The organism is Pelomonas sp. BJYL3, assembly GCF_027257975.1.
In the GTDB taxonomy this organism is placed as follows: Bacteria; Pseudomonadota; Gammaproteobacteria; order Burkholderiales; family Burkholderiaceae_C; genus Roseateles_B; species Roseateles_B flavus.
On record NZ_JANZKX010000001.1, the window covers coordinates 397,451 to 453,974 of the forward strand.

The window sequence follows — 56,524 nt, forward strand, 5'->3', positions numbered from 1 at the left end:
ATGTCTTCGCGTTTCGATCTCAAGGCCCAGCTGCGCCGCTGGTCCCAACCCCTGCGCCTGCTGGCCACCACCTGGTGGCGCCGCCAGTCCCCCTCCCGACAGGACCGCTTCGCCACCCTCGGCCCGCTGATCTCGGTGCTGCTCTTCCTGGCGGCCATCATCCTGGCCTTCTGGTATCTGCGTAACGAGGAGATCGAGCGCGAGCAGGAGGCCGTCAAGCGCGACACCGAGATCGCCCAGAAGCAGATCCAGCTGCGCCTGATCGAGAACCAGGAGCAGCTGGTGCGCATCGCCCGGGAGATCGCCACCCGCGCCACCGATACCCACGACTTCAACACCCAGGCCAGCACCTGGGCCCGGGACCGGCCCGAGATCACCCACGTCACCTGGCTCAACAACCGCCGCGAGCGGCGGGCCAGCGTCAGCGCCGCGGGCTACCAGGCGGACAGCCTCATGGCCCTGGAAGGCAGTGATCCATCCATGCCGGCGGGCCATCCCGGCAGCGCCGCGGAAAGCGCCTTCCAGCTGGTCAAGGAACGCCGCCAGCCGGCCTATTCCCAGGCCTTCAGCGACGCCAACAACACCATGGTCTTCCAGGTCCAGGTGCCCCTGATCGACCGCACCGGCTTCTCCGGCGTGCTGATCGCCGAGTACACCGTGGAGGGCCTGCTGCGCTACTACGTGCCTTCCGACGTCGCCGTGCGCCACGCGATCGCGGTGCTGGACTCGCGCGACATGATCGTGGCCAGCACCGTCACCCCCATGCCGGGGCAGAAGCTCAAGAAGCCCTCCATCTTCCACGAGGTGCCGCTGGCGCCGGCCTTCAACGGCCTGGTGCTGCGCGGCCAGGGCTACCGCACCTCGGTCGGCCTCATCTCCAACACCCTGTTCTGGATGGTGGTGGCGCTGTCGGTGCTGACCGTCTGGATGCTGCTGGGCACCTGGAAGCACATGCGCCGGCGCATGCAGGCCCAGAACGCCCTGATCAACGAGACCAACTTCCGCCGGGCCATGGAGAACTCCATGCTCACCGGCATGCGCGCCATGGACATGGAATCGCGCATCTCCTACGTGAACCCCGCCTTCTGCGCGATGACGGGCTTCTCGGAAGGCGAGCTGATCGGCCGCAAGCCGCCCTTCCCCTACTGGCCGCCCGATCGCTACGAAGAGAACGCCCGCCTGCTGCAGCAGGAGATCCAGGGCCGCAGCCCGGCCGGCGGCGCCGAGGTGAAGGTGATGCGCAAGGACGGCACCACGTTTGATGCCCGCATGTACGTCTCGCCCCTGATCGACCCCAAGGGCAAGCAGACCGGCTGGATGACCTCGATGACCAACATCACCGAGGCCAAGCGGGTGCGCGACCAGCTCTCGGCCTCGCACGAGCGCTTCACCACCGTGCTGGAAGGCCTGGACGCGGCCGTGTCCGTGCTGTCGGTCCAGCAGGGCGAGCTGCTCTTCGCCAACCGCAGCTACCGCCTCTGGTTCGGCGCCGACCCCAAAGGCCATGCCATGCTGGCCGGCGGCAAGCTGGGCCGCAGCAAGGAGGACCCGGATCACGACGAAGAGGTCGACGACTACTCCGGCCTGCCCGCACAGCCGCTGATGGAAGTGGGCTCGGACCCGCGCGAGGTCTACATCGACAGCCTGGAGATGTGGTTCGACGTGCGCGCCCGCTACCTGCAGTGGACCGACGGCCGTCTGGCCCAGATGCTCATCGCGACCGACATCACCGCCCGCCGCCGTGCCGAGGAGCAGGCCGCCCAGCAGGCCGAGAAGGCGCAGGTCACCAGCCGGCTGATGACCATGGGCGAGATGGCCTCCAGCGTGGCGCACGAGCTGAACCAGCCACTGACCGCCATCACCAACTACTGCAACGGCATGGTCTCGCGCGTGCGCAATGACCAGATCGGCAAGGACGACCTCCTGGCCGCGCTGGAGAAGACCGCCAAGCAGGCGCAGCGCGCGGGGCAGATCATCCACCGCATCCGCAACTTCGTGAAGCGCAGCGAACCGCAGCGCGCGCCCTCGCAGGCGCATGACATCGTCGAGGATGCGGTCGAGCTCGCGGGCATCGAACTGCGCCGGCGCAATGTGGCCATCCACACCTACGTGGCCCAGCGCCTGCCCACGCTGATGGTGGATCCCATCCTGATCGAGCAGGTGCTGATGAACCTGCTGAAGAACGCCGCCGAGGCCATCGACAACGCCGGCCTGCCGGTCTCGCGCCGCCACATCGAGCTGCGCGTGGTGCCCAAGCACACGCCGGAGCTGGGGGCCAATATCGAGTTCTCGGTGACTGACATGGGCCCGGGTTTGCCCGAGGAAGTCATCGAGCGCATGTACGAGGCCTTCTTCTCGACCAAGGCCGATGGCATGGGCATCGGACTAGGGTTATGCCGGTCCATCGTGGAGTCCCACCAGGGCCGGATCCGTGCCGAGAACTTATACAATGGCTCGGCGATCGTGGGGTGCAGGTTCGCCTTCACCATCCCCGTCGAAATCCCGCGCCACGAGGCGCCGGGCACAGCCCAAAACACTGCAGAGACACCATGAGCCTGATTCCGAAGAAGGGTACCGTCTACGTTGTCGATGACGATGAAGCGGTGCGCGATTCCCTGCAATGGCTGCTGGAAGGCAAGGACTACCGCGTGAAGTGCTTCGATTCCGCCGAGTCCTTCTTGAGCCGCTACGACCCGCGTGAAGTGGCCTGCCTGATCACCGACGTGCGCATGGATGGCATGAGCGGCCTGGACCTCCAGGACAAGCTGCTGGAGCGCAAGAGCCCCCTGCCCGCCGTGTTCATCACCGGCCATGGTGACGTGCCCATGGCCGTCAACACCATGAAGAAGGGTGCGATGGACTTCATCGAGAAGCCCTTCAAGGAAGAGGAGCTGCTGGCCCTGGTCGAGCGCATGCTGGAGCAGGCCCGCGTGGAGTTCTCGCAGCACCAGGAAGCGGCCAGCCGCGAGGCCCTGCTGTCGCGCCTGACCACCCGTGAAGCCCAGGTGCTGGAGCGCATCGTCGCCGGCCGCCTGAACAAGCAGATCGCCGACGACCTGGGCATCAGCATCAAGACCGTGGAGGCGCACCGCGCCAACATCATGGAGAAGCTCAACGCCAACACCGTGGCCGATCTGCTCAAGATCGCCCTGGGCGCCTCGGCCCAGGCCAAGGCCTGAAGCTTCACCCCATCCCAGGAAAGCCGCTGAAGTTCCAGCGGCTTTTTGCATTCTCCGGAGCCTTTCCCCCATGACCGCAACCCTCATCGACGGCGTCGCCCTCTCCAAGCAACTTCGCACCGAGGTGGCGCAGCGCGCCGCCGCCCTCGCACCGAAGGGCATCAAGCCCGGCCTGGCCGTGATCCTGGTCGGAGACAACCCGGCCAGCCAGGTCTATGTGCGCAACAAGGTCAAGGCTTGCGAGGACGTGGGCTTCCATTCGGTGCTGGAGAAGTACGAGGCCACGATGAGCGAGGCCGAGCTGCTGGCCCGCGTCGAGGCCCTCAACAACGATCCGTCCATCCACGGCATCCTGGTGCAGCTGCCCCTGCCCGGCCACATCGACGACCACAAGGTCATCGAGGCCATCTCGCCGCTGAAGGACGTGGACGGCTTCCACGTGGCCTCGGCCGGCGCGCTGATGGTCGGCGAGACCGGCTTCAAGGCCTGCACCCCCTACGGCTGCATGAAGATGCTGGAGAGCATCGGCATGAAGGACCTGCGCGGCAAGCATGCCGTGGTGATCGGCCGCTCCAACATCGTGGGCAAGCCCATGGCCATGATGCTGCTGCAGGCCAATGCCACCGTCACCGTCTGCCACAGCGGCACGGCGGACCTCGCCGCCATGACCCGCCAGGCCGATGTGGTCGTTGCCGCGGTGGGCAAGCGCAATGTGCTGACTGCGGATATGGTCAAGCCTGGTGCCGTGGTGATCGACGTGGGCATGAACCGCAACGACGAAGGCAAGCTCTGCGGCGACGTGGACTTCGACGGCGTGCGCGAGGTGGCGGGCTGGATCACGCCCGTGCCCGGCGGCGTCGGCCCCATGACCATCACGATGCTGCTGGTCAACACCATGGAGTCGGCCGAGCGGGTGGCGGCAGGCCGCTGAGCGCCTGAGCGCCGCCGCAGCTGGCACCTGCACCGCAAGAGCACCAGAGACACCGCAAGAGGCCCAGCGCCCAGGGAGAAACCGTGAACAACCCGCTGCTCAGTACCGCCCCCCTGCCCGCCTTCGCGAGCATCCGCCCCGAGCACATCCAGCCGGCCATCAGCGAACTGCTGGAGGCCGCCCGCCGGGCCCAGGCCGAGGCCACCGCGGACACCACGCCGGCGGACTTCGACACCCTCGAGCGCGTGCTGAGCATTGCCACGGAGCGCCTGTCGGTGTCCTGGGGCGCCGTCAGCCACATGAACTCGGTGGCCAACACGCCCGAGCTGCGCGAGGCCTACAACGCCATGCTGCCGGCCGTCACCGAGTTCTACACGAGCCTGGGCGCCGACGAGACGCTGTTCGCCAAGTACAAGGCCATCCAGCGGGCGCAGGGGGCGACGCTGAACCCCGCCCGCCAGCAGGCCCTGCGCCACTGGATCCGCGACTTCGTGCTCTCCGGCGCCGACCTCCACGGCGAGGCCAAGACCCGCTTCGCCGCCATCCAGGAGCGTGCCGCCGAGCTGGGCCAGGCCTTCAGCGAGCACGTGATGGACGCCACCGACGGCTGGGTGCACTACGCCAGCCCCGCCGAGATGGCCGGCGTGCCGGACGACGTGCTGGCCCAGACCGCCCAGGCCGCCGAGGCCGACGGCAAGCCCGGCCTGCACAAGATCACCCTGCACTTCCCCTGCTACCTGCCGGTGATGCAGTACGCCAGCCACCGGCCGCTGCGCGAACGCGTCTACCGCGCCTACGTCACCCGCGCCAGCGAGCTGGGCGACAAGCCCGAGTGGGACAACAGCGCCCTGATGCAGGAGATGCTGGCCCTGCACCAGGAAGAGGCCGCGCTGCTGGGCTATGCCAACTACGCCGAGGTGTCCCTCGTGGCCAAGATGGCCGAGTCGCCGGCCCAGGTGATGGCTTTCCTGCGCGAGCTGGCCGCCAAGGCCCGCCCCCATGCCCAGCGTGACCTGGACGCCCTGCGCGCCTTCGCCCGCGAGCAGCTGGCCGCCGAGTTCCCCGATGGCCAGCTGCAGGCCTGGGACCAGGCCTATGTCTCCGAAAAGCTGAAGATGGCCCGCTATGCCTTCAGCGACCAGGAGGTGAAGCAATACCTGACCCTCCCTCGCGTGCTGGAGGGCCTGTTCAGCATCCTGGAGCGCGTCTTCGGCGTGCGCCTGATCGCCGACACGGCCGAGGTCTGGCACGAGTCCGTGCGCTTCTACCGCCTGGAGCGCCAGGGGCAGCTGATCGGCCAGGTCTACCTGGACCTCTACGCCCGCACCGGCAAGCGCCCCGGCGCCTGGATGGACGAGGTGCGCGGCCGCTGGCGCCGCCCCGAGGGCTCGCTGCAGCTGCCGGTGGCGCACCTGGTGTGCAACTTCGCGTCGCCGGTGGGTGACAAGCCCGCCCTGCTCACGCATGACGACGTCACCACCCTCTTCCATGAAGTCGGCCATGGCCTGCATCACCTGCTGACGCGGGTCGAGGAAGCCGGCGTCTCCGGCATCTCCGGCGTCGAGTGGGACGCCGTGGAGCTGCCCAGCCAGTTCATGGAGAACTTCTGCTGGGAGTGGGAGGTGCTGCAGCAGCTGTCCCGCCATGTGGACAGCGGCGAGCCCCTGCCCCGCAGCCTCTACGACAAGATGGTGGCCGCCAAGAACTACCAGGCCGGCCTGCAGACCCTGCGCCAGATCGAGTTCGCGCTCTTCGACATGCGCCTGCATGCCGAACCCGGCAGCGAGACCCGCATCCAGCAGGTGCTGGACGAGGTGCGCGCCGAAATTTCCGTCAATCCGCCGCCGGCCTTCAACCGCTTCCAGCACAGCTTCTCGCACATCTTTGCGGGCGGGTATTCTGCAGGTTATTACAGCTACAAGTGGGCCGAGGTGCTCTCGGCCGATGCCTGGAGTGCCTTCGAGGAAGAAGGCGTGTTCAACCCGGCCGTGGGCCAGCGCTACCTGGAGAACATCCTGGAGGTGGGCGGCTCACGCGACGCCATGGACAACTTCAAGGCCTTCCGCGGCCGCGAGCCCAACATCGACGCCCTGCTGCGCCACCAGGGCATGGCGGCCTGAACGGGCGCTCCGCGCCGCGCCTGCCGGGCACGCCGTGCGCAGGCAGGCACGGGGCGCGCCGGGCCGGCGGCTCGGGCCCATGGGGCGGATGCTGCCGCCGAAGGTTCTGGGGGCGGGAGTCTGCCGCCGGGATCAGCTCGACGGGCTGGTCGGATGGACCCGGTCGGATGGGCCCGGTCAGATGGGCCCGGCTAGATGGCCCCGGTCTGGTGGACCCGGTCTGGTGGACCCGGTCTGACGGGCGCCTGAAACGCGGCACGCAAGACGTGACACGGCCTGCATGCCACGGTACTCGGGCCCACCGAGAAGCGGGTCTCGGAACAGCGGGAGCGGTTGGAGTCGCTCGGCCTGGAGCGTCCGCATGGAAGACCCGGTTCGAAGGCTCAGCTCGCCAGGTCCAGCGCCGTTCCCGGTTCCAGGCCCAGGCGGCGCGCCATGCCGGCGCGGAGCTTGAGCACGGAGCGCGCCTGCTGGCAGCGCACGGTGCGCCAGGGCCGCACGCCGGTGACGATGCGCGCCACCGTGCCGTCAGCGTTCAGGAAGACGGCGTCCACCGCCTGGTTCATCCACCAGGTGGACAGGGTGCGGCTGGGCGCAATCCACAGCCCGTAGCTCTTGGCCTGCCCGTAGGTGGGCAGGGGTTCTCCGATGGGACGCCGCCACCAGGGCAGGGTCTTGTGCACGTGATAGGGCGTTGCCTGCCCGTCCACATGCAGGGCAATCGTGGCCATTCCAGTCTCTCCTCGCTGCGTCCTGCGCCGGGGCTTCTCTCTCGAGCCCCTGTGCGGCAAGGCCTTGCTCTCAGGCAGCCCTCCCCGGCTGCCGCGTTCCCGCGGACGTGCCGGCGGGAGAGGGAAGATAGCGTGGCCCCCCCGCGCTGTCCGTCAGCAGCGGTGAACAGAGGTAAGGGAATGTGGAGGGCAGGTGACGGCGCCGCGGACCCGGGCTTCAGTCCAGCGCCAGACGCTGCTGCAGGCGCTGCAGCGCAGCCTCATCGCGGCGGCCCTGGGCACAGCTGTGGCCTTGCTGGCAGCGCACGCCGCCCTGCCCGGGCTGCAGCACGATGCCGGGTCCGGCCTCGCCCCGCCACTGCGCCTGCACGCCCTTGCTGCTGAAGGGCTCGCTGGCTGCGGCGCTGCCGTCGGGCGGCTCGCGGGATTCCACCGCCACCTCGCCGCTGAGCACATGCACCTGGGTGGCCTGGCGGCCGTCCACCTCCACCAGGAATTCCGTGCCGCGCACGGCGGTGACGGCGCTGGGCGTACGCACCTGCCAGTGGCCGCCGGCCACCGGGGCCACCTTCTGGCCCAGCAGGCCCAGCTTCAGCAGGAAGCTGGCCATGCGCGGCTGGCCCGCCACCGCCTCGAAGTGCTCGACCAGCAGGCGGCTCTGTTCGGCCATCACGAGCACGGAGTCGTCGGCACAGTGGAGCTTGAGGCGGGCGCCCTTGGCGGTGCGCAGCTCCATGCCCACCGGCACGGCCAGGCCCGCCTGCACGGCGCCCTGCCGGGTGCCCTGCTGCCACTGCGCGCTGCCCTTGAGCGAGCGCACCTCGCAGGCCGCGAGGGACGGCTCCGTTGCCGCGGCCGGGCCGGCCCAGCCCAGCAGGGCCAGCAGAGCCAGGGCGGCCCGCGCTGCCCGAGGCGCCGGCGCGCCGGGCATGGATGTCCACAAGAAAACGGGCACGAGGCGCATGGACTTCTCCTGCAGGGGACTGCGGCAAGTCTAGCCCGCCCGCCCGAGGCTGCGCAGGCCGCCAATGCGGGGGGCGATGTCGCCGGTTTCCCTGCCATCGCCGCCTTGCCGCGGCGCTCTGCGCGGGCGCAGAATTCCCGCAGCTCGCCAGAGATCTGGCCGGAGGTGCCCGCATGAACGCCTCACCCGCACCGCGCCTGCTGCGCAGCGCGCTCCTCGCGGCCCTGCTGCTGGGGATGATCGCCTCGCCGCCCCTGCTGGCCCAGCAGTCGGCCAATGCGGCGCTGGACCAGTGCATACGCGGCCAGCAGCGCGGCAGCGGCTTGCTGGGCGGTCTGCTGGGCGCGCTGGGAGGCCTGGGCGTGCACCTGGGTCGGCGCAGCGAGGACCGCAGCAACGAGCGCGGCGGCGTCAGCGTCAGCGTGGGAGCCGGCACCGGCGGCGCCCTCGGCCTGGCCTCGGCCTATTTCAATGCCGCCGCGACCTGCTTCAGGAAGCACCCGGAGTGGCTGCCCGAGTCCCGCCTGGAACGCGGCCAGGACGTCGACGCCCTGGCACGCGAGACAGACTACCGGCCAGAGCAGGGCCTGCTGGCCCGCAGCACCCGGGTCGAGATGCCCGCCCAGGCGAGGCCCGACAGCGCGGTGGAGGTGCGCAGCCGCTTCATCCTGCTGACGCCCGACGGTGCCGAGGCCGCCGTGCAGATCGAGCGCCTTCTCTTCGCCGTGGTGGAGGGCCAGGAAAGCGCGCTGCCCCTGCCCGCCCAGGCCCAGGAGCAGCGCGTGCTGCCGCCGGGCGAGCACCTGGACCTCGTGCGCCTGCCCATCCCCAAGGACGCGCCGCTGGGCACGGTCTACCGGCTCGAGTTCCGCATCCGCGCCGGCGAGCTGCCGGCGTCCAGCGCGCAGGCGCAGGTCCAGGTGATCTGAGGCCGGACGATGCGACGCCGCGCGCTGCTGGCCCTCTCCTCGCTGCCCCTGCTGCCGCTGGCGGGTTGCGTCTCGCCCCAGCAGGTGCGCGGCTACGAGCGGGCCTACCTGGCTCATCAGCTGAGCGACCCCCAGCTGGCGCAGCTGCAGGCCCGGCTGCGCGCCGAAGGCCTGGCCGAGGCCCGCGTGGCCCGGGACGCCGTCGGTCGCGCGCAGCTGCAGGGCCGCTATGCCAGCGAGGAACAGGTGGAGACCGCCTTCGTGCTGGCCCAGGCCCTGCTGGGTCCGGCGGCGGTCTCGCCTTTCTATCCGGCGGACATCACCGAGCGGCGCTGGGAACGCGAGGCGGCGCTGGCCCTGCAGGCTCATGCCCAGGCCCGCCAGCGTCAGGCGCCGCCCTCGCGCCGGCGCGCCCTGCTGATCGGCATCAACCAGTTCCTGGATGACCGCCACCTGCGAGCGCTGCAGGGCGAGGACGACGCCCGCCGCGTGCAGCAGTACCTCGACCGGGCCGGCTACGAGACCACCGCGCTGCTCGGGCCCGAGGCCACTCGCAGCGCCATCGAGTCGGCCATCGCCGCCCTCGGCCGCGCGCTGGGCAGCGACGACGAGCTCTTCATCTACGTCTCCAGCCACGGCGCCCTGCCCCTGCCCGGACCGGCGGGCGGAGACGACCGGCGCATGTCCATCGTGGCCTACGACTCCGGCGATGCGCTGGGGCCGCGCAGCCGCGACGCCGCCGAGTACCTGCTGCGCCTGCAGCGCAGCAGCGTGCGGGACAGCCTGCTGCAGGACCTGGCCCAGCGGCCCAGCCGCCAGACCCGCGCCCTCATCGACACCTGCTACAGCGGCGAGATGCTGCAGTCCCTGCGCCAGGAGCCCCTGCCCGCTGGCCTGGCAGAGCAGCGCGAGGGCATCGCCCTGCAGCCCTGGACCGCCACGGCGCGAGCCCAGCGTTCGCGCTACACCCTGCTGACGGCCACCAGCCCCGGCGAGCTGGCCCTGGGTCCGCCCCCGCGCGAAGGCAGCTTCGAGAGCCCCCTGCGCAGCGGCAGGCGCCTGCGCGGCTCCTTCTTCACCCAGCTGCTGTTCGAATGCCTGGAGCAGCGCCAGGGCCTGCTGCAGGAGGCCTTTGCCGATGCCGAGCGCCTGACCGCGCAGCTGGCCCGCCAGGTCAGCGCCGGCCGGCTGACGCAAACGCCGCGCCTGCTCAGCACCATGGCACGCGGCCAGGACCGCCTCTGAGGCCGGGCCGGCTCAGGCGCGGGCCAGCCACGCTGTGGCCTGGGCTTCCGGCAGGGCCTTGGCGAAGAGCCAGCCCTGCCCCACCTGCACGCCGAGCCGGGCCAGCAGCTCGGCCTGCGCCTCGTCCTCCACCCCCTCGGCCAGGGTCTGCTTGCCCAGGGCCAGGGCCAGGCCCACGATGGTCCGCACGATCTCCTGCGCCTCCTGCCCGGCGGCCAGGCGCATCACGAAGCTGCGGTCGACCTTCAGCGTGTCAAAGGGGAAGCGGTGCAGATAGGCCAGGGAGGAGTAGCCGGTGCCGAAGTCGTCGATGGAGAGCTTGAAGCCCATCACGGAGAGCTGGCGCAGCAGCTCGGCGCTGCGGGTGGGGTTGGCCATGGCCATGCTCTCGGTGACCTCCAGCTTGAGCTGCCGGGCCGGCACGGCGCCGAGCGCGGCCAGGGTGTCGCGGGCGTCGCGCAGCAGCTCGTCCTCGCGCTCCAGCTGCACGCCCGAGACATTCACCGCGATCTCGCCCTGGAAGCCCTGCGCGGCCCAGCGCTGCAGCTGCGCCGCGGCCTCCAGCAGGGTCCAGCGGCCGATGGCGGCGATCTGCCCGCTGGCCTCGGCCACGGGGATGAAGTCCCCCGGCATGATCAGGCCGCGCTCGGGATGCTGCCAGCGCAGCAGGGCCTCGAAGCCCAGCAGGCGGCGATCGGACAGGCGGATGAAGGGCTGGTAGTGCAGCTGGAACTGCCCGCCCTCCTGCAGGGCGCGCTCGATCTGCTCGCGCATCCAGCGCCGTGAGTGCTCGACCAGCTGCTCGGCCGCATCGAAGGCATGCAGATGGCCGGGACCCTGGGACTTGGCCCGGGCCAGGGCGGACTCGGCGGCGGCGAGCAGCTCGTCGACCTCCCCCGGTCCCTGGGCCTGGTGCGCCCAGCCCACGCAGGCCTGCAGCTGCACCTGCTGCACCGGCAGGGCCTGGGTGTCGCCGCCCATGGCCACCGGCGTCGCACCGATCTCGAAGGGTGCCGCCAGCTGCTGCAGGGCCCAGACGGGCCAGCCGCCGGGGGCGCCACCGCCCGGCTCCAGCGGCCCGCTGAAACCCAGGCCGAACTCGTCGCCCGACAGCCGGGCCAGCAGCAGGCCCTGCCCTTGTGCGCGCGCCATCACCTCGGCCTCGCGCAGGCGCCGGGCCAGCTGGCGCAAGACCTCGTCACCAGCCAGCGGGCCGTGGACCTCGTTGAAGCTGCGGAACTCGTCCAGGCCCAGCATCAGCAGGCCCAGCTCGCGCCGGCCCGGAGCCAGGCTCATCATCTGAGCCAGCTGGGTGCGAAAGGCCGTGCGGTTGGGCAGGCCGCTGAGGCGGTCATGCAGGGCGTCGTGGCTCAGCTGCTGCTGCAGGCGCTGCTGCTCGCTGATGTCGCTCAGCGAGCCCGCCATGCGCAGCGCCCGCCCGCTGCGCGGCTCGCGGATGGCCGCGCCCTTGAGCAGGAGCCAGCGCTGCTGGCCGCCCTGCTCGAACTGCAGCACCTGGTGCAGTTGCAGGCTGCGCCCCTGCAGATGGGCCTCGATGGCGGCCTGCAGCCCTTCCCGCGCAGCCGGCGCCAGGGGCTTGCCCAGGGTGTCGATGCCTTGCGCCTCATCCGCGGCCAGGCCCAGCAGGGCGAGGCAGCGCGGCGAGAAATGCACGCTGCCATGGACCAGGTCCCAGTCCCACAGCCCGTCGTTGGCGCCGCGGGCGGCCAGGGCATAGCGCTGCTCGCTCTCACGCAAGGCCTGCAGGGCCAGGCGGCGCCGGGCCTGTTCGCTGAGGCCGCGGATGAAGATGGCGCCCAGCGAGGCCAGCACCAGGCTCAGCAGCGGCAGGCCCAGGTCCAGCACATGGTGGCGCGCCAGGCCCCACTGCAGGGCCAGCGCCAGCGCCAGCAGCAGGACGGCCTGCAGCGCATAGGCGCGCCACAGGCCCAGCCGCGCCAGGCTCAGGCCCACCAGCAGGGGCAGGCCCAGCATCAGGCCCATCTCCATCAGCGCGGCCAGCGGCGGGTGGCGCAGCACGCGCTGGCTCAGCAGGTTGTCCACCGCTGTCGCCAGACGCTCGACGCCCGGCAGGCCGCCGTCGAAAGGGCTGGGGAAGGCGTCTCCCGCGCCCAGGGCCGTGCTGCCCAGCAGCAGGATGCGGTCGTGCAGGCGCTCGGGCGGCACGCGGCCCTCCAGCAGGTCGATGAAGCTGATCTGCTCGAAGCGGCCGGCCGGACCGTAGTAGTTGATCCACTGCCGGGACAGCGCATCCAGCGGCAGGGTCAGGTCTTGCCACATCACGGCCTCGCCCAGCTGCACCCGGGCCTGCGCCCAGTCCAGACCGCGCGACGCGCCGGCCAGGCGCAGCGCCAGCGAGGGGTAGAGCTCGCCCTCGTAGGCCAGCACGGGCAGGTCGAAGGGCACGGCGCCGTCCACACCGCGCTGCACGCTGACATGGCCCAGCGCCGCCGCCGCGCGGGCCAGCAGCGGCAAGGGCTGGCGCAGGGTGCGGGCCTGGAACAGCTGGGTCGCGTCGCCGGCATAGCGGGTGAAGGCGCTGCGCAGCACGGCCTCGTCAGGCTCGATGGCCTGCTCGCCCGCCTCCAGCTCGGCGGGCAGGGCAAAGGGCAGCAGCACCGTGCCGAGCTGAGTCATCGCTGCCGCCAGGGCCTCATCGTCGGCAGGATCGGCGGCGGGCGCCAGCAGCAGGGTGTCCAGGGCCAGGGCGCGGGGCCGGGCCGGGGCCAGCTGGGCCAGGGCTTGGGCCAGCTGGGCGCGGTCGGGCACGATGCGCCCCAGGGCCTGCAGGCTGCGGTCGTCCACGGCCACCAGCGTGATGGGCGCCTGGGGCTGCAGGGGGCCGCGCAGCTGCAGCTGGGCGTCCAGCAGCAGGCGGTCCAGGCGCTGCAGCAGCGGCCACTGGGCGCGCTGCGACCACAGCAGCAGGCACAGCAGACCCACCAGGGCCGCCAGCAGCAGCTGCCCGCCGGGCTGGTGCCAGCGGCCGGGGCGGCCGGCGTGCGAAGCTTGTGCGGCATGCATGCGATGTCCTTGATGGCCGGTCTTCAGGCGACGCGGCGCTCAGAAGTCCAGGCGGTCCTGCAAGGCAAGGACGCGCGCCTGGGGCCAGGTCTTGACCTCGCTGCAGCCGGCGTCGACGCGGCAGTCCGTGCCCTGCGCCGGCTGGCTCAGCAGCCGCGTGGGTCCCGCCGCAGCGCCCGCCGGGTCCACGGCCACCGCGCCCGTCTGCACGTGGACGGCCGTCTTGCGGCTGGCGTCCACCTCCACCACGAACTCGGTACCCCGCACCGCCGTCACCGCGGAGGGCGTGCGCACCTGCCAGGTGCCGCCGGCCTGCGGTCGCACCGCCTGGCCGATCAGCCCCAGCGAGAGCCACAGCCGGGCCTGGCGGGCACCGCCGGCCGAGGGGGTCCAGTGCTCCAGGCGCAGCTCGGTGGCATCGCTGAGCACCAGCACCGAGCCATCCTCGAAGCGCAGTCGCAGGCGGCCGGGCTGGCCGGTGCGCACGGTGGCGCCGGCCTGGAGGCGATCGCCCGCGCGCAGCGGATGGCCATCGAGCCAGGCCTCGCCCTTGAGCACCAGCACCTCGCCGATCATGGGGCCGGCGCCCTGGGCGGAGGCGGCCGCCGCCCAGAGGCAGGCGCAGGCGGCGAGCCAGAGGGCGCCAGCGCAAGGCGCTGCCGCGCCCGGGTCCCGACGACGTGAAGTCCGCATGTCCGGCTCCTGCCCCGTCATGCCAGCGGGGCTGCGGTCCATGCTAGCCAGCGGGCGGCGGGCCGACAAGCACCAGCGCCGCCGGCGCTGTGGTGCGCTGTCCCGTGTGCGGGGCTCAGGGCGAGGCTCAGGGTTTGATGCGGATCCCGCGCGCCAGCCACTGCGCGCCGCCCAGCATCACCGCCATCAGCCACATGGGCGCGGCCTTCAGCGTGGCGGCGGCGAGCAGGCCGAAGCCCGTGGGCATGCTCACCGTGGCCGCATTGACCATGAGCATGCGCAGGCCCAGCGCCTGGCCGTGGGCGTCATGCGGCGTCACCCGGTGCAGCATGGACAGCACCATGGGCTGCACCGAGCCCAGGGCCAGACCCAGCAGGGCCGAGCCGAACATCAGCCCCGGCGTGCCCGGCAGCCAGGCGTAGACCGCCAGCATCAGCATGGCCAGGCCCATGGCCCAGCGCAGGGCGCGCAGCTCGTCCAGGGTCTCGCCCCAGCGGGCGATGGCCAGGCGCACGCAGGTGGCGGCGACCGCGAAGGAGCCCAGCACCAGGCCGATGCTGGAGGCGCTGAGCCCCTTGCCGTGGCCGACCACGGGCACGACGAAGCTGTGCGCGTCCCAGCAGGCCGACAGCACGATGTTGACCATCAGCAGGCGGCGCAGGGCCGGCTGCTTCAGCAGGGCCCAGGCCGGGCGCTGGCGTGCCGCGCTGGCATGCGGCACGGGCACATGGCGCGGCACCTGGCGGGCGATCCACCAGGCCACCAGGGGCATGAGCACAGCCAGGGCAAAGGCCCAGCGAAAGCCGGCGTGGTCGATCAGCAGGCCGGTCACGACCGGGGCGATGGCATTGGACAGGGCCGGCCCCAGCGCCACCCAGCTGAAGACCTTCTTGAGCTCCGAGGGGCCGCTGGCCATCAGCCCGGCCTCGCGCTGGATGGCCACGGCGGCCACGGCCACCGCGCCGCCGCTGAGCAGGCAGCTCAGCGCGATGGCCCACAGCTGCAGCGAGGCCCAGGCCACCAGCGCGCCGGCCAGCGCCATGCAGACACCCAGCCCCACGGGCCGGTGAAAGCCATGGCGATCCGCCAGGCGACCGGCCCACAGCGAGAGCGCGATGGGCGCCACCGCGAAGAGGCTCAGCAGCACGCCCACCGCCCATTCGCCGTGCCCCTCGCGCAGCACCCACAGGCTGGCCGCAACGCGCGTGACGGCCATGCAGGCATGGACGGCAATCAGGCTGGCGATGACCCAGGGAAAGGCGCGGCTCAGCGGGGCGGGTGAGGCGGAGGCCGGGGCGGGCTCCGTCATGCAGGCTCGTCCTCGGCCGCCTCGGCTCCTTCCGCCAGACCCAGGGCCAGCAGGCGCTGGCTGCTGTCCTCCGGCAGGGCCTCGACGGTCTTGAGCCGGCGGTTCATGGCGCGGGTGCGGACCTCGGCGGCCTCGATGGTGTTGCTGGCCTCGTCCAGCTTCTTCTTGGTCTTGGCCAGCACCTCACCGAACTTGCCGAACTCGGTCTTGACGGCCCCCAGCACCTCCCAGACCTCGGCCGAGCGCTTCTCCAGCGCCAGCGTGCGGAAGCCCATCTGCAGGCTGGTCAGCGTGGCCAGCAGCGTGGTGGGGCCCACCAGCATCACCTTGTGCTCGCGCTGCAGGGACTCGACCAGGCCCGGGCGGCGCAAGGCCTCGGCGTAGAGCCCTTCCGTGGGCACGAAGAGCATGCCGAAGTCGGTGGTGTGCGGCGGGGCGATGTACTTCTCGCGGATGGTGCGGGCCTCCAGGCGCAGGCGCGTCTCGATGGCCTTGGCGGCCTGTTCGACGCCAGCGGCGTCGGCGCGGTCCTGGGCCTCGAGCAGGCGTTCGTAGTCCTCGCGGGGGAACTTGGCGTCGATGGGCAGCCACAGCGGCACGCCGTCCGCGCGCTGGCCCGGCAGCTTGATGGCGAACTCCACGCGCTCGCTCGAGCCCGGCAGCGTGGCCACGTTGGACGCGTACTGCTCGGGCGTGAAGACCTGCTCCAGCAGGCCGGCCAGCTGGACCTCGCCGAAGATGCCGCGCGTCTTCACATTGGTCAGCACGCGGTTGAGCGAGCCGACATCGCGGGCCAGGTTCTGCATCTCGCCCAGGCCCTTGTGGACCTGCTCCAGGCGGTCGGCCACCTGCTTGAAGCTCTCGCCCAGGCGCTGCTCCAGCGTGGCGTGCAGCTTCTCGTCGACCGTGGCGCGCATCTGTTCGAGCTTCTTCTCGTTGTCCTGCTGGATGGACTGCAGGCGCTGCTCCACCGTCAGGCGCAGCTCGGCCAGGCGCTGCTCATTGCCCTGCTGCAGCTGCTGCAGCTGCTCGCGCAGCCCCTGCGCCAGCTGGGCCAGGCTCTCGGCCTGGGACTGGCTGCTGCGCAGCGCGGCGGCGTCCTGGGCCTCGCGGGCGGCGAGCGCCTGGGCGGCCAGCGATTGCGTGGTGGCCTGCAGGCCCTGGGAGAGCGCCGTCTGCAGGCTGGCCAGCTGCACGCGCAGGCTGTCGATCTGCTCGTTCTGGGTGCGCACGGCGTCGCCGCTCTGCCCCATCAGCGCCTGCTGGAACTGGGCCAGCTGGCCCAGGGTCTCCTGGCGCAGGGCGGTGCTGCCACGCTGCAGCTCCTCGCGCAGCTCGCGCTCCAGGCGCTCGGTCTGGCGGCCCTGGGCGTCCTGGCCCTGCACCAGGGTCTGGAGATGGGCCTGCAGCTGCGGAGACTCCGGGGCCTGTTTCTGGCGCAGGGCCAGCACGACGAGGACGAGGAGGAGGGCCAGGCAGGCCAGCAGGAGCAGTTCGGCAAGCGTCATGGGCCGATTGTCTCAGGCAGCCGGGCCCGGCGCCTCGGGCCCCACCTGCTGTGCGAACAGGCGCGGGCCGCCCCGTAAAATCCGCCCTTCAACATGCCGTCCATCCAAAGCATCCAAGACATCCGGGACCGCCTGCGCGCCCTCGGCGCCCTGCCCAAGCACGAACACCGCGTGCTGCGGCTCTGGAGCCAGGCCCTGCCCCAGGCCACCACCAAGCGCCCCATCGAGGACTTCCTGCCCAAGCCCCTGCGCGAGGCCCTGCCCGCGCTGGAGGCCGAGCTGGACACCCTCGCCCGCGTGCAGAGCGAGCACCCGGCCGAGGACGGCTCCAAGCGCCTGCTGGTCGAGCTGGGCGACGGCCAGACGGTCGAGAGCGTGCTGCTGCCGCGGGATGGGCTGTGCGTGTCCAGCCAGGTGGGCTGCGCGGTGGGCTGCCAGTTCTGCATGACGGGCCGCTCCGGGCTGCTGCGCCAGGTCACCAGCGCCGAGATCGTGGCGCAGGTCGTGCTCGGACGGCGGCAGCGGCCGGTGAAGAAGGTCGTGTTCATGGGCATGGGCGAGCCGGCCCACAACCTGGAGCACGTGATGGAGGCCATCGAGCTGCTGGGCACCGCCGGCAACATCGGCCACAAGAGCCTGGTCTTCTCGACCGTGGGCGACCCGCGCGTCTTCGAGCGCCTGCCGCAAGGGCCGGTGAAGCCGGCGCTGGCGCTCTCTCTTCACACCAGCAAGGCCGCGCTGCGCGAGCAGCTGCTGCCGCGCGCGCCGCGCCTCACGCCCGAGGAGATCGTGGCCGAGGGCGAGCGCTATGCGCGGCTCAGCGGCTATCCCATCCAGTATCAGTGGACCCTGATCGAGGGCGTCAACGACGGCGAGGACGAACTGGACGGCATCGTGCGCCTGCTCAAGGGCCGCTACGGCGTGCTCAACATGATTCCCTACAACAGCGTGCCCGAGCTGCCCTTCAAGCGCCCGGCCTGGGAGCGCGCCGCCGAGATCGCCCGCCAGCTGCACCGCCGCGGCGTGCTGACCAAGCTGCGCAACTCCGCCGGCCAGGAAGTGGACGGCGGCTGCGGCCAGCTGCGGGCCCGCGCGCTGGACGGCTCGGTGGCGGTGCGCGTGATGCGCAAGGCCGGCTGAAGAGGCGCGAGGATCAGGCGGCCGCCGGTTCGCAGTTGACCATCCAGGGCACGCCGAAGCGGTCCGTCAGCATGCCGAAGCCGGGCGACCAGAAGGTGGGGCCATAGGGCATGGTCACCTGGCCTCCGACGGACAGGGCCTGGAAGAGCCGCTCGCCTTCGGCCGGCTCATGGGCCGAGACGGTCAGGCTGAAGCCCTTGTAGCCCTCGAAGGGCATGCCCGGCGGCATGTCCGAGCCCATGAGGGTCAGGCCTTGCGCCTCGATGCGGGCATGCATGATGCGGCCCTTCCATTCATCCGGCGTGGGCGGGCACTCGGGGGCCGGCGGCGCCTCGCCGTAGGTGGAGCGCATGGTCTTGCGGCCGCCCAGGGCGGCGGCGTAGAAGTCCAGGGCCTCGTCGCAGCGGCCGTCAAAGCTCAGGTAGGCAATCATGGGGAGTCTCCTTCCTCGGGTTCGGGGTTCGGGGCCTTGCGCCCCCCGCCCGGTATAACCCGATTCGGAGACGGGCGCCGACGAGACCCTGCCGGCGTCCATGCCGCCAGGGACATCGGCGCCCTGGCCTGGCTCAGTTCAGCGCCGTCTTCATCGTCCCGCCGGTCAGCGCGGCGATGAGGTTGTCCACCGCCAGATCGCACATGGCGCGGCGCGTGGGGATGGAGGCGCTGGCGATGTGCGGCGTCAGCACCACGTTGCGGCAGGCCAGCAGCCCCGGGTGCACGGCGGGCTCGCCCTCGAACACGTCCAGGCCCGCGGCGGCCAGGCGCCCGGCCTGCAGGGCCTCGGCCAGCGCGGCGTCGTCGACGATGCCGCCGCGCGCCACATTGGTCAGCGTGGCCGCGGGCTTCATCAGGGCCAGCTCGGCCGCGCCGATGAGGTGGTGCGCCTCGGGGCTGTAGGGCAGCACGATGACGAGGTGGTCGCTCTGGCGCAGCAGGTCCTCCTTGCTGACCCAGCACGCCCCCAGCGGCTGCTCAACTTCCGGCGCGAGCCGGCTGCGGTTGTGATAGAGCACGGACATGCCGAAGCCCAGCGCCCCGCGCCGCGCAATGGCCTGCCCGATGCGGCCCATGCCCAGGACGCCCAGGGTGCTGCCATGCAGGTCCGCGCCCACCAGCAGGTCCACATGCCACTGCTTCCACTGCCCTTCGCGCAGGTAGCGCTCGGATTCGCTGATGCGCCGCGCCGCGGCCATCATCAGCGCGAAGCCGAAGTCGGCCGTGGTCTCGGTCAGCACGTCCGGGGCGTTGCTGACACGCACACCGCGCGCCGTGCAGGCGGCCAGGTCCACGTTGTTGTAGCCCACGGTCATCAGGCAGACGGCGCGCAGCTGCGGGCAGGCGTCCAGCAGCGCGGCGTCGATGCGCTCGGTGCCGGTGGCGAAGAGGCCGGCCTTGCCCTGCAGGCGCCGGATCAGCTGCTCGGGGGGCAGGGGCTCGTCGCTGTCGGTCTCCTCGACCTCGGCATGCTCGCGCAGACGCTCGACGATGTCCGCAAAGATGCGGCGGGCCACGAAGACGGCCGGCTTGTTCTGGCTCATCAAAAACCTCACTGGTCGAGGAAGCGTACGAACTCGTCCAGCGCGGCGCGCTCGGTCACCAGGCTGTTCTCGATGGCGTTCGGGTCCGCGTAACCCAGGGCCATGCCGCAGACCAGCATCTGCTCGGGCCCGAACTTCAGCTCCTCGGCGATCAGGCGGTGGAACTGGGTGAAGGCCGCCTGCGGGCAGGTGTGCAGGCCGCGGCCGCGGGCGGCGATCATGATGTTCTCGAGGAACATGCCGTAGTCCAGCCAGCTGCCCTGCTGCATCACGCGGTCGATGCTGAAGATCAGGCCCACCGGCGCGTCGAAGAAGCGGTAGTTGCGGCCGTGCTGCTCGTGCATGCGGGCCTTGTCGCCCTTGGTGATGTTGAGCAGGCCGTAGAGGTCCCAGCCCACCTTGCGGCGGCGGTCGATGAAGGGCGAGACCCATTCACGCGGGTAGTAGGCGTACTCCTCCTGGTGCGTGGACAGCTCCTGCGGGTCGTCATAGACGGCCATGATGCGGTCGCTGAGCCGCTTCAGCGCCGCCCCGGTGAGCACATGCACCTGCCAGGGCTGGGTGTTGGTGCCCGAGGGCGCGCGGGCGGCCACGCGCAGGATGTCCTCCAGGGTCTCGCGCGGGATGGGCGTGTCCAGGAAGGCGCGCATCGAATGGCGGGTGCGGATGGCCTCGTCCACGGCCGCCTGGGCCTCGGGGCTGGGTCGATCAAAGACAGGGTTCTTGGCACTCACTTGGGCAGTCCTTCCAGGGCTTGCAGGGCGTTCAGATAGGCCGCGGGCAGGGCCGGCACGGGGCGGCGTGTCTCGCGGTCGACGTAGACATGGACGAAGTGGCCGCGCGCCGCACACGTGGGCGCACCTTCGGCGAAGAGGCCGATCTCGTAGCGCACGCTGGAGCGGCCGCGGTGCGCCACGCGCAGGCCGGCCTCCACGCGCTGCGGGAAGGCCAGCGATTCGAAGTAGTTGCAGCGCGTCTCCACCACCAGGCCGATCACCTCGCCGCCGTGCAGGTCCAGCGCGCCCTGCTCGATCAGGTACTGGTTCACCGCGGTGTCGAAGAGGCTGTAGTAGACGACGTTGTTGAGGTGGCCGTAGAGGTCGTTGTCCATCCAGCGGGTGCTCAGCGGGATGAAGCGGGCGAAGGCGCTGCGGGGCTCGGGGCCGGGGCGCTCGTCAGGGGCGGGGGCGGCGTTCGTCATCGGGCCATTGTTCCACCGGCGTCCTGCCAGCGCTGCCACGCACGCGACGCCGCCTGCACCGTCGCGTACTGCACCTCCACCATGGCGGCCAGGTCCGCGCCATAGCCGCCGGCCATGCTCAGGGCCACGGGGATGCGGCGCTGCCAGAGCCAGTCCAGCACGCGCTCGTCCCGCGCCAGCAGGCCGGCAGCGCTGAGCTTCAGGCGGCCCAGCCGATCGCCCTCGTGCGGATCGGCGCCCGCCAGGTAGAAGGCCAGGCCGGGCGGGTGCGCCTGCATGCGTCGATCGACCTCGGCCAGGGCCTCGTCCAGCGCGGCCAGGTAGGCCGCATCGGCGGTGCCGTCGGGCAGTTCCACATCCAGGCTGCTGGCCTCCTTGCGGAAGGGGAAGTTGCGGGCGCCGTGCAGCGACAGGGTGAAGACGCTGGGGTCGTCCCGGAAGATGGCGGCGGTGCCATTGCCCTGGTGCACGTCCAGGTCGATCACCAGCACGCGCAGGCCTGGCCGTGCGCTCCCGTGGCGGGTGTGCCACTCGGCCTGCATCAGGCGCGCGGCCACCGCCACGTCGTTGAACACGCAATAGCCGCTGCCCTTGTGCGCGTAGGCATGATGCGTGCCTCCGGCCAGGTTCATGGCCACGCCCTCGCTCAGGGCCGTGCGGGCGGCGGCGATGGTGGCGCCCACCGAATGCCGCGAGCGCACCGGCATGGCGGGCGACCAGGGGAAGCCGATCTCCCGCTGCTCGGCCTCGCTCAGGCGGCCGTCCAGCACCCGGGCGATGTAGTCGGGATCGTGGGCCAGGGCCAGCTCGCCCTCGCTGGCCGCGGGCGCCGGGCACAGCCACACGGCACCGGGTTCGGCCTCCACACGTTCCCGCAGCAGGCGGTACTTGGCCTGTGGGAAGCGGTGCTGGGCGGGCAGCTGCAAGGCGTGGGCGTCGGAGTGAAAGGCCTGCATGGGCATCGGGCGGCAGCCCGGCGGGGCGGAGATGGCGGCATCCTAGCCACAAACGCGACCGGCGCGCGGGCCGGCACCGTCCCCAAGAAAAAACACCCCGGGGACGGGCGTCACCGGGGTGTTTCGTGGAGCCGGCCGCAGCCGGTCTGGGCCCGAGCTCAGGCCATCAGAACTCGTACTGGGCCATCAGGCGCACGCGGCGCGGCTGCTGCACGGAGTTGGCGTCCGGCTGGCCATAGGCAGGACGGGGCGAGTTGAGGCCGTTGTCCGACTGCTCGTCGACCGCACCCGGCGTGCGGGCGTTGAACACGTTCAGCAGGTCCACCGAGAAGGTCATGCCTTTCAGCGCGCGAGGCGTGTAGGTGGCCTGGAGGTTCAGCTCCTTGGTCCAGTCCAGGCGCCCTGCGGTACCGCGCGGCGTCAGCTTGCCCATGCAGTAGAACGAGGTGGAGCCGTAGTCGATCGAGTGGCTGTCGATGGTGCCGGCATAGGTGCCCAGGCAGTTGCGCGGGCGGCCGCTCTGCAGGATCAGGTTCGCGCCCAGACGCCATTCGTCGGTGGCGGCGTAGGAGCCCCACAGCTTGAAGGTGTGACGGCGGTCGTTGGGCAGGTAGCCATCCGAGCCCTCCATCAGACCCGGATGGTCCCAGTCCTGTCCGATCCCGGCGTCACGCTGGCCGATGTCCGACTTGATGTAGCCCTCCGTCGTGCCCTTGCTGAAGGCCAGCACGTAGGAGCCCTGCAGGCTCCACTTCTTGTCCCAGGCGCGCTCGACGGTGAATTCCAGCGCGTCATAGGTCCGCTTGGGCTTGACGGGGAAGCGCAGCGCCTCGGCCGGGATCGTCACCGCCGTCAGCTCGCGCTTGCCATCGAGGTCGACGTTGGCAGTCAGGTCCTTGCCCGGATTGGCCAGGAAGCAGCGCGAGATGGTGTTCCCGATGCGGCGTGCCTGGGCTTCCGTGTACTTGCCGGACTTGCGGGCCCAGTCGTAGGCGCCTTCGAAGGAGCAGACATCGTCCATCGAGTTCTTGAGCGCACGGTGGGTGTACTTGACGCCACCGGACCAGCGATCGACCAGGGCCTTCTGGAAGCCGATGATGAACTCATCCTGGAACATCGGCTTGATGTTCGGGTCGACGATGGTGCGGGGGTCGGGGGCCGTGCCATCGGAGTTCGTCTTGCGCTCGCCCAGCTTGGCCCCGAGGGCCGGCAGTTCGAGCTTGTCGGCACTGAAGCTGCCGCCGAACTTGTAGTAGTCGGTCCAGTCGCCCTGCCTGCCGGAAAGGCGGACGTTGGTGTTCGCGTACACCGGGATGTAGTAGCGGCCCAGATTGGAGTAGACCTTCAGCTTGCCGTCGCCGGCCACGTCCCAGGCCGCGGCCAGGCGCGGTGCGAAGGTGTTCTTCACGTCGATGAAGGCCTTGCCGTCACCGTTCTTGTTCGTGAAGGCCTCGCTGCGCAGGCCCGCGCTCACCAGCAGATTCTTTGTCGCCTGCCAGTTGTCCTCGATGTACCAGGCCGAGTTCTCCGTGCGGAAATCACCGCCGTTCTCGAAGTAGCGCACCGTGACAATGTCCAACGGCGCTCCGGTGGTGTTGACATAGTTGTTGGGCAGCTTGCCGTCCGCGGCCAGGGTGGTCAGCGTCCACCAGGACTTGGAGGCGCCCGGGGCCACGGTGCCGTCATGCGTCAGGTAGACCTCGGAATCGAGGCCGGCACGCAGCGTGTGCTTGGCATTGAGCGCGTACTCGACGTCGAAGCGGTAGGCCGTGCGCTTGTCCTTGGCCGCCGGGTCGCCGACCTGGGTCTGGGTGGCACAGCCGCGCTGGACAGCCTCGGTGCCCCGCTCGTCGCTGATGTACTCGCAACCGCTGCTCGGGATGATGGAGGAGCGGCTGTAGCGGCCCACGCCGTACATGGCGGAGACGGTGAGGTCGTCGGTGAGCCAGCTGGTCCACTTCAGGATCTGGGTCGCGCCGCCGGTGGTGTAGATGTCGGTGCCCTGGTCATCGCCACGCTCGGTACCGTAGGCCTTGGGCGACTTGAAGTTGGCGCGGTTGCGCTCCGTCTTGTCATTGAAGGCGGTCAGCTCGATGAGGTTGTTCTTGGTGAGGTTCCAGTCCAGCTTGAGCAGGTACTGAGGCGTCTTGTTGGTCTCGTCGTACTGCGCGGTGTTCCCGTACCAGCGCGTGCGCTCGTTCTGCAGCTGCACCAGGCCGAAGCCGTAGAGCGTGTCCTTGACCAGCGCGCCGCCGGCGTAGGCACTCACCTTGCGGCGGTCGAAGTCGCCCGGGCGGTTCATGGCCTGCCAGTCGCCCCACTTCAAGGCGTCGGTGTTGGCGTTCTTGAAATAGATGGAAGACCCGCGCAGCGAAGCCGGCTCGAAGCTGGCGCTCACGCCGCCGTGCCATTCATCGGTGCCGCGCTTGGTCGTCACCGAGATCACGCCACCCAGCGAGCGGCCGTATTCCGCGCCGTAGCCGCCGGTCTTGACCTGCTGGTTGGCAATGCCTTCGAAGGGCACCGAGTTGAAGGCGATGCCGTTGACGATGTTGGTGACGTTGAAGCCATTGATGTAGTAGGCGTTCTCGGCCGGCGAGGCACCGCCCAGCGAGGGCACGTTGCCGATGCGACCGTCGCCGCGCACCGCACCAGGCGCCAGCAGGGCGATGGCGGTGACGTCCCGCACGACGGGGATGCGGTCGATGTCCGCCTTGTTCAGCAGGGTGGCGCTTTCCGTCGACTTCATGTCGATGGTCTTGACTGCCGAGCCGGTCACGATCACTTGATCCAGGGCATTGAAGTCAGCCACCGACCCTTTGCCCGGGACCACGGCGACGGTCTGCGTGCGGGTGCTGCCATCGCTTCGCGTCACCACCACCTGGTAATCGCCCGGGGGCAGCTGGCTCACCACGTAGCCGCCATCCTTGTCGACCGTGACCGTGCGGGTCAGGCCGACGGCCTTGTTCACGATGGTGATCCGGTCACCTGCGCGGGCCTGCCCGTTGATGGAGCCGGCGCTCTGCTGGGCCAGCACAGGCGTGGCACTCAGGGCGGCGCCCATGGCGATGGCCAGGGCCGAACGCCGCAGGACGGCGGCCGTGGTCAGGCATTTTCTGGAATGGGACATAGTTGTTCCTGTCATCTGATTTGAATGTCATGACGCACACCGCCGGGCCGACCCTTGTGAGGCCGTGCAGATCCTCCTCGCGGCAGCAGTGCTCATGGATCATCCCGACTGTCGCGCCGGGGCGAATCAGCGCCACCACACCTTGACAGCGGGCTCCAGCGCTGCCGGGCTTCTAACCCCCAGAAGAGCAGCCCTCTCAAGCCGGCCCTGCCCCAGGAAGACGCGGGGCTGCCGGCCAGGCGCAGGCCGCGCGGCGGGCCCGTGACAGGTGCATCGGAATGGCCGCTATCCGGACATCCGCGCGCGGGCGCCGGCATGCAGTTGCCTCGCGGCGACGTTTCGTGCGCAGGACGTTTCATTTGCTTGCGAAGTTCGCTGCTCGCCCCGATGTGGCAGTCCCCCCGCGGCGCCGACGGTCGCAGACACAGCGCTGCCGTGACCCGGCTGTGACGATCCTCCCGGATCGTGGCTTTCCCGCCGATTTGCCCCTTTTTGCTGCATCGCAGCAAAAAGTGCTTGCAAGCCGGGCCGGAAGCCCCCACAATTCATTTCATGTTGCAGTGCAACATTATCGCTGTCACCGAGTATCCATCAGGAATCCCGCGGGTCGCCCCGCTCAGACTTAGGAGAGCATCATGCTGACTGCTGAACAAATCTTCGCCGCCCACAAGGCCAATATCGAGACCCTGTTCGGTCTGACCAACAAGGCCTTCGAAGGCGTGGAAAAGCTGGTCGAGCTGAACCTGCAGGTGGCCAAGGCCACCCTGGCTGAAGCCGCCGAGAACACCCAGGCCGCCCTGTCCGTGAAGGACGCGCAAGAGCTGCTGGCCCTGCAGACCTCGCTGCTGCAACCCAGCGCCGAGAAGGCCGCCGCCTACAGCCGTCACCTGTACGACATCGCCACCGCCACCAACGCCGAAGTGGCCAAGGTCGCCGAGGCCCAGTTCGCCGACGTGCAGACCAAGTTCAACGCCGTGGTCGACACCGCTGCCAAGAACGCCCCGGCCGGCACCGAGAACGCCGTGGCCCTGGTGAAGTCCGCCGTGGCTGCCGCCAACAACGCCATCGAGAACATCCAGAAGGCCGCCAAGCAAGCCACCGAAGTGGCCGAGGCCAACTTCGAGGCCGTGACCAACACCGCCGTGAAGGCCTCGCAAGGCAGCAGCCGCGCCAAGCGCTCCGCCTCCGCCTGAATTTGACGAGTTGTCTCCTCGGTACCCCGTGGTGACCGCGTCACCCAGGTACCCTTGAAGCCCGATGCCTTGTGCCTCGGGCTTTTTTTATGGGCTTCCCCGGGCCTGAGCTCCGTGCAGGCGCTGCTAGCATCCGCGCCTGACCATGAGCGAGCGCGCCGCCCCTTCCCTTGCCGACTGCCCCAATTGCGAGGCGCCGCTGGCCCGGCCTCCCGCGCCTTTCTGCGCGCAGTGCGGCCAGGAGGCGCGGGTCCGGGCGCCCACGCTGATGGAGTTCCTCCAGCAGTTCGGCGGGGCCTACATCTCCACCGAAGGCGCCCTGTGGCGCACGCTGAAGCTGCTGCTGACGCGCCCCGGCGCCCTGACGGCGGCCTACCTGCGCGGCAAGCGCCGCAGCCATGTGCTGCCCCTGCGCCTGTACCTCACCTTCAGCGTGCTGACCCTGGCCCTGCTGAAGCTGCTGGGCCATGCGCCCTTCAGCGAGGAGAAAGCCGAACGCACCCGCCAGAGCCTGCAGACCGGCACCTTCTCCGTGGTCGGGGTCCCGCCGGTCGTACTGGCCATGGAGCACCGGCAGTTCGTCTGCACCGGGCTGCCAGACTGGTACTGCACGCGCGCCCGGGCCCGGCTGGAGCAGGATCCCGGCACCGTGGTGCAGGCCGTGCAGGCGGCGCCGGAGCAGGTCATCGGCAGCATGGGGCGGGCGATGTTCGTGCTGCTGCCGGTCTTCGCCCTGCTGCTGAAGCTGCTGCAATGGCGCCGTGACGGCCAGGGCCTGCGCTACACCGAGCACCTGGTCTTCGCCCTGCACCTGCACTGCGTGTGGTTCCTGAGCCTGTGGGCGGTCGCGCTGCCCTCCCCGCTGCCCCTGGGCGCGCTGGCCTGGAGCCTGGGCTACACCCTGCTGGCCCTGCGCAGGGTCTACGGGCGCAGCTGGTGGGGCACGGCCTGGCGGGCCGTGCTGCTGCTGGCGACGCAGGTCGTGCTGATGTTCGGCATGTTCATCCTCTCCGTCCTCTGGTCCGTGGTCTCATGAACTGGTTTCGCAGGCAGTTGCTGGTCCCCTCCCCCGTGCCCGGCCACTGCGCCAACTGCGGCAGCGCGCTGCCCGAGCCGCGGCCGCGCTTCTGCGGCCACTGCGGCCAGGAGACCGAGGTCAAGGCGCCCTCGCTGGGCGAGTTCATCCAGCAGTTCGGTGGTGCCTACTTCTCCACCGAGGGCGCGCTGTGGCGCACGCTGTGGCGGCTCTTCATCCCGGGGCAGCTGACGCTGGAGTACTTCGCGGGCCGCCGCCGGCATTACGTGCTGCCGCTGCGGCTGTACCTGACGATGTCCGTGGTGTTGCTGCTGGCCCTGCGCTTCAACAGCCAGCTGGAATGGACGGACGACGCGCCCGCCGACGGTCCGCCCGCGGCCGCCTCCGCGCCAACGTCCACGCCGCAGGCCGGCACCGGTGCGCTGAAGCCGGCCCGGGCGGCCAGCGGGCCGCAGCGGGTGCACCGCGGCCTGATCATCGACGACAAGGACCGCGACGAGCTGACCATGTTCGAGCTGGGCGCCTGGCGCGCCGGCATGCACCAGGGGAAGTTTTACTGCGAAGGCTTCAGTGACAAGGTCTGCAAGCGCCTCGAACGCCGCCTCACGGCCGACCCGCAGACCGCCCAGCAGGAGTTCGCCGACCTCCCCTCCCGGGCCCTGGACCACCTCGGCCAGGCCATGTTCGTGCTGCTGCCGGCCTTCGCGCTGTGGCTCAAGCTGCTCTACGTGGACAAGCGCCGCCGCTACACCGAGCACCTGGTCTTCGCCCTGCACCAGCACGCCTTCTGGTTCGCGATGCTGGCCCTGCTGACGCTGAAGGCCGAGCCGGTGGCCGTGTTCTGCGCGCTGGCCATGGTGGTCCACCCGCTGCTCGCACTGCACCGCGTCTACGGCACGCGCTGGTGGAGCACCCTGCCCCGCGCCTTCGGCCTGATGGTGGCCTACTCCGTCAGCCTGGGCCTGGTGATGACGGCCGTGTTCATCTACCTGTTCGCGTCTTAGCCGCCAGACGCTGGCGCAGCTGCGGCATGGCGGCCAGCGCGGCCTCGCGCCCCGCCTGGATGCTGCGCTTGCGGGCCGAGAAATCGGCGCTGCCCACGCCCTCCAGTTTGGGGCGGATGATGACGTCCGCCTCGCGCAGCTCGAAGTTGTTGATGGAGCGGCCCATGATGGAGAAGGTCTGCAGCAGCATGCGCATGGCGTCGCCGGGCGGCTTGGCCTCGGGCGGCTCGGAGATGTCCACCGCCACGACCAGCTCGGCGCCCATCTGCTTGGCAAAGCGCACCGGCACCGGCGCTACCAGGCCGCCGTCCACATACTCGCGCTGGCCGATCTTGACCGGCTGGAACACCGCCGGCACCGAGCTGGAGGCGCGCACCGCGGCGCCCGTGTCGCCGGTGCGGAAGAGGATGGGCGAGCCGTCCGAGAGGTCGGTGGCGACGATGCCCAGCGGCAGGGGCATCTGCTCGATCAGGCGGTGGCCGGTCTTTTCACGCACGAAGCGCGCCAGCGCCTCGCCGCGGATCAGGCCCCGGGTGGGGAAGGCCCAGTCGGTGATGGCGCCCTCGTCCATGGACTCGGCCATCTGGGCCAGCTCCTTGCCGTTCTTGCCCGAGGCGTAGAGCGAGGCCACCAGGCTGCCCGCCGAGGTGCCCGCCACCAGGTCGACCTTGATGCCGTTCTCCTCCAGCACCTGGATCACGCCGATGTGCGCGAAGCCCCGCGCCGCGCCGCCGCCCAGGGCCAGGCCCAGCTTGGGCGGCTTCGGAGGCGGCAGGGGCACGACGGGGTCCACTGGCTGCACGGGCTGGGGCGGCGGTGTCTCCGTGCCGGGGTTGCGGGTGGGCGCGGTGGCGCAGGCAGCCAGGCCCAGGGCGAGCAGGGCCGCCAGAGCGGCACGACGGGGGCGGACAGTGGCCGCAATATCAGACGATCGCATGGCGCGGCATTCTATTGAGGCGGCCGGCACTGCGGCGCCGGGGCCACGTCTTGCCTCCCCGCCGCCGGGCGCGATGCCACAATGCAGCTGCGCCTGCGCCTGCCAGGCGCGCCACCGGGGAGTCGTGCGTGGACGAATCGGAACAGGTCAGGGAACGCATCGCCGCCATGCTGCGCAGCAGCCCGGTGTTCGGCCCGCTGTCCGATGCCCTGCGCCTGGCCCTGGCCGGCGCGATGCGCCTGCACACGGTGCCCGGCGGCAGCCCCCTGTTCCATGAAGGCGAGCCCGCGGACAGCATGGCCGTGGTCCTCAGCGGCGGCCTGCGCGCCTGGCGGCAGACGCCCGCCGGCGAGCTGCTGCTCTACAACCAGTTCCATCCCGGCCAGAGCGTGGGCGAGCTGGCCATGATCCTGCAGCAGGCGCGCGCCCAGCACGTCACCGCGCTGCGGGACTCCCTGGTCGCTCTGCTGGACCGCCAGGCCTACGAGGCCCTGCTGCTGCTGCACCCGCTGGAGCTGAGCCGGGTCATGATCAAGACAGTGGCGGACCGGCTGCGCAACCAGGCTGACGGCAGCGAGCAGCGCCTGGCACAGACCTTTCTCGTGCTGCCCCTGTCACCCGACGCGGCCACACGCCAGGCCGCCGCCACGCTGGCCCGCCAGCTGAGCCAGGCCCTGGGCCACGGAGGCCGCGCCGGCCACCTGCTGGAGCACGGCCCCGAGCAGACCCTGCGCCTGGATGGCCAGCCCTGGCCCCGCGATCGCCTGCCGGAGCTGGACGACAGCCATGACTACCTGGTCTACGAGGCCGACGAACAGGCCAGCGACTGGACGCGCTACGCCTTCCGCCACGCCGACCAGCTCGTGCTGGTGGCCCGCGCCGGCAGCGGCCCGGGGCTCAGCGAGATCGAGCGCCAGCTGCAGCGCGAGACCGGCTGGTCCCTCAAGCGCCAGCACCTGGCCCTGCTGCACCCGGCCGCCGCGCGCGATGCCGAGGCGCCGCAGCCCTGGTCGGTCGAACGCCAGCTGGAGCGCGTCTACCCGCTGCGCGAAGGCCATGACGAGGACGTGGCGCGCCTGGCCCGCTTCCTCACCGGCCAGGCCGTGGGCCTGGTGCTGGGCGGCGGCGGTGCGCGCGGCTTCGCGCACCTGGGTGTGCTGCGCGCGCTGCGCGAGGCGGGCGTGCCGGTGGATCTCATCGGCGGCAACAGCATGGGCGCGCTCATCGGCGCCCAGCTGGCCCAGGGCCATGACATCGCCACCGTGCTGGCGCAGACGCGCCGCTTCGCCACCGGCGGTGAGCGGCTCACGCTGCCGCTGGTGTCGCTGGTGGGCGGGCGGCGCATCGAGCGCGACCTGCGCACCCTCTTCGGCGAGCAGCAGATCGAGTGCCTGTGGCGCCCCTTCTTCGCCGCCAGCTGCAACCTGAGCCGCGGCAGCACGACGGTACTGGACCAGGGGCCGCTGTGGCGCGCCGTGCTCGCCAGCAATTCGCCCGCCGGCCTGCTGCCCCCCGTGCTGCAGGACGGCGACCTGCTGGTGGACGGCGCCATCCTGGAGAACGTGCCGGCCCAGGCCATGCGCGTGCGCCTAGGCACGCCCCTGGAGCGGCGGCGCGGCAACGGGCAGATCATCGCCATCGACGTCGATGCGCGTGCCGAACTGCGCGCCGACCCGCAGCTGCACCGCCTCAGCGCCGGCAGCCGGCTGCGCTCGCTGATCCGGCGCAGCGCCCCGTCCGCCCCGGGCATCGCCGACATCCTCTACGCCGCCGGCCACGTGGGCGGGGCCAGCCAGCGCGGCCGCACCATCGCGCAGGCCGACGTCTACCTGCAGCCCGACCTCAGCCGCTACGCGCTCATGGCCTATGCCCGCGCCCAGGAGATTGCGGACGAAGGCTATCGCCACGCCCTGCAGCAGGTCGAGCAATGGCAAGACCTGGCCCCCGGAGGCCGGAGGCGATGAGCGAGGCGCAGGCCACGCTGCCCCTGTCCCTGAGCCAGCGCGAGGTCTGGCTGGACCAGCGCGCCTGGCCGGGCAGCGTGCACCTGCACATCGGCGGCTTCGCCTTCCTGCATGGGCCGCTGGACCTCGCCCTGCTGCGCCTGAGCCTGCAGCAGCTGGTGGACGAGAACGAGGCCCTGCGCCTGCAGCCGCTGCCGGACGAGGGCGGCCAGCGCCTGCTCGAGCACTTCGCCGCGCCGCTGGACATCCTGCCCCTTGATCCCGGCCGCGACGCCCGCTCCGCCATGCTGGACTGGTGGCACCAGGAATGCCACCAGCGCTTCGACCTCGGCCGCGCCCCGCCCTGGCGCTGCGTGCTGCTGAGCGACGGCCATGCCCTGCACGGCCTGTCCATCCGCTTCCACCACCTCGTCATGGACGGCTGGTCCACCCAGCTCTTCATGCAGCGCTGGACCGAACGCTACACCCAGCTCCAGCAAGACCTGACCCCCACGCGCGAGCTTCCCGGCGCCTACCTGGCCTTCATCGAAGCCGGACGCGACTACCTCGGCAGCGCCGCCTGCCTGCGCGACGCCGACTACTGGGCCGGGCAATGGCCCACGCTGCAGGAACCGGCGCTGCCGCCACGCCATGCCCTGCGCGCCCCCGACCGGCTGCCGCGCGCCCACGTCGCCCGCCTGCAGGTGCCGCGGCGCGAGCTCCAGCCTCTGCAGGCCGCGCTGCTGGCGCAGGAGGCCAGCCTCTTTGATGCCGCCCTCTGCGCCATCGCCCTGTACCTGCAGCGCAGCCGCGGCATCGAGCACCTGGCGGTGGGCATGCCCAGCCTCAACCGCGGCGGTGCGCGCTGGCGGCAGACCCTGGGCATGTTCGTGAGCGTCCAGCCCCTGCTGCTGCACCTGCGTCCGCAGATGAGCATCGGCGCCCTGCTGGCTGAAGGCCGCCACCAGGCCCGCACCGGCCTGCGCCATGCCCGCTACCCGCTCAGCGAGACCGCCCACCGCCTGCAGCTGATGCGCAGCGGGCGAGACAGCGTGCTGGACGTGATGGTGTCCCTGGAGCGCCAGAGCTATGCCCTGGGCTTCGGCGCCTGCCGCCTGGAGCAGGCGCGCCAGAGCTTTGCCGAGGAGGCCCGCTACCCGCTGGCCCTGACCCTGTGCGAGTTCGGTGACGCCGAAGAGGTGGAGCTCGTGCTGGAGCTGTCAGAGCGCTGCTTCGAGGCCGACGAGGCCGAGCTGCTGCTGCGCCGGCTCTGGCATCTCATGAAGCTGCTGCCCGGCGCGCTGGACAGCCCGCTCGACGCCCCCGCCCTGATGCCCGCTGAGGAGTCCTGGGCCCTCATCCACGGCCTGCACAAGAACCTGGCCAGCATCGAGGCGCCGCAGCCGGTGTGGCTGCAATTCAGTAGGCAGGCCGGGCTGAATCCCGAGGCCGTGGCCCTGGTCTGGGACGATGCCGCCGGGCAGGCTCAGTCCATGAGCTATGCCGAACTGCAGCAGCGCAGCCTGAGCCTGGAGTCGGCCCTGCTGCGCGCGGGCCTTCGCCCGGGCCAGGTGGTCGCCCTGCTGCTGGACCGCAGCCCGGCCCTGCTGGTGGCCCTGCTGGCGGCCTGGCGCTGCGGCGCCTGCGTGCTGCCCCTGTCGACCGAGCTGCCCGGGGAGCGCCTGGCGGAGCTGCTGGAGACCGCCGCGCCCGCCCTGCTGCTGGGCCAGCGCCAGGAGGTGCTGCGCTGGAGCACGGGCCTGCTGCCGGGCATCAGCCTGACGCCGCTGGGCGAGCTGCTCGACGCACCGGCCCTGGCCGGCGCCGCGCGCCCGCTGCCTGACGCCGCCTACCTGCTCTTCACCTCGGGCTCGACCGGCCGGCCCAAGGCCGTTCGCATGGGCCATGACGCCCTGGCGCGGCGCCTGGCCTGGCTGGCACGGCGCTGGCAGATCGGCCCGCAGGACCGCTCGGTGCAACAGGTGCAAGCCAGCTTCGACCCGGCCCTGATCGAGCTGCTGCTGCCGCTCGTGCAGGGCGGCAGCGTGGCCCTGATTCCGCCGGGCCGCCACCATCCCGAGCGCCTGGCGGCCTTCATGCAGCGCCACCGCGCCAGCTTCTGTGCCCTGGTGCCCTCCAGCCTGGCCGGGCTGCTGGCCGGCCTGCAGAAGCACCCGGTGCCCAGCCTGCGCGTGGCCTGCTGCGGCGGCGAGGTGCTGGCGCCGGCCCTGTCCAACCGCTTCCTCGCGGAGACGGGCGCCGCGCTCTTCAACGTCTACGGGCCGACGGAAGCCTGCATCTTCGCCAGCGCCTGGCCCTGCGAGCCCTGGCCCGAGACCGAGGCCCTGCCCCTGGGCCCCGCGGTGGACGACACCCGCATCTACGTGCTGGACGAGCAGCAGCGCCCGCAGCCCTTCGGCGTCAGCGGCGAGGTCTGGCTGGCCGGACCGACCCTGGCCCTGGGCTACCTGGACCCGCAGGACACGGCCGCCGCCTTCCTGCCCGACCCCTTCCACCCCGGCGAGCGCATGTACCGCAGCGGGGACCGCGGCTGGCTGGACGTCCAGGGCCGCCTGCACTTCGCCGGCCGGTGCGACCGCCAGCTGAAGCTGCGCGGCTACCGCATCGACCTGGGTGACGTGGAGGCGGCCTGCCTCAAGCTGCCCGGCGTGCACCAGGCCGCCGTGCAGTGCCTGGACATGGGCGACGGCCCGCGACTGCATGCCTGGCTGGCGGGCCCGCGCGCCCAGGCCGAGCCCACCCTGGCCGCCCTGCTGCGCCAGCGCCTGCCCGACTACATGGTGCCCGCCAGCCTCACCCTGCTGCCGGAACTGCCGCTGAACAGCAGCGGCAAGCTGCTGCTGGAGCGGCTGCCACCGCCCACGCTCGCCACCGGCCCCTTGGCCGAGCCCCGCGCCGCCACGGCGCTGGAGGCAACGCTGCAAGATCTGTGGCGCGAGCACCTGAAACGGACCGCCGTTGGCCTGGAGCAGAACTTCTTCGACCTGGGTGGTGATTCCCTGGCCGCGCTCGCCATCCTGGCGGCCATGGAGGAGCGGCTGGGGCGCCGCCTGCCCCTGCAGCTGATCGTGGACCACCCCACCGTGCGCCAGCTCGCCTTCGCCCTGGCCGCACCGCAGGCCGCCGAGGGCGTCCTCCTGTCCCTGAGCCGCGACATGCAGGCACCGCGCCTGTACGTCGCGGCCTCCGGCCATGGCGACGTGCTGCGCCTGCAGGCCCTGGCGCGTGCGCTGGAAGGCCGGCTGAGCGTGCTGATGCTGCAGCCGCCGCGCGAGGCCCCGGCGCACATGGGCGCGCTGGCCGAGGTCTATGCCGATGCGATCGCGAGCGAGCCCTCGCGGCGCTTCTGGCTGGCCGGATTCTCGGTGGGCGGGGTCAGTGCCCTGGCCTGCTGCCGGGCGCTGGAAGCCCGCGGGCTCGCGCCGCAGGGCCTGGTGCTGCTGGACAGCATCCACCCGGAAGCCGTCATCGGTGGCACCAGCTCCTGGCGCGCCCTGGGCTGGCTGGTCCGTCGACTGCATGTGCAGGACCTCAGCATGAATGGCCGCCGCCTGGGTGCCATGTTCGCCGACCCCGGCCTGGTGGCCCAGGTCATGGCCCTGCGCAGCCACCGGGTCGAGCCCTGCAGCACCCCGGTCTGGCTGCTCAAGACCACCGGCCTGCTGCGCTGGAACCGCCTGCTCTTCCAGGGCTGGCAGCGGCTCTTCGGCGAGCACCTGCGCAGCACCGTGGTGCGCGGCCTGCATGGCTCCATGTTCGAGCCCGAGCATGTGCAGCACCTGGCCGACAGCCTGCTGGCGCTGATGGGCACCAGGATCGAGCCATGAGCCGGGCCGCGCTGGCACCGGGCCTGCGATGGCGCCTGGTCCTGCTGTTCGTCCTGCTGACGGGCCTGCTGCTGCTGGCCTGGGCCTGGCAGCAAGACCATTGGCAGGCCTGGCTGCGCGGCGGGCAGGCCCTGCAGTGGCTGCGCGCTCAGGCCGCCGCGCTGGGGCCGCTGGCCGTCTGGCTGATGATGAGCGCCGCCCTGTGCCTGGCCCTGCCCCTGGTGGTGCTGAGCCTGCTGGTGATCGCCGCCTTCGGCCCGGCCTGGGGCATGGCGCTGTGCTTTGCTGCCGCCGGGCTGTCCGCGCTGGTGAGCCACCGCATCGGCCACGGGCTGGGCCATGCGCTGCTGCTGCGCCTGGCCGGGCCGCGGGTGCGCCTGCTCAGCGAGGCCCTGGGCCGGCGTGGTCTGCTGGCCGTGATCCTGATGCGCCTGACGCCCATCGCGCCTTTCGCGGTGGTGAACATGGTGGCGGGCGCCACCCACATCCGCCCCTGGCAGATGCTGCTGGGCACCTGGATCGGCATGGCGCCCAGCACCCTGGTCATGGGCCTCTTCCTCGACCCGCTGCTGCGCCTGCTCGGGCGACTGGACCTGCCGGTGGTCGCCGGCATCGTCGCGCTGACGGCCGCGGCGGCCGCGCTGCTGGCCTGGCGCCGCCGCCGGGCGCGCGCTCAGGACTGAGGCCGTGCCTGCACCCGCAGCTGCTGCTCGCCCAGGCCCTGCACGCCCAGTCGCATCTCGTCACCCGCCTTCAGGTAGACGGGCTGCGGCTTGCGGCCCATGCCCACGCCGGGCGGCGTGCCGGTGGAGATCAGGTCTCCCGGGTACAGCGTCATGAAGCGGCTGATGTAGCTCACCAGCTGCGCCACGCCGAAGACCATGGTGCGCGTGCTGCCGCGCTGCATGGGCTGACCGTTGACGTCGAGCCAGAGGGTCAGGTCTTGCGGGTCGGCCACCTCGTCCGCCGTGACCAGCCAGGGGCCGACGGGGCCGAAGCTGTCGCAGCCCTTGCCCTTGTCCCAGGTGCCGCCGCGCTCCAGCTGGTACTCGCGCTCCGAGACATCGTTGACCACGCAATAGCCGGCCACGTGGGGCAGCGCATCCGCCTCGTCCACATAGCTGGCCTGGCGGCCGATCACCACGCCCAGCTCCACCTCCCAGTCGGTGCGCGTCGAGCCCCGGGGCAGCCAGACGGTGTCCCGGGCGCCGATGGCGCAGGAGGGCGGCTTCATGAACAGCACCGGCTCGGCCGGCAGGGCCATGCCGGCCTCGGCGGCGTGGTCCGCGTAGTTGAGCCCCACGCAAAGGAACTTGCCCATGCCGCTCCAGGGCAGGCCCAGGCGGGTGTCGGGCGGCAGCAGCGGCAGGTGCGCTGGATCGATCCCGCGCAGCCGCTCCAGGACCTCGGGCGCCAGCGCGGCGCCATCCAGCCGGGAACAGTGAGCGCTGAGATCGCGCAGCTGCCCGTCAGCGTCCACCAGGCCCGGGCGCTCGGCCCCGGGCGCGCCCCAGCGCATCAGCTTCATGCGTGCTCCTTGCTTTGAATGCCCGGGCCAGTCTACGGCCCGCGGACGCCCCGCGGTTTCAGGACAGCTTGTAGGTCTGCAGGTGGATGCTGGTCTCGGTCGCACCGATGCCCTTGATCAGGCGCACCCGCTCCAGCACCTCGGCGAGCTCGCCCAGGGTGGCGGCGCGCAGCTCGGCCAGCAGGTCCCAGCGGCCGTTCGTGTCGAAGAGGCCGGACACGCCGGGCTCGCCCAGCAGGATGGCGATCACCTCGCGGGTCTTGTTGCCCTCCACCGCGATGCTCATCCAGGCGGTGATGGCATTGGGCGTGACGTCGGGCCGCAGCTTGACGGTGTAGCCCACGATCACGCCGCTGTCTTCCAGCTTGGCGATCCGGTTGGTGACCGTCCCGCGCGAGACCTTGAGCTTGGCCGCCAGCGTGGCCACGGTGGCGCGGGCGTCCTGGCGCAGCAGCGCCATCAATTGCTGGTCGAGGGTATCCATGGTTGGCTCCGGCGGAAGGGGGGCCTCGTGCGATCCCAAGGCCCTGGTGCGAGGGGTATTTTGCCATTTTGGCAATTTCTACTGCCGAAATGGCAATGAACCTTGAGTTATTGAACAACTCTTGCGCTTCTTTCTAACGCGAGGCTTGAGAAGAATCATGTCCATCACAACAACGGAGACTTCTCATGGCACTCCTGCTGAGCACCCACGATGTGGCTGCAATGACCCGACGACTGGGCCTGCCTGCGCTGCTGAAGCGCCTGGTGGGCTATCTGGAAGCCGACTACCTGCGCTGGCAGGACTTCGACAAGACGCCCCGCGTCGCCGCGCATTCGGCGGACGGCGTGATCGAGCTGATGCCCATCGCCGACCACGAGCTCTACACCTTCAAGTACGTCAACGGCCACCCGACGAACTACCGCTTCGGCCTGTCCACCGTGATGGCCTTCGGCGCCCTGGCCGAAATGGCCACCGGCACTCCGCAAGTGCTGTCCGAACTGACCATCAGCACAGCCCTGCGCACGGCCGCCACCTCGGTGATGGCCGCCAAGCGGCTCGCACGGCCTGATGCCAAGACCATGGCCCTGATCGGCAATGGCGCGCAAAGCGAATTCCAGGCCCTGGCCTTCCACTACCTGCTGGGCATCGAAGAGATCCGTCTCTTCGACATCGACCCCGCAGCCACCGCCAAGCTGATGCGCCATCTCCAATCCGTGCCGGGCCTGCGCCTGGTTCCCTGCCAGAGCACCGCCGAGGCGGTGAAGGGCGCGGACATCGTCACCACGGTCACCGCAGACAAGACCAACGCCACCATCATCACGCCAGAGATGCTGGAACCCGGCATGCACATCAACGGCGTGGGCGGTGACTGCCCCGGCAAGACGGAGCTGCACCGCGGCGTGCTGGAGCAGTCCAGCGTGTTCGTGGAGTTCGAGCCCCAGTCGCGCATCGAGGGCGACATCCAGCAGATGCCGGCAGACTTCGCGGTGACCGAGTTCTGGCGCGTGCTGTCAGGTCAGGCCCCGGGCCGCCGCGGCGCCGAGGAAATCACGGTGTTCGACTCCGTGGGCTTCGCGCTGGAAGACTTCTCCATGCTGCGCCTGCTGCGCGACTGCGCCCGTGAACTGGGCCTGGGCAGCGAGATCAGCCTGGTGCCGCGCATGGCCGACCCCAAGGACCTCTTCGGCGAACTGATCACGCCCGAGGCCGAATCCCAGCGCCGGGCCGCCTGAGCAGGCTCACCTCTACGGGGGGCGCCCCCTCCCCCGATGGAGTGATAGGGGCGCCGGTCAGCAACACCGAAGATGCCACCCCAGCGGCGCCGCCACAGGCAGGGCCGCCCGGGTGGCTGAAGCATGGAGGTGTTGCATGAGTCCCGATCTGAGACGGGTGCTGGGGGTCCAGACCCTGGCCCTGCTGGCGGCCCTGCTCTGCATTCTTCATGAGACGGCGCCGGCGCAGCCGGGGCCCATCGGCCTGGGTCAGGCCACTCGAGGCAGCATCCCTGCGGGCGCTGCCTCGAAGTCAGGCCAGCCTCAGGCGGCCAGGCTTGCCTTGAAGGCGCGCGCCTCCCGGCGCTTGGCCTTGGTGGCCTCCTGACGGTAGAGCTCCTCGGCTTCCTGGCGCAGCAGCACGGCCTTTTCCAGGGCCTGCATGTAGCGCTCCACGGTGTAGGTGGACTCGGAAGCGATGTAGACGCTGCGGCGGCGTGCCGGCTCACCATAACGGGGCAGGAGCACGGTGAAGCTGCAATCCCTCAGCTTGCCGCGGCGCTGGCGCACGATGGGACCGGAGATGCCCACCGGCAGCTCGCTGGTCTTGTTGGCATTGGGTTCGGGCTTGAGGCGGGTGGGGGCCGGGAGCTTGGCCACGCGCTTGAGCAGTTCCTTGGTCGCCGCGGCGAGGGCCCCACCGGCTCCGCCGGGGAACTTGCTGTCGGAATAGAACTTGGTGCCGCCGTAGCGCAGCTGCCAACCGTGGGTGGAACGTGAATCGATACGCTGCACGCCCTGCGGAACGGTGAACTGTTCACCGGTGTAGATCAATACTTCTCTGGTTTTCATGAGGTATCCCCATACAACTGGATAACTCCCTGTGTGCGCTAGTGTAACGGTCGCGTCACAGAAGCAGACTTGTGTCGTTAGGAAAGGGGACGGCGCCTGCAGGCTGGATGCCACAGTGGCCGCCCCAGTGTCACCCGGGTGACAAGCCAAGGCCCATTACGGGGCCTTGCCGGGCCCTCGCGCCTCGTCCTCAGCCCTCGCCCCCAGCCTCGTCTCCCGTCTCGTGCTCCGCTTCCTGCCGGCTCCGTGCACGGTCGCGGCGCAGGCTGTCCCACACAGGCGCGGCGTCTCGAAACTTAGGTCCGACTGAAGCCCTCCCGCGGGTCCCTGGCCGGGTGGTCTTGATCCTGCACAATGTGGCATCTGTCACCGAGAGGGTCTATGCAAAGGCGTCAATTCATCGTCCAGGGCAGCGCCAGTCTGTCCATGCTTGCCGTGCCTGCGCTGAGCCAGGCACAAGTCCGGCCGACCGAAGGCCGGCAATACCTGAAGCTGTCCACGCCCCTGCCTGGCGCGGCTGCCGACGGCGAGGTGCTGGAGTTCTTCTCCTACACCTGCCCGCATTGCCATGCCTTCGAGCCGTCTCTGCACCAGTGGCTGGCGCGCAAGCCGGCCAAGGTCCAGTTCCGCCGGGTCCCCTTGGTCATCAATCCCATCGCCCGGGTCACGCAGAAGGTCTACTACGCCCTGGAAGCCATGGGCCAGCTGGAAGCCCTGCACAGCACTGTCTTCAAGGCGGTGCAGGCGGACCTCACCAAGTTCCAGACCCTGGAACTTGCCCAGGCCGAACTGGTGAAGCTGGGCGTCGATGGCGCGCGCTTCAAGCAGATGGCGGAGTCCTTCGGCGTGCAGTCCAAGTGCCAGCAGGCCACCAACCTGGGGCAGGCGATCGCCAGTCATGGCGTGCCGACCATCGTCGTCAATGGCCGCTGGGTGACCAGCCCCTCCATCGCCCAGGGCTACCCTGAGGCCCTGGCTGCCATCGACCACCTGCTGACCCTGCCCCGGGCCTGAGCCCCATGGCCGGCTATGGTGCGCTGATCAAGGAAGTCGGGCGTGGCGCGCGAGGAGCGCGCAGCCTGGATCGGCCTCAGGCCGCCGCCCTGTATGGCGACATGCTCGACGGCCGGGTGCCCGACATGGAGCTCGGCGCCCTGCTGATCGCCCTGCGCATCAAGGGTGAAAGCTGCGACGAGCTGCTGGGCTTCCATGACGCCCTGCAGGCGCGCACCGCCAGGATCGAGCCGCCCGCGGGTCCGCGCCTGGTCCTGCTGCCGGCCCTCAACGGGGCCCGCAAGCTGGCCAATCTGATGCCGCTGGTGGCCCTGCTGCTGGCACGGCGGGGCGTGCCCGTGCTGATCCATGGTCGTCATGACTTCGACAGCCGGGAGAACTCCTTCGACCTCCTCCGGGCCCTGGGCCTGGAGCAGGCCACGACCCTGCCCGACCTGCCCGCCGCGCTCGCGGCCGGCCGGCCGGCGGTCGCCCCCCTGAATCTGCTGTGCCCCGGCCTGGACGCGCTGATGGCCCTGCGCCCGCGCCTGGGGGTGCGCAACAGCGCGCACATCATGGCCAAGCTGCTGGACCCGGCGCCCGGGCGCAGTCTGCGCGTGGTGGCGGTCACTCATCCCGAGTACCTGGACAGCATGAGCGAAGCCCTGCCCGCCCTCTGCCGTGACAGCGGCGGCCAGGCCCTGCTGATGCGTGCCTGCGAAGGCGAGGCCCATGCCCACCTGCGCCGCAAGGCCTGGATGCGCCGCTTCGGCCCCGACGGCAGCTCCGAGCTGCAGACGGGCGACGATGACCTGAACCAGCCGCTGCTGGAACTGCCGGGCACCGATGACAACGCGGCCCTGATCCAGGACTTCCTCGCCGGCCGGCGCCCCTTGCCGGCGCGCATCGAGGAGCAGGTCGAGGCCCTGGACGCCCTGGCGCGGGCCTGACGCACGGGCCTGAATCACGAGCAATTGGCGGGCCCACCCGGCGCCGTGGACCCGAACGATTTGTGCGAACTGGTTACCAGCCGTTCCGCCATCCGCACATTTTCAGCCCGGGCGACCCCCTTCGCGGGACCATGCCCCGCGGCTGACGACCCCGCCCCACCCTGATCTGGCCGCGCCCGCAGCCGCCGGATCGGCGCCGCGCCAGGCCCGGCGACATCGCCCCCCGCGCCTGCGCATGGGGGTTTTCACGGCCCCCGTGACGTCACGGAGCCGCGCCGCCAGGGGCGCCGCCGTCGCGGCGCCTAGGCGAGAAGGTCGCCCTGGCGCAAGTCGATACAAAGCGTCACCAACACCCCAGGGATTTCCTCTTGTTAAATATTTCCAGCGTACGTCCAATATATTGTCATCAGCAGATGTACATCGTTGTGGTACGCAGGACTGCTGATGCAGGGCTCGGCCCTTACGCGAGCCCGTAGTTCCCGGTCCGGCCGGCCGGGACTCGTCCCCTCTAAACAAATCGGAACCCCTCCTATGCGAACCCCCACTTTGACGGGGCTTGGCCTCGCCATGTCCTTTTGCCTGAGCCTGTCCCACGCCGATGCCATCCCTGCGGGCCCCTTGCCGCAGAACCAGCAGGCGGACAGCCGCCTTCCCGCAGCCCATAGCCACGCGGAGCACCGCACGGTCGATGCCAAGGACCGCCCGCCCGTGTCTGCGGAACGCTCGCGGCCCAGCGCTGACAACGTTCGGCGCAGCAAGCTCAGCGTGAACAGCAAGGCAGCGCTGGCCGCCTCCTGCGACACCACGCTCTTCACCACCCGCACCGGCAGCGCCCTGGTCGAGGCGGTACGCACCAGCACCGGTGACTGCATCAACTCGCTCTTCAGCCTGCGCGGCACCGACGCCCAGCGCGCCTTCAACGAGACTCAGATGCGCAGCGTCGCCGACGGCCTGCGCAGCTACGCCTCGGGCTACAACGGCACCAACAGCAGCGGCGTGCTGCAGCTGATCCTGTTCCTGCGCGCCGGCTACTACGTGCAGTACAACGACAGCGCTTCGGTCGGCACCTACGGCAGCACCCTGAAGAACGCGCTGCGCGGCGCCCTGGACACGCTGTATGCCAACGGCAGCATCTTCGGCGTGTCGGACGCCAACGGCGAGGTGCTGGCGGAGTCGGTCATCCTGATCGACTCCTCCACCGAGAACGCGCGCTACTCCTGGGTGGTCAAGCGCCTGCTGGACTCCTACACCAGCAGCTGGAACAGCTCGTACTACATGAAGGTGGCGGTCAACAACACCTTCACCGTGCTGTGGCGCGGCCACCAGAACGCCGACTACCAGGCCCTGGTGAAGTCCGACCTCTCGCTGCAGACGGCCGTGAGCAACTTCGCCAACCGCAACTGGGGCCTGATCGGCACGACCGAGAGCTACCTGGTCAGCAATGCCGCCAAGGAGCTGTCGCGCTTCCTGCAGTACCCCACCATCATCTCGACCACCCGGCCGCAGGTGCAGGCCCTGATGAACCGCGGCGGCCTGGGCACGTCCAGCCAGGCCATCTGGGTGGGTCTGGCCGACATGACGGACTACTACGACCCCGGTCAGTGCAACACCTATGGCAGCTGCAACTGGAAGCCCCGCGCCGAAGCCGCCGTGCTGCCGCTGAAGCAGGTCTGCAGCCCGAGCCTGACCCTGCGCGCCCAGTCCATGAGCGCCGCTGAGCTCAACGCCACCTGCACCTCGGTGATCAACGAGGAGGCCTACTTCCACAACAAGCTGCAGACCAACCGCACGCCTGTCGCCAACGACAACAACAGCAGCCTGGAGCTGGTGGTCTTCGACAGCAGCTCGGACTACCAGGACTACGCCGGCGCGCTCTTCGGCATCGACACCAACAACGGTGGCATGTACATCGAAGGCAATCCGGCCCAGGCCGGCAATGTGCCGCGCTTCTATGCCTATGAGGCCGAGTGGTCGCGGCCCACGTTCGAGGTGTGGAACCTCAACCATGAGTACACCCACTACCTGGACGGCCGCTTCGACATGTATGGCGACTTCGGCGCCAACATGACCACCCCGACCGTCTGGTGGGTCGAGGGCCTGGCCGAGCACGTGTCCTACTGCTACCGCAATGTGCGCTACAGCAATGCGCTGACCGAAGCCGGCACGCTGCGCTATGCCCTGAGCACCCTGTTCGACACCACCTACGACAACGCCGACCAGACCCGCATCTACAACTGGGGCTACCTGGCCGTCAGCTTCATGATGGAGAAGCACCGCGCTGACGTCACCACCCTGCTGGGCCTGTACCGCAAGGGCGACTGGACGGGCGCGCGCAACCTGCTCAAGACCACCATCGGCAGCCGCTACGACAGCGAGTTCCGCAGCTGGCTGGGCACCGTGGGCACCAACGGCGTGAACTGCGGCAGCGCCGCCCAGCAGGCGCCGGTGGCCTCGTTCAAGACCAGCGTCTCCGGCCTGACCGTGGCCTTCACCGACACCTCCACCGACGCCGACGGCAGCATCGCCAGCCGCGCCTGGAGCTTCGGTGACGGCAGCAGCTCCACCGCCGCCAACCCGAGCAAGACCTACACCGCCGCGGGCAGCTACACCGTCAAGCTCACCGTGACGGACAACAGCGGTCTGAGCACCACGACCACCCAGGTGGTGACGGTCTCGGCGCCCGCGTCGCAGCCGCCGGTCGCGTCCTTCTCGGTCGGCAGCACGGGTCTCACCGCCTACTTCACCGACACCTCCACCGACGCTGACGGCACCATCGCCAGCCGCCTGTGGGACTTCGGCGACGGCAGCAGCTCGACCTACGCCAACCCCGCCAAGACCTACGCCGCCAGCGGCACCTACACGGTGAAGCTGAAGGTGACGGACAACAGCGGTCTCAGCACCACCACCTCCAAGTCGGTGTCGGTCTCCGGCACGGTGCCCTCCACCTGCCCCACCCGCACGGACAGCATGAGCAACGGCTGCGTGCGCACCGGTCTGGCCGGCAACGCAGGTGACCTGCTGTACTACTTCATCTACGTGGACAAGCCCAATGTGCAGCTGAGCATCAGCACCAGCGGCGGCAGCGGCAATGCGGACCTCTACGTCAACACCCAAGGCTGGGCCTCGCCGACCTCCTACAACTACCGCTCGAGCAACAGCGGCAATGCGGAGACGGTGGTGGTGCCGGTGTACACGCCGGGCTACGTCTACCTGACGGTGTCGGGCAAGGCGGCGTTCAGCGGACTGAGCCTGAGCACCAAGTACTGAGTGACTTGAGATGAGTGGCCGGATCTCGCGGCCACCTCTCCAGGCGGCGCCTTCTGCGGCATGCGGAGGCGCCGCCTTTTTATTGGCCGGCTGATGCGCGGCCGCAGGCGCCGCCAGCCGCGGCTCAGCAATAGAAGGGGATCAGTCCGGTGAGCAGCCCCACGATCACGCCAATCACCCCGCCCAGCGCCACGCCCAGGGCGGCGCATACGAGCGTCCAGACCCAGCGGGCTGCTCGGGCCAGAGGCGCGGGCGCGACCGCCGGTGCGGGCGGCGCCGCAAGGGTTTCAGCATCCGCCGCGCTCATGGCGTCTCCTTCCTGCGCGCCTTCACGGCCCTCTCGATGCGGCCCTGCAGGTCGTCGGCTTCCTGGCCTGCTTTCTGCACCGCGGTGACGATGGCGCTGCTCGAGAGCCCGTCGGCGCGCGCCGCCTCCGCCAGGGCCCAGGTGCGGGCCGCACGCTTGCCGCTTCGGCAATACAGCAGCACGCTGCCGTGCGCCTCTGCCAGGACCTCTCTCAGCCGATCCGCCGCGGCCTCCGGAATCTCGCCATGAGGCACCGGGATGTAGCGGAACCGCAGCCCCTGCTGGCTCGCCTCAGCCTCCATCTCCTGCGACGAGGGCTGCCCGGCCACCTCGCCGTCAGGGCGCAGATCGACGATGACGGCATAGCGCCATCGCAGGGCTGCCAGGTCGGCGGGATGCAGCTGCGTGGTGACATCCACGGACGCCGCCAGCTGGCGAGGGGCGATCCTCCGCAGGGTCTGCGCGTCCAGATACTGCAGCCAGCCGGCGTAGGCAAGGACGCCGATTGCCGTGAACAGCAGGCTGAACAGGAAGGCCTTCCCGGGGGAAAGCCAGGGGCGGGCGCTGCGCGGCAAGGTCGTCATGGGCACGGGAGGTCAAGTTTGAGGGGCTCCATTAGACGCTGGATTGGATGCCCGAACCGGGGCCTCTGCAGGCGAAAGTCCGTGGCAGGCCGAGGCATGATGCGCTTGCACCCGCTGGACTCCTCCATGACCCACCCGACTTGCCCTACCCCGACTCCCACAGGCCCAGGAAGGGCCCGATGGTTGCTCCAGGCCCTGTGCTGCCTGTTCGCCGGCCATGCCGCAGCGCAAAGCCTGTGCCGGACGGATGAAGAGGTCTTCTTCAGCTGCAGGATCGAGCGATCCGAGAAGACGGCCTCGGTATGCGGCGTGGCCGTGGACGGGCTGCTCACCCGCCTCCAGTATCGATTCGGCACGCCCCGGCACCTGGAACTGACCTACCCGCCTGCGGTCAAGGATTCCGTGACCCACTTCCAGCTCGAGCACGTGAACTCCAATGACGGGAAAGGCGGTGGGCAGTTCTACAACGAGCTGTTCTTCCGCTCCGGGACCTTCTATTACGCGGTCCTCAGCGGCAAGCACTCCAGGGAAGATGGCCGGTTTGAGGGGGACCGCCAGATTTCGGTGTTCGACGCCGATCCCTGGCTCTCCTCGCCGCTGCGCACCTTGACCTGCGCCCCCTCCGGTGCGGTGGACCACCTGCCGCGGCTCTACGACCTCATCGGCGAGGGCGAGCAGATCCTGCCCAGGCACTAAGCCTCCCCGAGCGGGCCCTGCTTCGCCCGGCCCTCTGATCCAGCGGCCACCCGCCAGGTGCCGGGCGCGTCCAGGCGCAGGCTGGCCGCGCGGGAGCGCGGGTCGGCCCAGGGCGTGCCCCCGAGGCGCGGGAGCGCCAAATGCCCCGCCCCGCCGCCAGCGCTGCCCAGCGCCCGGGTGTGGGCCTGGGCCGCAGCCTGCCGGCGCCACAGCGCGCTGCCACCTGAAGGAGCCACGATGAATGCAAGCACCTTGCCCCTGGGCAGCCGCGCCTCGACGGCAGACGCAGCCCCGGCCGCCCCTGACACCGCCCGCGTGCACAGCATCTGCTGGGGCGCCGTCCTTGCCGGCGCGGCCGGGGCGGCCTCGCTGGCGCTGATCCTGCTGATGCTGGGCGTCGGGCTGGGGCTGTCCTCGGTCTCGCCCTGGTCGTCCGAAGGGGTGTCTGCCGAGACCTTCGGCGTGGCCTCCATCCTGTGGCTCACCTTCATGCAGCTGGCGGCCTCGGGCCTCGGCGGCTACCTGGCGGGTCGACTGCGCCAGCGCTGGAGCCGGGTGCATGCGGACGAGGTCTACTTCCGTGACACTGCGCATGGCTTCCTGGCCTGGTCCGTCGCGGCGCTGGCCTCGGCCGGACTGATGACGGGTGCCGCCAGCGCCATCCTCAGCGGGGGCGCCAAAGTGGGGGCGATGGTCTCCGGCACGGTCGCGCCTGCCGCCGCGGTGGTGGCCAGCGCCGGCGGCATCAACCCGGACTATTTCGTCGACACCCTGTTCCGGCGCCCCCTCGCCGGCGCCGGCACGGGCGCCGCCCCTTCGCCCTCGACGCCGGACACCCCGCCCACAGCGGAGGTCACCCGCATCTTCGCCAGTGCCGCCGGCGCCCCTGCCCTGCCGGTCGACGATGCCCAGTACCTGGCACAGCTCGTGGCCCAGCGCACCAGCCTGAGCCCGCAGGAGGCCCAGACGCGCGTCACCGACACCTTCGCCCGGCTGCAGGCCCAGATGGCGGCGGCCCGGGAGCAGGCCAAGGCCAGCGCCGACAAGGCACGCCGCGCCTCGGCCAAGGTCGCCCTCTGGGGCTTCATCTCGCTGCTGATCGGCGCCTTCGTGGCGAGCTATCTCGGCACCCTGGGCGGCCGCCACCGCGACCAGTTCTGACCCACCGCTGACCAAGAAATCAAGGAGACCTGCCATGCGATCCCTGCTGCTCTGGCTTCTGGGCGTGCCCATCCCCATCATCATCCTCATCGCCCTGTTCGTGCGCTGAGGCGCCCGGCCGTGACCTTCATCAAGCTCTATATTCCATTTCAACCATAAGCAATCTACGATTCAGTAGTTCTCATATATATAAAGGACTTCTACAGTCCGCCACCTAGGCTGCCAATGGGGGCTGCCACAGGGAGCGGAAGTGGACTGGATTGCGGTTGCGAGCGGCTTCGGCGTCGGCGCCATCGTCGGGATCACCGGCGTGGGCGGCGGCTCGCTGATGACGCCCCTGCTGCTGTCGGTCTTCAAGCTGAACCCGGCCGTGGCCATCGGCACGGACCTCTGGTTCGCCGGCCTCAGCAAGCTCTCGGGCTCCGTGGCGCACAGCCGCCACGGCCATGTGCGCTGGGACATCGTCCGCCAGCTGCTGGCCGGCAGCATTCCCGCCACCCTGGCCACCGTGGCGCTGATGCACTTCACGGGCCTCACCAAGGGCTGGGCCAGCGCGCTGACCTTCTCGCTGGGCATCGCCCTCTTCCTGACGGCCCTGGTCGTGGCCTTCCGCCCGGTGTGGCAGCAGGTCGGCCTGCGCCTGGAGCGCTACATCCCTGAATCCCGCAAGCCCGCGCTGACCGTGATCAGCGGCCTGATCCTGGGCGTGCTGGTCTCCCTGTCTTCCATCGGGGCCGGTGCCATCGGCGCGACCCTGATCCTGCTGATCCACCCCCGGCTGCAGGCCCGCTACATCGTGGGCAGCGACATCGCCCATGCCGTGCCCCTGACCCTGGTCGCCGGCATCGGCCATGCCAGCCTGGGCCATGTGGACTGGGCCCTGCTGGGCTCCCTGCTGATCGGTTCCATCCCCGGCATCTGGCTGGGTGCACAGGCCACCCGCCGTCTGCCCGACGGCGTGATCCGCAGCCTGCTGTGCGCCTCCCTGCTGATGGCCGGCTGGAAAGTGCTTCACTGAATTCTCGAGTTGAACTGACATGTACGCCTACACCGACTTCGATCGCCAGTTCGTCCACGCCCGCGCCGCGCAGTTCCGCGACCAGCTGGAGCGCAACCTGGCCGGCACCTTGACCGACGACGAATTCCGCCCCCTGCGCCTGCAGAACGGCTGGTACGTGCAGCGCCACGCCCCCATGCTGCGCGTGGCCGTGCCCTACGGCGTGCTGGCCTCGCGCCAGCTGCGCCAGCTGGCCCGCATCGCCCGCGAGTTCGACCGCGGCTACGGCCACTTCACCACCCGCCAGAACCTGCAGTACAACTGGATCCCGCTGGTCAAGTCGGCCGACGTGATGGACCTGCTGGCCGATGTGGACATGCACGGCATCCAGACCAGCGGCAACTGCATCCGCAACATCACCAGCGACGCCACCGCCGGCGTGGCGCCCGACGAGATCGTCGACCCCCGCCCCTACGCCGAGGTGCTGCGCCAGTGGAGCACCCTGCACCCCGAGTTCGCCTTCCTGCCGCGCAAGTTCAAGATCGCCATCTCCGGCGCCCGCGAGGACCGCGCCGCCATCGCCTGGCATGACATCGGCCTGCAGCTCAAGAAGAACGAGGCCGGCGAGATCGGCTTCGAGGTGCTGGTGGGTGGCGGCATGGGCCGCACGCCGGTGATCGGCACCTCGATCTGCGACTTCCTGCCCTGGAACCAGATCCTCGTCTACATCGAGGCCATCGTGCGCGTCTACAACCGCTACGGCCGCCGCGACAACGCCTACAAGGCCCGCATCAAGATCCTGGTGAAGGCCGAGGGCCAGGCCTTCATCGACGACGTCAACCGCGAGTTCGCGCAGATCCTGCAGGACGACCCGGCCGGCCACGAGCACATCATCCCGCAGGCCGAGCTGGACCGCGTGGCCGCCAGCTTCGTGGTGCCCGCCGGCGTGGCCCCGGTGCCAGGTCTTGACCTCTTCGAGGGCGTGCAGCCCGGCGCCTACAAGCGCTGGCTGGAGCGCAATGTGCACGGCCACCGCCTGAGCGGCTACCGTGCCGTGACCCTGTCGCTCAAGCGCGTGGGCCAGGCCCCCGGCGACGTGACCGACGCCCAGATGGACGCCGCCGCAGCGCTGGCCGACCAGTTCAGCCAGGGCGAGCTGCGCGTCACGCATGACCAGAACCTGCTGCTGCCCTGGGTGCGCGAGAGCGACCTGCCCGGGCTCTTCGAGGCCGCCCGCGCCAACAGCTTCGCCACGCCCAATATCGGCCTGCTCAGCGACATGATCGCCTGCCCCGGCGGCGACTTCTGCGCCCTGGCCAACGCCCGCTCCCTGCCCATCGCCGCCGAGATCACCGAGCGCTTCCAGGACCTGGACGAGCTCTACGACATCGGCGACGTGGACCTGCACATCAGCGGCTGCATCAACTCCTGCGGCCACCACCACAGCGGCCACATCGGCATCCTCGGCGTCGACAAGGACGGCACCGAGTGGTACCAGATCACCCTGGGCGGCTCCGACGGCTCCACGCTCTCCGGCGCCTCGCAGGCCGGCAAAGTGATCGGCCCCTCCTTCGCGGCCGATGAGGTCAGCGACGTCATCGAGTCCGTGATCAGCACCTACAAGCGCGAGCGCCAGGCCGCCGAGCGCTTCATCGACACCGTGCGCCGCGTCGGCATCGAGCCCTTCAAGACGGCGGCCAATGCCGTCCGCTCCTCCACCGCCGCGCGCTGAAGACTGCCCAGGAAGACACGCCATGAAGTTCATCGACACCCACCACGACCAATGGCATCGCGCGGCAGGCGAGGACGGCCCCGTGCCCCACCCCAGCGCCGCCGCGAACCTGCTGCTGACGCTGGAGCAGTGGCACGCCGTGCGCGACACCTGGCCCGCCGGCCTGCCCGTGGGCGTGCTGCTGGCCAATGATTTCGACATCGAGGAGCTGGTGGCCGACCTGCCCCGCCTCGCCCTGATCGCCCTGCAGTTCCCCAAGTGGGTCGACGGCCGCGCCTACACCCAGGCCCGCCTGCTGCGCGTGCGCTACAAGTTCAGCGGCGAGATCCGCGCCGTGGGCGACGTGCTCGTGGACATGCTGCCCCTGCTGGCCCGCACCGGCTTCGACGCCGTGCAGCTGCGCGGCGACCAGAGCCGCGAGGCCGCCGAGCGCGCGCTGGGCTTCTTCCCCGGCCACTACCAGGGCGATGTCAGCGAGCCCCGCCCGCACTTCGCCAAGCTGCTGGCAGCCCACGCCTGAGGAGCGCCTCATGAGCTCATCTGACAGCACCAGCAGCGTCTCCTTCCTGCCCTCGGGCAAGACGCCGCAGAGCTCGGCCATCAGCCTGTATGCACGGGCGACGGCCGGCTTCGAGGAACGCCTGGAAGAGACCCGCCGCCTGCTGCGCGAGGCCCATGCCGAGTTCGGTGACGCGCTGCTGCAGTCCAGCAGCCTGGGCGCCGAGGACATGGTCATCACTGCCCTGCTGGCCGAGCTGCAGCTGCCCGTGGCCGTGGCCACGCTGGACACCGGCCGCCTGCATGCCGAGACCCTGGCCCTGATCCCGCAGATCCGCGCGCAGTACGGCATCGAGGTGCAGGTTTTCACGCCGGTGGCCGATGCCGTCGTGCATTTCGTGAAGACCCGCGGCGAGAACGCCATGTACGAGAGCCTGGCCCTGCGCAAGGAATGCTGCGGCATCCGCAAGCTGGAGCCGCTCTCCCGCATGCTGGCCGGCCGCGGTGCGTGGATCACCGGTCTGCGCCGCGAGCAGTCCGCCAACCGCGCCGAGGTGCCCTTCAGCGAGCCGGACGGCCAGGGCCGCACCAAGCTCAACCCGCTGGCGGCCTGGAGCTGGGCCGATGTCTGGCACTTCATCCAGACCCGCGCCGTGCCCTACAACGCCCTGCATGACCAGTTCATGCCCTCCATTGGCTGCGCGCCCTGCACCCGCGCCATCGCCGTCGGCGAGGACTTCCGCGCCGGCCGCTGGTGGTGGGAGGACGAGAACGCCAAGGAGTGCGGCCTGCACAAGTCCAAGAGCAACGAAGAACTGAAGTCTGGAGCGCACGCATGAACGCCCCCGTGAACCTCGAACACCTGGTCGCCAACGTCGACCACCGCCATCTGGACCACCTGGAGGAAGAGGCCATCTTCATCCTGCGCGAGGTCGCCGCCGCCTTCGAGCGCCCGGGCCTGCTGTTCTCCAGCGGCAAGGACTCCTGCGTGGTCCTGCGCCTCGCCGAGAAGGCCTTCAAGCAGCGCGTCTCGGGCAATGAATTCAAGGGCAAGCTGCCCTTCCCCCTCGTGCACGTGGACACCGGCCACAACTTCCCCGAGGTGATCGAGTTCCGCGACCGCCGCGTGGCCGAGATGGGCGAGCGCCTGGTGGTGGGCCATCTGGAAGACTCCATCAAGAAGGGCACCATCCGCCTGGCCCACCCGCTGGAATCGCGCAACGGCCACCAGACCGTGACCCTGCTGGAGACCATCGAGGAGCACCGCTTCGACGTGCTGATCGGCGGTGCCCGCCGCGACGAGGAGAAGGCGCGCGCCAAGGAGCGCATCTTCAGCCACCGCGACAGCTTCGGCCAATGGCAGCCCAAGGAGCAGCGCCCCGAGCTGTGGAACCTGTTCAACACCCGCATCCGCCCGGGCGAGCACTTCCGCGCCTTCCCCATCAGCAACTGGACCGAGCTCGATGTGTGGCTCTACATCCAGCGCGAGAACATCCCGCTGCCGCAGCTCTACTACGCCCATGAGCGCCAGGTGATCCGCCGCAAGGGCCTGCTGGTGCCGCTGACCGAGGTGACCCCGCCCGAAGCTGGCGAGACGGTCGAGACCGCCACCGTGCGCTTCCGCACCGTGGGCGACATGACCTGCACCTGCCCGGTGGAGAGCGACGCCGCCAGCGCCGCCGACATCGTGGCCGAGACCCTCACGGTGACGGTCAGCGAGCGGGGCGCCACGCGCATGGACGATCGCACCTCGGACGCCTCCATGGAGCGCCGCAAGAAAGAGGGCTACTTCTAAGCCCACCCCCTACGCGCTTCGCGCGCCCCCTCAAGGGGGCAAGCCCGATGGCCCGGCAAAGCCGGATCCACGGGCTTCACTCGGTGAATACAGACAGCAGATTGAGCAAGCCATGAGTGCAGTTCCCCACTTCGAGACGGTCCACCAGCAGGACGTGGACACCCAGCACCGCGCCCTGCGCTTCCTGACCGCGGGCAGCGTGGACGACGGCAAGAGCACCCTGATCGGCCGCCTGCTGTTCGACAGCCGCGCCATCCTCGCCGACCAGCTGGACACCCTGGAGCGCCGCGCCGCCGGCCAGCCCATCGACCTCTCCCTGCTGACCGACGGCCTGGAGGCCGAGCGCGAACAGGGCATCACCATCGACGTGGCCTACCGCTACTTCGCCACCAAGGCGCGCAAGTTCATCATTGCCGACGCCCCGGGCCACGAGCAGTACACCCGCAACATGGTCACCGCCGCCGCGGGCAGCGACGCCGCCGTGGTGCTGGTGGACATCACCAAGCTGGACCTGGCCCAGGCCGAGGTGCCCCTGCTGCCGCAGACCCGCCGCCACAGCCTGCTGGCCCACCTGCTGCGCGTGCCCAGCATCGTGTTCGCCGTCAACAAGATCGACGCCCTGGCCGCGGACGCCTCAGGCGAAGGCTTCGCCAAGGTCAGCGCCGCCCTGCGCCGCTTTGCCGAGGAAGCCGGCATCAGCGTGACGGCCATCGTGCCCGTCTCGGCCCTGAACGGCGACAACGTCACCCAGCCCCTGGACGCCGCCTGGTACAACGGCCCCTCCCTGCTGCAGGTGCTGGAAGCTCTGCCCACCGCGCAGGAGACCGTCGAAGGCCCGCTGCAGCAGCCGGTGCAGTACGTGAGCAAGGAAGGCGAAGGCACGGGCTACCAGCCGCGCACCTTCTGGGGCCGCATCGCGCAAGGCCAGGTGAAGGCGGGTGATGAGGTCGAGGTGCTGCCCAGCGGCGTCAAGGCCCTGATCGCCGAGGTCCGCCGCGCGGGCGAGACGGTGGCGCATGCCGTGGCCGGTGAATCCGCCGGCCTGGTCTTCGACCGCCAGGTGGACGTGAGCCGTGGCGACTGGATCGTCGCCCCCGGCAGCGCCGCGCCGCGCCAGCAGTTCGAGGCCACGCTGGCCTGGCTGGACACCGAGCCGGCCCAGATCGGCCGCAAGTACTGGGTGCGCCACGGCAACCGCTGGGTGCAGGCCCGCATCAGCGCCATCGAGCACCGCCTGGACATCCACACCCTGGCCGAGACCGAGGCCCACGAGCTGGCCGTCAACGAGATCGGCCACGTGGTGGTCGAGCTGCAGGCGCCCCTGCCTCTGGCCGCCTATGCGGACAACCGCGTGGCCGGCGCGCTGATCGTCGTCGACCCCACCAGCAACCGCACCTCGGGTGCGCTGCTGGTGCGCTGAGCCACCGGTTCCAGCAAGACCTGACCCCAAGGAGCTCCACATGGGACGCGTCATCTTCGTCAGTGCAGGCCCCGGCAGTGCCGACCTCATCACCCTGCGCGGCCTGCGGGCCCTGCAGCAGGCCGATGTGGTGCTGTTCGACGCCCTGACCGACCCGGCGCTGCGCGAGTTCGCCCCCCACGCCCGCTGGCTGGACGTGGGCAAGCGCGGCTTCTGCGACTCCACCGCCCAGACCGCCATCAACGCCGCCCTGGTGCGCGAAGCCCGCCAGGCCGGCGTGGTGGTACGGCTCAAGGGCGGGGACGCCAGCATCTTCGGCCGCCTGGAAGAAGAGCTGCTGGCGCTGGACGAAGCCGGCATCGATTCGGAAGTGGTGCCCGGCGTGACCGCCGCCATCGCCGCCGCCGCCCACACCCGCCGCCCCCTGACCCGCCGCGGCCAGGGCCGCAGCGTGGCCCTGACCACCGCCATGACCAAGGACGGCGACCTCCAGGCCCTCAAGAGCGCCGACACGGAAGTCTTCTACATGGCCGGCCGCCAGCTCGGCGCCCTGGCGCGCAAGCTGGCCCTGGCCGGATGGGCAGGTGACACGCCGGTGATGGTGGTCTCCCGTGCCGGCTGTGCCGATGCCCTGAGCAGCGAGCACACCGTGGCCACCCTGCCCGCCGCCAGCCTGCTGCACCGCGGGCGGCCCACCGTCGTGACGGTCGGGGCCGGTGCCGCGCCCGTCCTCTCCACCCGTCGCGCGCGTTCCGCGGGCGATCAATGCCCCCAAGTTGAGCCCCATCAAGTGGAGCCGACGAGCGCGCACGATTAAAATCCGCCCTTTGCCGCCCGTGCGCCCGCGCTCTGGCGGTCCCCGGGCCCCAACAACTCTAGAGCTGCTCCATGACCCACGTCGTTACCGAAGCCTGCATTCGCTGCAAGTACACCGATTGCGTTGATGTCTGCCCCGTCGACTGCTTCCGTGAAGGTCCGAACTTCCTGACCATCGATCCGGACGAGTGCATCGACTGCGCCGTGTGCATCCCCGAGTGCCCCGTGAACGCCATCGTTCCCGAGGAAGACGTGCCGGGCAACCAGCAGCACATGATCAAGATCAACGCCGACCTGGCGAAGAAGTGGCCCAGCATCACCAAGCGCAAGGCCGCCCTGCCTGATGCAGACGAGTGGAAAGACAAGAGCGACAAGCTCTCCGAACTCATCCGCTGATTACTCCCCTGCGGGCCACGAACAAAGGGGCCCGGACTCGATAGATTGGATCCTCAAGTGACTCAAGCGACCTCCTCCGCCTCGGCTGGCGTGATCGAAACCGATGCCGTCATCGTTGGCGCCGGCCCCGTGGGCCTGTTCCAGGTGTTCGAACTCGGCCTTCTGGAGATCAAGGCCCACATCATTGACTCCCTGGCCTACCCCGGTGGCCAGTGCATCGAGCTCTACCCCGACAAGCCCATCTACGACATCCCCGCCCTGCCCGTCGTCACCGGCAAGGAGCTGACGGACAACCTGATGAAGCAGATCGAGCCCTTCGGCGCGACCTTCCATCTGGGCCAGGAAGTCACCACGGTGGAGAAGCAGGAAGACGGCCGCTTCTTCGTGGCCACCTCCAAGGGCACGCAGTTCCTGACCAAGACCATCTTCATCGCCGGCGGCGTGGGTTCCTTCCAGCCCCGCACCCTGAAGGTCGACGGCATCGACAAGCACGAGGGCTCGCAGGTCCACTACCGCGTGCGCAAGCCCGAGCAGTTCGCCGGCAAGAACCTGCTGATCGTCGGCGGCGGTGACTCCGCGCTGGACTGGGCCCTGAACTTCTGCGCCGGCAACGAAGACGGCAACCCGCACAAGGCCGAGAGCGTCATCCTGCTGCACCGCCGCGACGGCTTCCGCGCCGCCCCGGCCAGCGTGGCCAAGATGAAGGAGCTCTGCGACAACTACGAGATGCAGTTCATCGTCGGCCAGGTCACGGACCTGGATGAAGCCGAGGACGGCGCGCTCAAGGGCGTGAAGGTCACCGGCGGCGACGGCGTGACCCGCGTCGTGCCCTGCGACCAGGTCCTCGTCTTCTTCGGCCTCTCCCCCAAGCTCGGCCCCATTGCCGAGTGGGGCCTGGCCCTGGAACGCAAGCAGATCCTCGTGGACACCGAGAAGTTCCAGACCAGCGTGCCTGGGATCTTTGCTGTGGGCGACATCAACACCTACCCCGGCAAGAAGAAGCTGATCCTGTCGGGCTTCCATGAGGCCGCCCTGGCGGCGTTTGGTGCGATGCCGATCATCAATCCGGAGAAGCGGGTGCATCTGCAGTACACGACGACGAGTCCGAAGCTGCACAAGGTGCTGGGCGTGGAGACGCCGGTGTTTGACTGAGTCGGCGCCTGCCTGAGATTGAAGAACCCGCCCGTGTGGCGGGTTTTTTATTGGCTGGGCGGAGAGTTTCAGCAGGCTTGGTGAGGCGCGTTGCGTAGTCAATGCCGACACTGGCCACGGTCCTGCCTATCAGGACCAGGGATTGGCGTCCCGATGAGATCTGCGGGTAACCCGAAGGAGATCTCATGGGCGAATCTGGTCAATCCAATCCTGGGCGTGTTCTGCGCTTGGGGATTCCCGACATTCTTGATGAATTGGATCGGCTGCTGGAGATGCGGGCGGTGGATGCGCCTGCGTGGGTCGAGTGGGGGCGGGGTGTGCGTGCGGGCTTGGCGGGGGCGTATCGGCGGCAGTTGGAGGTATTGGAAGCGCTTGAAGTGATACTGGATTTGCTTGGGGTGGATCCTGAGAATCGAGTGCACTCGGGCGGAATGGTGTGCCTGCTGGGGCCGTTGGTGGAGAAACTGGGGGCAGCTTGTGGTGGCATCACAGCTTCGCTCAATGCAACTGCAGGATGACGATCCAGCCCAGTTGGCTTTAACTGCGGCTATGCGGCGTTCTCGGTCGGTCGACACCGTGGGTCGTCCAACCGAGCCTCAGCTCACTCCGGACATCAATCCACGAGCTGACTCAAGGCTTGCCGACCCTTCTGCGGCATGGACCTTCCGTTCGTTGCACCCAGGCTGCCTGAGCGAAGCGGAAGTCTGCTTTCATTTTGGAACATCGGGATACCGAGACTATGGAGACAAAGGTACCCCTTCAACAATTATTCGCTCGTATCCTTCGATTACCCGGACCTCTCGGGATCCACCACAAGGGAGAAGCAATGAATATCAGAGCCAAATTTGTCACCTCATGCGCCGCACTTTTGATAGCGTTACCAACACAGGCCCATGCCTTGAAGATTGAGCCGCTCGTTCTCCCCATGCTCAGCGTAGAAGTGGGCATGGACAAACCCACTCGAGATCTGCTCAATTCAATGCCGGCCAACGTCAGGGCCGAAGTAGTAAAAGCTGTAAATGAGTCCCGCACTCTGATCGACGAGAGCGTTGAGAAGTACCTAAAGAAGATTGATGAAATCATGGAAAAGCAAGTGGCTTCGCTT

At 70.0% G+C, this 56,524-nt stretch carries 48 protein-coding genes (1 of these 48 only partly in view); 30 read left to right on the forward strand and 18 right to left on the reverse strand.

Features of this window, described 5'->3' with window-relative positions:
* The 4 genes from O9Y01_RS01785 to O9Y01_RS01800 all read left to right on the forward strand — a co-directional run bounded on the left by O9Y01_RS01785 (window position 1) and on the right by O9Y01_RS01800 (window position 6,230).
* The gene (locus O9Y01_RS01785) at window positions 1-2,553 is read left to right on the forward strand and encodes a PAS domain S-box protein (protein ID WP_269629769.1); all 2,553 of its coding nucleotides are present in this window, start codon (window positions 1-3) and stop codon (window positions 2,551-2,553) included.
* On the forward strand, window positions 2,550-3,179 hold the full coding sequence (locus O9Y01_RS01790) for a response regulator transcription factor (protein WP_183103233.1): 630 nt from the start codon (window positions 2,550-2,552) through the stop codon (window positions 3,177-3,179). The genes O9Y01_RS01785 and O9Y01_RS01790 overlap by 4 nt, the downstream gene beginning before the upstream one ends.
* 70 nt (window positions 3,180-3,249) lie before the next feature.
* A complete protein-coding gene (gene folD, locus O9Y01_RS01795; protein WP_269629770.1) occupies window positions 3,250-4,110 on the forward strand; it encodes a bifunctional methylenetetrahydrofolate dehydrogenase/methenyltetrahydrofolate cyclohydrolase FolD in 861 nt (286 codons plus the stop codon).
* A gap of 83 nt (window positions 4,111-4,193) precedes the next feature.
* Window positions 4,194-6,230, forward strand: a complete 2,037-nt coding sequence (locus O9Y01_RS01800) for a M3 family metallopeptidase (RefSeq protein WP_269629771.1) — start codon at window positions 4,194-4,196, stop codon at window positions 6,228-6,230.
* Window positions 6,231-6,613: 383 nt separating this feature from the next.
* On the opposite strand, the gene O9Y01_RS01805 is transcribed toward O9Y01_RS01800, so the two are convergent.
* Window positions 6,614-6,961, reverse strand: a complete 348-nt coding sequence (locus O9Y01_RS01805) for a DUF192 domain-containing protein (protein ID WP_269629772.1) — start codon at window positions 6,959-6,961, stop codon at window positions 6,614-6,616.
* Between the two features lie 217 nt (window positions 6,962-7,178).
* Window positions 7,179-7,925 (reverse strand): FecR family protein, encoded by a 747-nt coding sequence (locus O9Y01_RS01810; RefSeq protein WP_269629773.1) that lies wholly within the window; start codon window positions 7,923-7,925, stop codon window positions 7,179-7,181.
* 173 nt (window positions 7,926-8,098) lie between these two features.
* Here O9Y01_RS01810 and O9Y01_RS01815 point away from each other — a divergent pair, with 173 nt between their 5' ends.
* The gene (locus O9Y01_RS01815; protein ID WP_269629774.1) at window positions 8,099-8,854 is read left to right on the forward strand and encodes a hypothetical protein; all 756 of its coding nucleotides are present in this window, start codon (window positions 8,099-8,101) and stop codon (window positions 8,852-8,854) included.
* 9 nt (window positions 8,855-8,863) lie between these two features.
* Complete coding sequence (locus O9Y01_RS01820) at window positions 8,864-10,099, forward strand: caspase family protein (protein WP_269629775.1); 1,236 nt, start codon at window positions 8,864-8,866, stop codon at window positions 10,097-10,099.
* A 12-nt stretch (window positions 10,100-10,111) separates the two neighbouring features.
* Here O9Y01_RS01820 and O9Y01_RS01825 read toward each other — a convergent pair whose 3' ends face one another.
* The 4 genes from O9Y01_RS01825 to O9Y01_RS01840 form a co-directional block, all read right to left on the reverse strand.
* A complete protein-coding gene (locus tag O9Y01_RS01825; protein ID WP_269629776.1) occupies window positions 10,112-13,144 on the reverse strand; it encodes an EAL domain-containing protein in 3,033 nt (1,010 codons plus the stop codon).
* Between the two features lie 39 nt (window positions 13,145-13,183).
* A complete protein-coding gene (locus O9Y01_RS01830) occupies window positions 13,184-13,837 on the reverse strand; it encodes a FecR family protein (RefSeq protein WP_269629777.1) in 654 nt (217 codons plus the stop codon).
* 127 nt (window positions 13,838-13,964) lie between these two features.
* Window positions 13,965-15,146 (reverse strand): MFS transporter, encoded by a 1,182-nt coding sequence (locus O9Y01_RS01835; RefSeq protein ID WP_269629778.1) that lies wholly within the window; start codon window positions 15,144-15,146, stop codon window positions 13,965-13,967.
* Window positions 15,143-16,654 (reverse strand): DNA recombination protein RmuC, encoded by a 1,512-nt coding sequence (locus tag O9Y01_RS01840; RefSeq protein WP_269629779.1) that lies wholly within the window; start codon window positions 16,652-16,654, stop codon window positions 15,143-15,145. The genes O9Y01_RS01835 and O9Y01_RS01840 overlap by 4 nt, the downstream gene beginning before the upstream one ends.
* 93 nt (window positions 16,655-16,747) lie before the next feature.
* On the opposite strand from O9Y01_RS01840, the gene O9Y01_RS01845 reads away from it, so the two are divergent.
* Window positions 16,748-17,794, forward strand: coding sequence for an RNA methyltransferase (locus tag O9Y01_RS01845; RefSeq protein ID WP_269629780.1), 1,047 nt, complete (start codon window positions 16,748-16,750; stop codon window positions 17,792-17,794).
* 13 nt (window positions 17,795-17,807) lie between these two features.
* On the opposite strand, the gene O9Y01_RS01850 is transcribed toward O9Y01_RS01845, so the two are convergent.
* The 6 genes from O9Y01_RS01850 to O9Y01_RS01875 all read right to left on the reverse strand — a co-directional run bounded on the left by O9Y01_RS01850 (window position 17,808) and on the right by O9Y01_RS01875 (window position 24,619).
* Window positions 17,808-18,227: a VOC family protein gene (locus O9Y01_RS01850; RefSeq protein ID WP_269629781.1), complete on the reverse strand. Its 420-nt coding sequence runs from the start codon at window positions 18,225-18,227 to the stop codon at window positions 17,808-17,810.
* A 133-nt stretch (window positions 18,228-18,360) separates the two neighbouring features.
* On the reverse strand, window positions 18,361-19,332 hold the full coding sequence (locus O9Y01_RS01855; RefSeq protein WP_269629782.1) for a 2-hydroxyacid dehydrogenase: 972 nt from the start codon (window positions 19,330-19,332) through the stop codon (window positions 18,361-18,363).
* Between the two features lie 8 nt (window positions 19,333-19,340).
* A complete protein-coding gene (locus O9Y01_RS01860; protein ID WP_269629783.1) occupies window positions 19,341-20,066 on the reverse strand; it encodes a nitroreductase in 726 nt (241 codons plus the stop codon).
* Window positions 20,063-20,533, reverse strand: coding sequence for an acyl-CoA thioesterase (locus tag O9Y01_RS01865; RefSeq protein ID WP_269629784.1), 471 nt, complete (start codon window positions 20,531-20,533; stop codon window positions 20,063-20,065). Before O9Y01_RS01865 ends, O9Y01_RS01860 begins: the two co-directional genes overlap by 4 nt.
* Window positions 20,530-21,489, reverse strand: coding sequence for a histone deacetylase family protein (locus O9Y01_RS01870; protein WP_269629785.1), 960 nt, complete (start codon window positions 21,487-21,489; stop codon window positions 20,530-20,532). Before O9Y01_RS01870 ends, O9Y01_RS01865 begins: the two co-directional genes overlap by 4 nt.
* 166 nt (window positions 21,490-21,655) lie before the next feature.
* Complete coding sequence (locus tag O9Y01_RS01875) at window positions 21,656-24,619, reverse strand: TonB-dependent receptor (protein WP_269629786.1); 2,964 nt, start codon at window positions 24,617-24,619, stop codon at window positions 21,656-21,658.
* Between the two features lie 635 nt (window positions 24,620-25,254).
* On the opposite strand from O9Y01_RS01875, the gene phaP reads away from it, so the two are divergent.
* The 3 genes from phaP to O9Y01_RS01890 all read left to right on the forward strand — a co-directional run bounded on the left by phaP (window position 25,255) and on the right by O9Y01_RS01890 (window position 27,852).
* Window positions 25,255-25,812 (forward strand): TIGR01841 family phasin, encoded by a 558-nt coding sequence (gene phaP / locus O9Y01_RS01880; RefSeq protein ID WP_269629787.1) that lies wholly within the window; start codon window positions 25,255-25,257, stop codon window positions 25,810-25,812.
* Window positions 25,813-25,957: 145 nt separating this feature from the next.
* A complete protein-coding gene (locus tag O9Y01_RS01885; protein ID WP_269629788.1) occupies window positions 25,958-26,848 on the forward strand; it encodes a DUF3667 domain-containing protein in 891 nt (296 codons plus the stop codon).
* A complete protein-coding gene (locus tag O9Y01_RS01890) occupies window positions 26,845-27,852 on the forward strand; it encodes a DUF3667 domain-containing protein (RefSeq protein WP_269629789.1) in 1,008 nt (335 codons plus the stop codon). Before O9Y01_RS01885 ends, O9Y01_RS01890 begins: the two co-directional genes overlap by 4 nt.
* Here the strand turns inward: O9Y01_RS01890 and O9Y01_RS01895 are convergent.
* Window positions 27,830-28,789, reverse strand: a complete 960-nt coding sequence (locus O9Y01_RS01895; RefSeq protein ID WP_269629790.1) for a patatin-like phospholipase family protein — start codon at window positions 28,787-28,789, stop codon at window positions 27,830-27,832. The genes O9Y01_RS01890 and O9Y01_RS01895 overlap by 23 nt on opposite strands.
* 128 nt (window positions 28,790-28,917) lie before the next feature.
* Between O9Y01_RS01895 and O9Y01_RS01900 the strand changes: the two genes are divergently transcribed.
* Genes O9Y01_RS01900 through O9Y01_RS01910 form a run of 3 tightly spaced genes read left to right on the forward strand, consistent with a single transcriptional unit; the run spans window position 28,918 to window position 35,263 of the window.
* Window positions 28,918-30,753, forward strand: coding sequence for a cyclic nucleotide-binding and patatin-like phospholipase domain-containing protein (locus O9Y01_RS01900; protein WP_269629791.1), 1,836 nt, complete (start codon window positions 28,918-28,920; stop codon window positions 30,751-30,753).
* Entirely contained in the window at window positions 30,750-34,580 is a 3,831-nt protein-coding gene (locus O9Y01_RS01905; protein WP_269629792.1) for a non-ribosomal peptide synthetase, read from the forward strand. The genes O9Y01_RS01900 and O9Y01_RS01905 overlap by 4 nt, the downstream gene beginning before the upstream one ends.
* Window positions 34,577-35,263, forward strand: coding sequence for a TVP38/TMEM64 family protein (locus O9Y01_RS01910; protein WP_269629793.1), 687 nt, complete (start codon window positions 34,577-34,579; stop codon window positions 35,261-35,263). Before O9Y01_RS01905 ends, O9Y01_RS01910 begins: the two co-directional genes overlap by 4 nt.
* On the opposite strand, the gene O9Y01_RS01915 is transcribed toward O9Y01_RS01910, so the two are convergent.
* The gene (locus O9Y01_RS01915) at window positions 35,254-36,108 is read right to left on the reverse strand and encodes a fumarylacetoacetate hydrolase family protein (protein WP_269629794.1); all 855 of its coding nucleotides are present in this window, start codon (window positions 36,106-36,108) and stop codon (window positions 35,254-35,256) included. The two genes, O9Y01_RS01910 and O9Y01_RS01915, sit on opposite strands and share 10 nt — an antisense overlap.
* A gap of 58 nt (window positions 36,109-36,166) precedes the next feature.
* Window positions 36,167-36,592 (reverse strand): Lrp/AsnC family transcriptional regulator, encoded by a 426-nt coding sequence (locus O9Y01_RS01920; protein ID WP_269629795.1) that lies wholly within the window; start codon window positions 36,590-36,592, stop codon window positions 36,167-36,169.
* Window positions 36,593-36,777: 185 nt separating this feature from the next.
* Here O9Y01_RS01920 and O9Y01_RS01925 point away from each other — a divergent pair, with 185 nt between their 5' ends.
* Complete coding sequence (locus O9Y01_RS01925) at window positions 36,778-37,824, forward strand: ornithine cyclodeaminase (protein ID WP_269629796.1); 1,047 nt, start codon at window positions 36,778-36,780, stop codon at window positions 37,822-37,824.
* A 303-nt stretch (window positions 37,825-38,127) separates the two neighbouring features.
* On the opposite strand, the gene O9Y01_RS01930 is transcribed toward O9Y01_RS01925, so the two are convergent.
* Window positions 38,128-38,655 (reverse strand): hypothetical protein, encoded by a 528-nt coding sequence (locus tag O9Y01_RS01930; RefSeq protein WP_269629797.1) that lies wholly within the window; start codon window positions 38,653-38,655, stop codon window positions 38,128-38,130.
* 381 nt (window positions 38,656-39,036) lie between these two features.
* Between O9Y01_RS01930 and O9Y01_RS01935 the strand changes: the two genes are divergently transcribed.
* The 3 genes from O9Y01_RS01935 to O9Y01_RS01945 all read left to right on the forward strand — a co-directional run bounded on the left by O9Y01_RS01935 (window position 39,037) and on the right by O9Y01_RS01945 (window position 43,865).
* The gene (locus O9Y01_RS01935) at window positions 39,037-39,669 is read left to right on the forward strand and encodes a thiol:disulfide interchange protein DsbA/DsbL (RefSeq protein WP_269629798.1); all 633 of its coding nucleotides are present in this window, start codon (window positions 39,037-39,039) and stop codon (window positions 39,667-39,669) included.
* Window positions 39,670-39,674: 5 nt separating this feature from the next.
* On the forward strand, window positions 39,675-40,598 hold the full coding sequence (gene ybiB / locus O9Y01_RS01940; protein ID WP_269629799.1) for a DNA-binding protein YbiB: 924 nt from the start codon (window positions 39,675-39,677) through the stop codon (window positions 40,596-40,598).
* Between the two features lie 567 nt (window positions 40,599-41,165).
* Entirely contained in the window at window positions 41,166-43,865 is a 2,700-nt protein-coding gene (locus O9Y01_RS01945) for a collagenase (protein WP_269629800.1), read from the forward strand.
* Window positions 43,866-43,989: 124 nt separating this feature from the next.
* Here O9Y01_RS01945 and O9Y01_RS01950 read toward each other — a convergent pair whose 3' ends face one another.
* Entirely contained in the window at window positions 43,990-44,172 is a 183-nt protein-coding gene (locus O9Y01_RS01950; protein ID WP_269629801.1) for a hypothetical protein, read from the reverse strand.
* Entirely contained in the window at window positions 44,169-44,756 is a 588-nt protein-coding gene (locus tag O9Y01_RS01955; protein ID WP_269629802.1) for a beta-lactamase hydrolase domain-containing protein, read from the reverse strand. Before O9Y01_RS01955 ends, O9Y01_RS01950 begins: the two co-directional genes overlap by 4 nt.
* 183 nt (window positions 44,757-44,939) lie before the next feature.
* Between O9Y01_RS01955 and O9Y01_RS01960 the strand changes: the two genes are divergently transcribed.
* The 13 genes from O9Y01_RS01960 to O9Y01_RS02020 form a co-directional block, all read left to right on the forward strand.
* Window positions 44,940-45,452: a hypothetical protein gene (locus O9Y01_RS01960; protein WP_269629803.1), complete on the forward strand. Its 513-nt coding sequence runs from the start codon at window positions 44,940-44,942 to the stop codon at window positions 45,450-45,452.
* A 237-nt stretch (window positions 45,453-45,689) separates the two neighbouring features.
* Window positions 45,690-46,613, forward strand: coding sequence for a hypothetical protein (locus O9Y01_RS01965; RefSeq protein WP_269629804.1), 924 nt, complete (start codon window positions 45,690-45,692; stop codon window positions 46,611-46,613).
* A gap of 250 nt (window positions 46,614-46,863) precedes the next feature.
* The gene (locus O9Y01_RS01970; protein WP_269629805.1) at window positions 46,864-47,631 is read left to right on the forward strand and encodes a sulfite exporter TauE/SafE family protein; all 768 of its coding nucleotides are present in this window, start codon (window positions 46,864-46,866) and stop codon (window positions 47,629-47,631) included.
* Window positions 47,632-47,650: 19 nt separating this feature from the next.
* Complete coding sequence (locus O9Y01_RS01975; protein ID WP_269629806.1) at window positions 47,651-49,342, forward strand: nitrite/sulfite reductase; 1,692 nt, start codon at window positions 47,651-47,653, stop codon at window positions 49,340-49,342.
* Between the two features lie 22 nt (window positions 49,343-49,364).
* Window positions 49,365-49,862: a DUF934 domain-containing protein gene (locus O9Y01_RS01980; RefSeq protein WP_269629807.1), complete on the forward strand. Its 498-nt coding sequence runs from the start codon at window positions 49,365-49,367 to the stop codon at window positions 49,860-49,862.
* A 10-nt stretch (window positions 49,863-49,872) separates the two neighbouring features.
* On the forward strand, window positions 49,873-50,679 hold the full coding sequence (locus tag O9Y01_RS01985) for a phosphoadenylyl-sulfate reductase (protein WP_269629808.1): 807 nt from the start codon (window positions 49,873-49,875) through the stop codon (window positions 50,677-50,679).
* Window positions 50,676-51,635, forward strand: a complete 960-nt coding sequence (cysD, locus tag O9Y01_RS01990; protein WP_183103270.1) for a sulfate adenylyltransferase subunit CysD — start codon at window positions 50,676-50,678, stop codon at window positions 51,633-51,635. The genes O9Y01_RS01985 and cysD overlap by 4 nt, the downstream gene beginning before the upstream one ends.
* Before the next feature lie 112 nt (window positions 51,636-51,747).
* Window positions 51,748-53,055, forward strand: a complete 1,308-nt coding sequence (locus tag O9Y01_RS01995) for a sulfate adenylyltransferase subunit 1 (RefSeq protein ID WP_269629809.1) — start codon at window positions 51,748-51,750, stop codon at window positions 53,053-53,055.
* Between the two features lie 40 nt (window positions 53,056-53,095).
* A complete protein-coding gene (cobA, locus tag O9Y01_RS02000) occupies window positions 53,096-53,872 on the forward strand; it encodes a uroporphyrinogen-III C-methyltransferase (RefSeq protein WP_269629810.1) in 777 nt (258 codons plus the stop codon).
* Between the two features lie 71 nt (window positions 53,873-53,943).
* Window positions 53,944-54,267: a ferredoxin FdxA gene (gene fdxA / locus O9Y01_RS02005; protein ID WP_269629811.1), complete on the forward strand. Its 324-nt coding sequence runs from the start codon at window positions 53,944-53,946 to the stop codon at window positions 54,265-54,267.
* 45 nt (window positions 54,268-54,312) lie between these two features.
* Window positions 54,313-55,419: an NAD(P)/FAD-dependent oxidoreductase gene (locus tag O9Y01_RS02010; protein WP_269629812.1), complete on the forward strand. Its 1,107-nt coding sequence runs from the start codon at window positions 54,313-54,315 to the stop codon at window positions 55,417-55,419.
* A gap of 185 nt (window positions 55,420-55,604) precedes the next feature.
* Window positions 55,605-55,937, forward strand: a complete 333-nt coding sequence (locus tag O9Y01_RS02015) for a hypothetical protein (protein WP_269629813.1) — start codon at window positions 55,605-55,607, stop codon at window positions 55,935-55,937.
* A gap of 308 nt (window positions 55,938-56,245) precedes the next feature.
* On the forward strand, window positions 56,246-56,524 hold the 5' portion of the coding sequence (locus O9Y01_RS02020; protein WP_269629814.1) for a hypothetical protein. Its footprint extends 960 nt past the window's final position; 279 of the gene's 1,239 nt are visible here — the first part of the coding sequence; its start codon is at window positions 56,246-56,248; its stop codon lies off the right edge, out of view.

Coding starts and splice junctions, on each gene's coding strand:
- O9Y01_RS01785 (WP_269629769.1), top strand. CDS start 1: ATGTCTTCGCGTTTCGATCTCAAGGCCCAGCTGCGCCGCTGGTCCCAA.
- O9Y01_RS01790 (WP_183103233.1), top strand. CDS start 2,550: ATGAGCCTGATTCCGAAGAAGGGTACCGTCTACGTTGTCGATGACGAT.
- folD (WP_269629770.1), top strand. CDS start 3,250: ATGACCGCAACCCTCATCGACGGCGTCGCCCTCTCCAAGCAACTTCGC.
- O9Y01_RS01805 (WP_269629772.1), bottom strand. CDS start 6,961: ATGGCCACGATTGCCCTGCATGTGGACGGGCAGGCAACGCCCTATCAC.
- O9Y01_RS01810 (WP_269629773.1), bottom strand. CDS start 7,925: ATGCGCCTCGTGCCCGTTTTCTTGTGGACATCCATGCCCGGCGCGCCG.
- O9Y01_RS01815 (WP_269629774.1), top strand. CDS start 8,099: ATGAACGCCTCACCCGCACCGCGCCTGCTGCGCAGCGCGCTCCTCGCG.
- O9Y01_RS01820 (WP_269629775.1), top strand. CDS start 8,864: ATGCGACGCCGCGCGCTGCTGGCCCTCTCCTCGCTGCCCCTGCTGCCG.
- O9Y01_RS01825 (WP_269629776.1), bottom strand. CDS start 13,144: ATGCATGCCGCACAAGCTTCGCACGCCGGCCGCCCCGGCCGCTGGCAC.
- O9Y01_RS01830 (WP_269629777.1), bottom strand. CDS start 13,837: ATGCGGACTTCACGTCGTCGGGACCCGGGCGCGGCAGCGCCTTGCGCT.
- O9Y01_RS01835 (WP_269629778.1), bottom strand. CDS start 15,146: ATGACGGAGCCCGCCCCGGCCTCCGCCTCACCCGCCCCGCTGAGCCGC.
- O9Y01_RS01840 (WP_269629779.1), bottom strand. CDS start 16,654: ATGACGCTTGCCGAACTGCTCCTGCTGGCCTGCCTGGCCCTCCTCCTC.
- O9Y01_RS01845 (WP_269629780.1), top strand. CDS start 16,748: ATGCCGTCCATCCAAAGCATCCAAGACATCCGGGACCGCCTGCGCGCC.
- O9Y01_RS01850 (WP_269629781.1), bottom strand. CDS start 18,227: ATGATTGCCTACCTGAGCTTTGACGGCCGCTGCGACGAGGCCCTGGAC.
- O9Y01_RS01855 (WP_269629782.1), bottom strand. CDS start 19,332: ATGAGCCAGAACAAGCCGGCCGTCTTCGTGGCCCGCCGCATCTTTGCG.
- O9Y01_RS01865 (WP_269629784.1), bottom strand. CDS start 20,533: ATGACGAACGCCGCCCCCGCCCCTGACGAGCGCCCCGGCCCCGAGCCC.
- O9Y01_RS01870 (WP_269629785.1), bottom strand. CDS start 21,489: ATGCAGGCCTTTCACTCCGACGCCCACGCCTTGCAGCTGCCCGCCCAG.
- O9Y01_RS01875 (WP_269629786.1), bottom strand. CDS start 24,619: ATGTCCCATTCCAGAAAATGCCTGACCACGGCCGCCGTCCTGCGGCGT.
- phaP (WP_269629787.1), top strand. CDS start 25,255: ATGCTGACTGCTGAACAAATCTTCGCCGCCCACAAGGCCAATATCGAG.
- O9Y01_RS01885 (WP_269629788.1), top strand. CDS start 25,958: ATGAGCGAGCGCGCCGCCCCTTCCCTTGCCGACTGCCCCAATTGCGAG.
- O9Y01_RS01890 (WP_269629789.1), top strand. CDS start 26,845: ATGAACTGGTTTCGCAGGCAGTTGCTGGTCCCCTCCCCCGTGCCCGGC.
- O9Y01_RS01895 (WP_269629790.1), bottom strand. CDS start 28,789: ATGCGATCGTCTGATATTGCGGCCACTGTCCGCCCCCGTCGTGCCGCT.
- O9Y01_RS01905 (WP_269629792.1), top strand. CDS start 30,750: ATGAGCGAGGCGCAGGCCACGCTGCCCCTGTCCCTGAGCCAGCGCGAG.
- O9Y01_RS01910 (WP_269629793.1), top strand. CDS start 34,577: ATGAGCCGGGCCGCGCTGGCACCGGGCCTGCGATGGCGCCTGGTCCTG.
- O9Y01_RS01915 (WP_269629794.1), bottom strand. CDS start 36,108: ATGAAGCTGATGCGCTGGGGCGCGCCCGGGGCCGAGCGCCCGGGCCTG.
- O9Y01_RS01920 (WP_269629795.1), bottom strand. CDS start 36,592: ATGGATACCCTCGACCAGCAATTGATGGCGCTGCTGCGCCAGGACGCC.
- O9Y01_RS01925 (WP_269629796.1), top strand. CDS start 36,778: ATGGCACTCCTGCTGAGCACCCACGATGTGGCTGCAATGACCCGACGA.
- O9Y01_RS01930 (WP_269629797.1), bottom strand. CDS start 38,655: ATGAAAACCAGAGAAGTATTGATCTACACCGGTGAACAGTTCACCGTT.
- O9Y01_RS01935 (WP_269629798.1), top strand. CDS start 39,037: ATGCAAAGGCGTCAATTCATCGTCCAGGGCAGCGCCAGTCTGTCCATG.
- ybiB (WP_269629799.1), top strand. CDS start 39,675: ATGGCCGGCTATGGTGCGCTGATCAAGGAAGTCGGGCGTGGCGCGCGA.
- O9Y01_RS01945 (WP_269629800.1), top strand. CDS start 41,166: ATGTCCTTTTGCCTGAGCCTGTCCCACGCCGATGCCATCCCTGCGGGC.
- O9Y01_RS01950 (WP_269629801.1), bottom strand. CDS start 44,172: ATGAGCGCGGCGGATGCTGAAACCCTTGCGGCGCCGCCCGCACCGGCG.
- O9Y01_RS01955 (WP_269629802.1), bottom strand. CDS start 44,756: ATGACGACCTTGCCGCGCAGCGCCCGCCCCTGGCTTTCCCCCGGGAAG.
- O9Y01_RS01965 (WP_269629804.1), top strand. CDS start 45,690: ATGAATGCAAGCACCTTGCCCCTGGGCAGCCGCGCCTCGACGGCAGAC.
- O9Y01_RS01975 (WP_269629806.1), top strand. CDS start 47,651: ATGTACGCCTACACCGACTTCGATCGCCAGTTCGTCCACGCCCGCGCC.
- O9Y01_RS01980 (WP_269629807.1), top strand. CDS start 49,365: ATGAAGTTCATCGACACCCACCACGACCAATGGCATCGCGCGGCAGGC.
- O9Y01_RS01985 (WP_269629808.1), top strand. CDS start 49,873: ATGAGCTCATCTGACAGCACCAGCAGCGTCTCCTTCCTGCCCTCGGGC.
- cysD (WP_183103270.1), top strand. CDS start 50,676: ATGAACGCCCCCGTGAACCTCGAACACCTGGTCGCCAACGTCGACCAC.
- O9Y01_RS01995 (WP_269629809.1), top strand. CDS start 51,748: ATGAGTGCAGTTCCCCACTTCGAGACGGTCCACCAGCAGGACGTGGAC.
- cobA (WP_269629810.1), top strand. CDS start 53,096: ATGGGACGCGTCATCTTCGTCAGTGCAGGCCCCGGCAGTGCCGACCTC.
- fdxA (WP_269629811.1), top strand. CDS start 53,944: ATGACCCACGTCGTTACCGAAGCCTGCATTCGCTGCAAGTACACCGAT.
- O9Y01_RS02015 (WP_269629813.1), top strand. CDS start 55,605: ATGGGCGAATCTGGTCAATCCAATCCTGGGCGTGTTCTGCGCTTGGGG.